48 protein-coding genes and 1 tRNA gene (1 of these 49 running past the window's edge) are annotated in these 57,671 nt (G+C 57.6%); 21 read left to right on the top strand and 28 right to left on the bottom strand.

Annotated elements, in window-relative coordinates; all coding sequences use genetic code 11:
* Positions 1–26: 26 nt before the first annotated feature.
* From HEQ72_RS04550 to HEQ72_RS04505, 10 genes are all read right to left on the bottom strand, one after another.
* Positions 27–851, bottom strand: a complete 825-nt coding sequence (locus tag HEQ72_RS04550) for a DUF4167 domain-containing protein (protein ID WP_209316175.1) — start codon at positions 849–851, stop codon at positions 27–29.
* Between the two features lie 374 nt (positions 852–1,225).
* A complete protein-coding gene (gene prmC, locus HEQ72_RS04545; protein ID WP_168022672.1) occupies positions 1,226–2,086 on the bottom strand; it encodes a peptide chain release factor N(5)-glutamine methyltransferase in 861 nt (286 codons plus the stop codon).
* Positions 2,087–2,089: 3 nt separating this feature from the next.
* Entirely contained in the window at positions 2,090–3,142 is a 1,053-nt protein-coding gene (gene prfA / locus HEQ72_RS04540; protein WP_167805573.1) for a peptide chain release factor 1, read from the bottom strand.
* 7 nt (positions 3,143–3,149) lie between these two features.
* Positions 3,150–4,415 (bottom strand): glutamyl-tRNA reductase, encoded by a 1,266-nt coding sequence (hemA, locus tag HEQ72_RS04535; RefSeq protein ID WP_168022693.1) that lies wholly within the window; start codon positions 4,413–4,415, stop codon positions 3,150–3,152.
* Positions 4,416–4,425: 10 nt separating this feature from the next.
* Positions 4,426–5,679, bottom strand: coding sequence for a histidine--tRNA ligase (gene hisS, locus HEQ72_RS04530; protein ID WP_168022671.1), 1,254 nt, complete (start codon positions 5,677–5,679; stop codon positions 4,426–4,428).
* Between the two features lie 62 nt (positions 5,680–5,741).
* A complete protein-coding gene (gene ispG / locus HEQ72_RS04525) occupies positions 5,742–6,872 on the bottom strand; it encodes a flavodoxin-dependent (E)-4-hydroxy-3-methylbut-2-enyl-diphosphate synthase (RefSeq protein ID WP_168022670.1) in 1,131 nt (376 codons plus the stop codon).
* A 96-nt stretch (positions 6,873–6,968) separates the two neighbouring features.
* Positions 6,969–8,309 carry a RodZ domain-containing protein gene (locus tag HEQ72_RS04520; RefSeq protein ID WP_245184152.1) on the bottom strand — a complete coding sequence of 447 codons (1,341 nt, stop codon included), beginning with the start codon at positions 8,307–8,309 and terminating at the stop codon, positions 6,969–6,971.
* 181 nt (positions 8,310–8,490) lie between these two features.
* Positions 8,491–10,752 carry a phosphoenolpyruvate--protein phosphotransferase gene (gene ptsP, locus HEQ72_RS04515; protein ID WP_168019569.1) on the bottom strand — a complete coding sequence of 754 codons (2,262 nt, stop codon included), beginning with the start codon at positions 10,750–10,752 and terminating at the stop codon, positions 8,491–8,493.
* Between the two features lie 29 nt (positions 10,753–10,781).
* Entirely contained in the window at positions 10,782–11,849 is a 1,068-nt protein-coding gene (locus HEQ72_RS04510) for an NAD(P)H-dependent flavin oxidoreductase (RefSeq protein WP_245184123.1), read from the bottom strand.
* Positions 11,849–13,066, bottom strand: a complete 1,218-nt coding sequence (locus tag HEQ72_RS04505; protein ID WP_168019570.1) for an aspartate kinase — start codon at positions 13,064–13,066, stop codon at positions 11,849–11,851. Before HEQ72_RS04505 ends, HEQ72_RS04510 begins: the two co-directional genes overlap by 1 nt.
* A 164-nt stretch (positions 13,067–13,230) precedes the next feature.
* Here HEQ72_RS04505 and ubiG point away from each other — a divergent pair, with 164 nt between their 5' ends.
* On the top strand, positions 13,231–13,974 hold the full coding sequence (gene ubiG, locus HEQ72_RS04500) for a bifunctional 2-polyprenyl-6-hydroxyphenol methylase/3-demethylubiquinol 3-O-methyltransferase UbiG (RefSeq protein ID WP_168019571.1): 744 nt from the start codon (positions 13,231–13,233) through the stop codon (positions 13,972–13,974).
* A gap of 12 nt (positions 13,975–13,986) precedes the next feature.
* Here ubiG and HEQ72_RS04495 read toward each other — a convergent pair whose 3' ends face one another.
* Together HEQ72_RS04495 and HEQ72_RS04490 are read right to left on the bottom strand one after the other, a co-directional pair.
* Positions 13,987–15,459, bottom strand: a complete 1,473-nt coding sequence (locus HEQ72_RS04495; protein WP_168022668.1) for a TrkH family potassium uptake protein — start codon at positions 15,457–15,459, stop codon at positions 13,987–13,989.
* Between the two features lie 61 nt (positions 15,460–15,520).
* Positions 15,521–16,012 carry a DUF1178 family protein gene (locus tag HEQ72_RS04490; protein WP_168022667.1) on the bottom strand — a complete coding sequence of 164 codons (492 nt, stop codon included), beginning with the start codon at positions 16,010–16,012 and terminating at the stop codon, positions 15,521–15,523.
* 179 nt (positions 16,013–16,191) lie between these two features.
* Between HEQ72_RS04490 and HEQ72_RS04485 the strand changes: the two genes are divergently transcribed.
* The 5 genes from HEQ72_RS04485 to HEQ72_RS04465 all read left to right on the top strand — a co-directional run bounded on the left by HEQ72_RS04485 (position 16,192) and on the right by HEQ72_RS04465 (position 20,809).
* Entirely contained in the window at positions 16,192–16,446 is a 255-nt protein-coding gene (locus HEQ72_RS04485; protein WP_168019574.1) for an exodeoxyribonuclease VII small subunit, read from the top strand.
* 12 nt (positions 16,447–16,458) lie between these two features.
* Positions 16,459–17,373, top strand: coding sequence for a polyprenyl synthetase family protein (locus HEQ72_RS04480; protein WP_168019575.1), 915 nt, complete (start codon positions 16,459–16,461; stop codon positions 17,371–17,373).
* Between the two features lie 43 nt (positions 17,374–17,416).
* A complete protein-coding gene (dxs, locus tag HEQ72_RS04475; RefSeq protein WP_168022666.1) occupies positions 17,417–19,342 on the top strand; it encodes a 1-deoxy-D-xylulose-5-phosphate synthase in 1,926 nt (641 codons plus the stop codon).
* 85 nt (positions 19,343–19,427) lie between these two features.
* Positions 19,428–20,033, top strand: coding sequence for a MarC family protein (locus tag HEQ72_RS04470; protein WP_168022665.1), 606 nt, complete (start codon positions 19,428–19,430; stop codon positions 20,031–20,033).
* Positions 20,033–20,809, top strand: coding sequence for a TlyA family RNA methyltransferase (locus HEQ72_RS04465; protein WP_168022664.1), 777 nt, complete (start codon positions 20,033–20,035; stop codon positions 20,807–20,809). Before HEQ72_RS04470 ends, HEQ72_RS04465 begins: the two co-directional genes overlap by 1 nt.
* Before the next feature lie 51 nt (positions 20,810–20,860).
* Here HEQ72_RS04465 and sppA read toward each other — a convergent pair whose 3' ends face one another.
* Complete coding sequence (gene sppA / locus HEQ72_RS04460) at positions 20,861–22,642, bottom strand: signal peptide peptidase SppA (RefSeq protein ID WP_168022663.1); 1,782 nt, start codon at positions 22,640–22,642, stop codon at positions 20,861–20,863.
* A 155-nt stretch (positions 22,643–22,797) separates the two neighbouring features.
* Here sppA and HEQ72_RS04455 point away from each other — a divergent pair, with 155 nt between their 5' ends.
* On the top strand, positions 22,798–23,760 hold the full coding sequence (locus tag HEQ72_RS04455; protein ID WP_168019582.1) for an ROK family protein: 963 nt from the start codon (positions 22,798–22,800) through the stop codon (positions 23,758–23,760).
* Positions 23,761–23,765: 5 nt separating this feature from the next.
* On the opposite strand, the gene HEQ72_RS04450 is transcribed toward HEQ72_RS04455, so the two are convergent.
* The 4 genes from HEQ72_RS04450 to HEQ72_RS04435 form a co-directional block, all read right to left on the bottom strand.
* Positions 23,766–24,623 (bottom strand): EipB family protein, encoded by an 858-nt coding sequence (locus HEQ72_RS04450; protein ID WP_168019584.1) that lies wholly within the window; start codon positions 24,621–24,623, stop codon positions 23,766–23,768.
* Positions 24,624–24,827: 204 nt separating this feature from the next.
* Complete coding sequence (aspS, locus tag HEQ72_RS04445; RefSeq protein ID WP_168022662.1) at positions 24,828–26,651, bottom strand: aspartate--tRNA ligase; 1,824 nt, start codon at positions 26,649–26,651, stop codon at positions 24,828–24,830.
* A gap of 121 nt (positions 26,652–26,772) precedes the next feature.
* Positions 26,773–27,246 (bottom strand): thioredoxin-dependent thiol peroxidase, encoded by a 474-nt coding sequence (gene bcp / locus HEQ72_RS04440; RefSeq protein WP_168019587.1) that lies wholly within the window; start codon positions 27,244–27,246, stop codon positions 26,773–26,775.
* The gene (locus HEQ72_RS04435; RefSeq protein ID WP_245183089.1) at positions 27,243–30,323 is read right to left on the bottom strand and encodes a bifunctional [glutamine synthetase] adenylyltransferase/[glutamine synthetase]-adenylyl-L-tyrosine phosphorylase; all 3,081 of its coding nucleotides are present in this window, start codon (positions 30,321–30,323) and stop codon (positions 27,243–27,245) included. Before HEQ72_RS04435 ends, bcp begins: the two co-directional genes overlap by 4 nt.
* Positions 30,324–30,406: 83 nt before the next feature.
* On the opposite strand from HEQ72_RS04435, the gene HEQ72_RS04430 reads away from it, so the two are divergent.
* On the top strand, positions 30,407–33,703 hold the full coding sequence (locus HEQ72_RS04430; protein WP_168022661.1) for an AsmA-like C-terminal domain-containing protein: 3,297 nt from the start codon (positions 30,407–30,409) through the stop codon (positions 33,701–33,703).
* Here HEQ72_RS04430 and HEQ72_RS04425 read toward each other — a convergent pair.
* Entirely contained in the window at positions 33,682–34,620 is a 939-nt protein-coding gene (locus HEQ72_RS04425) for a DMT family transporter (protein ID WP_322099477.1), read from the bottom strand. The two genes, HEQ72_RS04430 and HEQ72_RS04425, sit on opposite strands and share 22 nt — an antisense overlap.
* 188 nt (positions 34,621–34,808) lie before the next feature.
* Between HEQ72_RS04425 and HEQ72_RS04420 the strand changes: the two genes are divergently transcribed.
* Positions 34,809–35,651 (top strand): ferritin-like domain-containing protein, encoded by an 843-nt coding sequence (locus HEQ72_RS04420; protein ID WP_168019590.1) that lies wholly within the window; start codon positions 34,809–34,811, stop codon positions 35,649–35,651.
* Here the strand turns inward: HEQ72_RS04420 and purN are convergent.
* Both purN and purM read right to left on the bottom strand, forming a co-directional pair.
* The gene (purN, locus tag HEQ72_RS04415; RefSeq protein WP_245183090.1) at positions 35,632–36,318 is read right to left on the bottom strand and encodes a phosphoribosylglycinamide formyltransferase; all 687 of its coding nucleotides are present in this window, start codon (positions 36,316–36,318) and stop codon (positions 35,632–35,634) included. The two genes, HEQ72_RS04420 and purN, sit on opposite strands and share 20 nt — an antisense overlap.
* Positions 36,306–37,415: a phosphoribosylformylglycinamidine cyclo-ligase gene (gene purM / locus HEQ72_RS04410; protein WP_209316174.1), complete on the bottom strand. Its 1,110-nt coding sequence runs from the start codon at positions 37,413–37,415 to the stop codon at positions 36,306–36,308. The genes purN and purM overlap by 13 nt, the downstream gene beginning before the upstream one ends.
* 13 nt (positions 37,416–37,428) lie before the next feature.
* On the opposite strand from purM, the gene HEQ72_RS04405 reads away from it, so the two are divergent.
* The 5 genes from HEQ72_RS04405 to HEQ72_RS04385 all read left to right on the top strand — a co-directional run bounded on the left by HEQ72_RS04405 (position 37,429) and on the right by HEQ72_RS04385 (position 44,537).
* Complete coding sequence (locus HEQ72_RS04405; RefSeq protein ID WP_168019592.1) at positions 37,429–38,634, top strand: DUF2066 domain-containing protein; 1,206 nt, start codon at positions 37,429–37,431, stop codon at positions 38,632–38,634.
* 101 nt (positions 38,635–38,735) lie between these two features.
* Positions 38,736–39,845, top strand: a complete 1,110-nt coding sequence (locus tag HEQ72_RS04400; RefSeq protein ID WP_168019594.1) for an AI-2E family transporter — start codon at positions 38,736–38,738, stop codon at positions 39,843–39,845.
* Positions 39,846–39,889: 44 nt separating this feature from the next.
* Positions 39,890–40,567 carry an HdaA/DnaA family protein gene (locus HEQ72_RS04395; RefSeq protein WP_168022660.1) on the top strand — a complete coding sequence of 226 codons (678 nt, stop codon included), beginning with the start codon at positions 39,890–39,892 and terminating at the stop codon, positions 40,565–40,567.
* Positions 40,568–40,785: 218 nt separating this feature from the next.
* Positions 40,786–43,032 carry an RNA degradosome polyphosphate kinase gene (locus tag HEQ72_RS04390; protein WP_168022659.1) on the top strand — a complete coding sequence of 749 codons (2,247 nt, stop codon included), beginning with the start codon at positions 40,786–40,788 and terminating at the stop codon, positions 43,030–43,032.
* An 11-nt stretch (positions 43,033–43,043) separates the two neighbouring features.
* Positions 43,044–44,537 (top strand): Ppx/GppA family phosphatase, encoded by a 1,494-nt coding sequence (locus HEQ72_RS04385; protein WP_168019598.1) that lies wholly within the window; start codon positions 43,044–43,046, stop codon positions 44,535–44,537.
* A gap of 12 nt (positions 44,538–44,549) precedes the next feature.
* On the opposite strand, the gene rnd is transcribed toward HEQ72_RS04385, so the two are convergent.
* Entirely contained in the window at positions 44,550–45,722 is a 1,173-nt protein-coding gene (gene rnd / locus HEQ72_RS04380) for a ribonuclease D (protein WP_168019600.1), read from the bottom strand.
* Between the two features lie 330 nt (positions 45,723–46,052).
* Here rnd and HEQ72_RS04375 point away from each other — a divergent pair, with 330 nt between their 5' ends.
* From HEQ72_RS04375 to HEQ72_RS04360, 4 genes are all read left to right on the top strand, one after another.
* Complete coding sequence (locus HEQ72_RS04375) at positions 46,053–47,078, top strand: amino acid ABC transporter substrate-binding protein (RefSeq protein WP_168022658.1); 1,026 nt, start codon at positions 46,053–46,055, stop codon at positions 47,076–47,078.
* A gap of 204 nt (positions 47,079–47,282) precedes the next feature.
* Entirely contained in the window at positions 47,283–48,464 is a 1,182-nt protein-coding gene (locus HEQ72_RS04370) for an amino acid ABC transporter permease (RefSeq protein WP_168019603.1), read from the top strand.
* Positions 48,464–49,606, top strand: coding sequence for an amino acid ABC transporter permease (locus HEQ72_RS04365; protein ID WP_168022657.1), 1,143 nt, complete (start codon positions 48,464–48,466; stop codon positions 49,604–49,606). The genes HEQ72_RS04370 and HEQ72_RS04365 overlap by 1 nt, the downstream gene beginning before the upstream one ends.
* Positions 49,603–50,394 (top strand): amino acid ABC transporter ATP-binding protein, encoded by a 792-nt coding sequence (locus tag HEQ72_RS04360; RefSeq protein ID WP_168019606.1) that lies wholly within the window; start codon positions 49,603–49,605, stop codon positions 50,392–50,394. Before HEQ72_RS04365 ends, HEQ72_RS04360 begins: the two co-directional genes overlap by 4 nt.
* Positions 50,395–50,687: 293 nt before the next feature.
* On the opposite strand, the gene HEQ72_RS04355 is transcribed toward HEQ72_RS04360, so the two are convergent.
* Positions 50,688–50,867, bottom strand: coding sequence for a hypothetical protein (locus HEQ72_RS04355; RefSeq protein WP_168022656.1), 180 nt, complete (start codon positions 50,865–50,867; stop codon positions 50,688–50,690).
* Positions 50,868–50,932: 65 nt separating this feature from the next.
* Here HEQ72_RS04355 and HEQ72_RS04350 point away from each other — a divergent pair, with 65 nt between their 5' ends.
* Entirely contained in the window at positions 50,933–51,175 is a 243-nt protein-coding gene (locus HEQ72_RS04350) for a hypothetical protein (RefSeq protein WP_168022655.1), read from the top strand.
* Between the two features lie 124 nt (positions 51,176–51,299).
* On the opposite strand, the gene HEQ72_RS04345 is transcribed toward HEQ72_RS04350, so the two are convergent.
* From HEQ72_RS04345 to infA, 5 genes are all read right to left on the bottom strand, one after another.
* Positions 51,300–51,375, bottom strand: a tRNA-Phe gene (locus HEQ72_RS04345).
* A 103-nt stretch (positions 51,376–51,478) separates the two neighbouring features.
* Positions 51,479–51,715: a DNA gyrase inhibitor YacG gene (locus HEQ72_RS04340; RefSeq protein WP_168022654.1), complete on the bottom strand. Its 237-nt coding sequence runs from the start codon at positions 51,713–51,715 to the stop codon at positions 51,479–51,481.
* Positions 51,715–53,046: a ribonuclease E/G gene (locus HEQ72_RS04335; protein ID WP_168022653.1), complete on the bottom strand. Its 1,332-nt coding sequence runs from the start codon at positions 53,044–53,046 to the stop codon at positions 51,715–51,717. Before HEQ72_RS04335 ends, HEQ72_RS04340 begins: the two co-directional genes overlap by 1 nt.
* Positions 53,047–53,051: 5 nt before the next feature.
* The gene (locus HEQ72_RS04330) at positions 53,052–53,630 is read right to left on the bottom strand and encodes a Maf family protein (RefSeq protein ID WP_245183091.1); all 579 of its coding nucleotides are present in this window, start codon (positions 53,628–53,630) and stop codon (positions 53,052–53,054) included.
* A gap of 53 nt (positions 53,631–53,683) precedes the next feature.
* Entirely contained in the window at positions 53,684–53,902 is a 219-nt protein-coding gene (gene infA, locus HEQ72_RS04325) for a translation initiation factor IF-1 (RefSeq protein ID WP_066135009.1), read from the bottom strand.
* 323 nt (positions 53,903–54,225) lie between these two features.
* On the opposite strand from infA, the gene HEQ72_RS04320 reads away from it, so the two are divergent.
* Positions 54,226–56,079 (top strand): ATP-binding protein, encoded by a 1,854-nt coding sequence (locus tag HEQ72_RS04320; RefSeq protein ID WP_168022652.1) that lies wholly within the window; start codon positions 54,226–54,228, stop codon positions 56,077–56,079.
* The gene (locus HEQ72_RS04315; protein ID WP_168022651.1) at positions 56,076–57,662 is read left to right on the top strand and encodes an HD domain-containing phosphohydrolase; all 1,587 of its coding nucleotides are present in this window, start codon (positions 56,076–56,078) and stop codon (positions 57,660–57,662) included. Before HEQ72_RS04320 ends, HEQ72_RS04315 begins: the two co-directional genes overlap by 4 nt.
* On the opposite strand, the gene HEQ72_RS04310 is transcribed toward HEQ72_RS04315, so the two are convergent.
* A protein-coding gene (locus HEQ72_RS04310) for a low molecular weight phosphatase family protein (RefSeq protein WP_168019618.1) crosses the window boundary here: on the bottom strand, positions 57,659–57,671 show its end. The gene runs 440 nt beyond the window's last position; 13 of the gene's 453 nt are visible here — the last part of the coding sequence; its start codon lies off the right edge, out of view; its stop codon occupies positions 57,659–57,661. The two genes, HEQ72_RS04315 and HEQ72_RS04310, sit on opposite strands and share 4 nt — an antisense overlap.

Below are 57,671 nucleotides of genomic sequence, written 5' to 3'. Positions count from 1 at the left end.
GATCGGGAAAGAATAGAGACCGACCATCAAGCCTCAGCCTGTTCTGTCGATACAGAATCAACAGCAACACGGGCCACGGCACGACGACGACGCGGCTTTCTGACGTCTGTTGTTGATATATCTGAAACAGCCGTATCAACGTCACTGACACCGGAAACCGATGTTTCCTGATGAATAGCAGGAGCAGGCGCTGGCGCAACAACTGCAGGACCAGCCTGATCAACCTCACCTGGAATAACAACAAAAGGCTGGGCTTCACTGCCAGGAACCGGAGCAGAGAAAACCTCCCTCTCACGGACAGGATGCTCATCATTACGCCGGTTTCTTGTGTCACCACGTCGATCGGAACGGGGGCGGAAATCAGCATCTCGCGGACGTCGCGGACGCGACTGTCCCTCATTGCCAAATTCAGAAGATGCCTCTTCCAAGGCAACACCGGGATCAGTAACAGATCCCGTACTACCTGCAAGACCAACGGCTTCAACCGTTGCTTCCTGCAAATCTTCACCGTCCTCGTAAAACTCGTCCGGGCCTTCCAGGGCTTGCCCCTGATCGAGCCTCATAACCGAGCGCTGCGGATTGTTCTGATTGATGGCGAGAATAATGCGGAGATAGTGCTCTGCGTGCTGAAGATAGTTTTCGCACAGCAGGCGATCACCCAAAGCAGCCGCATCACGGGCCAATGCCTGATACTTCTCAACAACCTGATGCGCATTTCCACGCACACGAACACCGGGTCCGTTGCTGTCATACACTTGGTTGCGCGATGGCCCCCTTCCCTTGTACATCTGGGACTGGGGCTGGTTATTGCGGCCGCGCATGCGGCCCTTGCCGTTCGAGCCTAGCTTCATGACTCCATCAACATCAAGAATTCGACCTCCCGTTCGGGGAGCGTCCCGTTTATTCACGAATCCCGCAATGGCACAACAGGAACCAATAACCGGAAAACAACCGGCACACGCCATGCAGGATAATGATTTTCGCGTGGTACTCGCCCGGGGCGTCCGTAAGGACACGTACGCAACGACAACCAGTCTGAAAAAATTCGGATCTCCGGATCTTTCTGTATTTTGATTGACTTCACGATACACGCCACGTTCGACGTGTTTACCCCCGACGCCTCAGCGCCTTGCATCACCTCTAACCCTAAGCGGGTCTGCTCTCTCTTCCAAGCTCTTTTTTACAGTTATCCTTTCTTTTTTTTCACAAACCGCCCTTCACGGGATCAGGAACCCCCTGAAACAGAAGCCAAGCAACGCTCCACTCCCCCCAAATCACTGTACCGTGTCGGTACAGAAAAACCATGGGACGTGAACAGAACCGCAACGGCATCAGCCTGCCCGATCCCGACCTCCACAGCCAAAAGACTACCGGGAGAGAGCAAACGGGCAGCATCAGGGATCAAAGCCCGATAACACCCCAGCCCATCATCATCTGCACCCACCAAGGCAAGAGCGGGGTCATACAGGCGCACCTCCGGCTCAAGAGCGGCTATATCCGATAGCGGAATATAAGGCGGGTTGGACACAATAACATCAAACGTCCCGGCAAGGCTCTGCGCCCAGGAACCCACGATAAAGGACGCCCTGTCACCAACGCCATTGGCATGCGCATTACAAAACGCCATCGCCGCCGCTGCGGGAGCAAGATCAACACCAACCCCATACGCATGGGGCAGTTCATGCAACAGGGCAACAAGGATAGCCCCGCTCCCGGTTCCCAGATCCAGAATGCGTAAAGGAGCATCCGGATCGGGGATGTTGCGCAGAACAGCTTCAACAAGTGTTTCCGTATCGGGTCGCGGGTCGAGCGTTGCCGCGTTCAGGGCCAGCTCCAGCGTCCAGAAACCACGATGCCCCAGAATTCGTGCCACAGGCTCCCGCGCTTCACGACGCCGGACGAACGTTTCAAGCACCTCTTGTTCCGCGATAGATACAAGGCGATCAAGATACAGCGACAAGGACCGCGCGGATAATCCGGTCACAGCCGCTATCAGTTGACGCGCGTCAAAGCGCGGATTGTCCACCCCCGCTACATCCAGACGGCTGGTTACCGTTTGCAGAACCTGACCTAACGGCTCTTCCATGCCTCAATCCAGCTCGGCCAGGCGCGCAGCCTGGTCATCGGCCATCAGGGCGTCAATAAACTCGTCCAGACCATCTCCCTGCATCAGGCGGTCGATGGTGTAGGTTGTCATGTTGATCCGGTGATCCGTCACCCTGCCCTGTGGGAAGTTATAAGTCCGGATGCGCTCCGACCGATCACCCGATCCCACCTGGGACCGACGGTCTGCGGCCCGTTCAGCCTCGGCACGGCGGCGCTGGCTGTCGTACAGGCGAGCCCTCAACATCATCATGGCCTTTGCACGGTTCTTGATCTGACTGCGCTCTTCCTGACAGGCAACCACCACACCGGTCGGGATATGGGTAATCCGTACCGCAGAATCAGTGGTGTTTACATGCTGGCCGCCGGCACCCTGGGACCGATAGGTATCGATACGAAGGTCCTTGTCCTCAACCTGAACATCCACCTCCAACGCCTCGGGTAGAACTGCAACCGTTGCCGCAGACGTGTGAATCCGCCCCGACGATTCTGTTTCCGGTACGCGCTGTACACGGTGCACACCGGATTCATACTTCAGACGACCAAAGACATTGCGTCCGCTGATACGGGCAACCGCCTCGCGGTACCCGCCCAGACCTGTTTCGTTGGCATCCAGTATTTCAAATGACCACCCATGCATGGCGGCATAACGGTCATACATACGGAACAGGGTCGCTGCAAACAGGGCGGCCTCTTCTCCGCCCGTCCCGGCACGGACTTCCAGAACGGCGTTACGGCTGTCGGCTTCATCACCGGGCAGAAGGGCAATGCGCACCGCCTGCTCAAGATCCGGCAAGAGACGCTTCAAGCGGTGGTATTCCTCCTCGGCCAGATCCTTCATCTCGGGGTCTGACAGCAAGCTCTCGGCATCCTGGAAAGCCGAACGAACATCACGAAAGGCACGAACCTTCTCAACGACAGGATCCAGCTCCGAAAGCTCCTTGGACAGGCGAGCAACATCGGCACCGGGCTGTTGCAACAGAGCAGAAATTTCATCATGGCGGGCCAGAACCCGCCCCAGCTTCTCATCAAGACTCACGTGTGTATCAGTCCTTGTTTTCCAGAACAAACAAACGCCGCAATACGCGCTCTGCCCACCGATAATCCTCTGCGCTGTCCGGCCTTCCGGCCATGGAGCGGAGGGTCTCGGACGGATCATGCAGCAAGCGGCCGATCAACAAACGGGTTGCCTTTGATGCATCATCCCCGGCTTCGTGAAGGGCGCGAAGACGCTCGGCCTCAAACTTCTGATGCAAGGCCGCAATAACGGGAACCGCATCACGCTCTGCATGGCAACGAAAGAACGAAGCCACCTCGGCCGAAACCAAGGACCAAGCGGCACGGGCTTCATTTTCCCGCAGGCTCCGCCCCTCCTCTGCCACATGCTCCAGATCCTGCATGTCATAGAGGAAGGCATTTGGCATACGCCCGACAGCGGCTTCTATGTCACCGGGAACACCCAGATCAAGTAGAAGAACAGGCTTCTGCCGGCGCATCCGCAGTGACATGGCCACCATATCTGCTGTCACCGACCACGTTCGCGCACCAACCGAGGCAATCACAATATCGGCATTCACCAAAACTGTTGCAATCGCTTCGAAAGGCAGGACATGGCCATTCAGGCGGGCCGCCAGACGCTCTGCAAGAGATGGTCGACGGGCACTTGCCATAATCGCGCTGACGCCGGCCTCCTGAAAGGCATCGGCCATCATGTCACCCAGATCAACACCGCCAATGACCAGCAAACTCCGCGATCGCAGGTCACCGAAAAGATCACGGGCCACCTGCAAGGCGGATGCTGTCAGGGATACGGGATGCCGGGCGATACCTGTTTCCTGACGCACACGCTTTGCCGTAGCATACGCGGCCTGCAAGCAGGATTCCAGAGCCGACCCTGTCATCCCCTGTTCGCGGGATAAACGATGGGCCGCCTTCAGCTGCCCAAGAACATGCGGTTCCCCGATCACCATGCTGTCCAGGGAAGAAGCAACAGCAAACAAATGCTGCACAGCCTCTTTCCCGTGCCGGACATACCCTTGCTCCCGTATCTCTTCCACACTCTGACCGGCATGCCCGGCCAGGAATGCCATCACAGCCATACACAGCGCAGACGGATCGGAACCGACAGCAATCACTTCCACACGGTCACAGGTGGACAACAGGACAGCCTGTCCGATCCCCGATGCTTTCAGCGCATGCAGGGCAGCAGAAATATCCTGGTCCTCGAAAACCAGGGCATCCCGCAGGGCAAGCGTGCCGGAACGGTGGTTCACCCCGACAATACACAGAAGATCTGCCGCCCGCCCGACCATCACACGCCCATCACCCGTGACAGGAGCGGAAACGCGCCAACGCCTCCTCCAGGCTGGCCAGAGGCACCAGTTCCTGCTCACCCGTATCAAGGTCCCGTACGGTTACGCCACCCTGCGCCTGCTCATCCTCTCCCAGCAAAAGGGCTGCACAGGCATGAACCGCATTGGCCCGTTTCATCCTTTTTTTCATGGCGCCCGAAAAAGCCATATCGACCGCAAACCCAGCATAACGCAAACGCGACACCAGCTGATCAGCGTCCACTTCCAGCGCCGGGCTGGCCGGTATCACAGCCAGTGGGCGCAAACGGGGTGGCACATCGGCCATCATCATCGCCAGACGCTCGACACCGGCAGCCCAGCCAATACCCGGAACATGCGGCCCACCCATGGTTTCAATCAGGCCATCATAACGACCGCCGGCCAGAACCGTTCCCTGGGCACCCAGATCATCGGTCACAAACTCAAACGCTGTGTGACAATAGTAATCCAGACCACGAACCAGTTTCTGATTGACGGTAAAGGCAATACCATGCCGGGAAAGACCATCCTGAACAGCGTCAAAGAAGTGCTGCGACGCCGCATTCAGGTAGTCCACCATGCCCGGCGCATCTACAATCAACGCACGGTCTTTTTCATCCTTGGAGTCCAGAATCCGCAGCGGGTTTTTCTCCAGACGGATCTTGCTTTCTTCAGACAGATCATCGCGGTAACGTGAAAGCCAAGACTGCAACGCATCCCTGTACGCCATCCGGCTTTCTGTATCGCCAAGCGTATTGATCTCAAGCCGGACCCGGTCTTTCAATCCGTAAAGGTCAAGAATGTGGGCTGCAAGGGAGAGAACTTCCACATCTGCACGGGGGCTGTCAACCCCCAGAAGTTCGACGCCAAGCTGGTGGAACTGGCGCTGACGCCCCTTTTGCGGGCGCTCGTAGCGAAACATCGGCCCGGCGTAGAAGGCACGAAAAGGAACCTGCTGCACCAACCCGTTGGACAGAAAAGCCCGGCAGACACCCGCTGTGCCTTCGGGGCGCAGGCAAAGGCGATCGCCCGATCGCTCAAACGCATACATTTCCTTGGACACGATATCCGATGTCTCACCGATGGTGCGGCTAAAAACTTCGGTAAATTCGAAAATCGGGGTCATAACCTCGTCAAAGCCGTACAGGGCACTGACAGAACGGGCCTGTTCGATAACAGCCCTGTGGCGGCGTACGTCATCGGCCATAAGGTCGCGCGTACCGCGAACAGGCTGAAGGGAAGCCATAATACTTTTCTCCCGGAACTCAAAAAACGTGAAAACAGAAGGTATTGACGTTAACGAAAAGGCTACCCTGTAACCATGCTTTCCTGACCACCGCCGGCTTTCTTGGCTTCTATGGCCGCAGCGCGCTTTTCCACCATCTCGACCAAGTGGTCAATCATACGATCTGGATCAATCTTGTGATCCTGTCGCCCTGCCACATACACCATGTGATTGCCCTTGCCGCCCGTCAGGCCGATATCGGTTTCACGTGCCTCCCCCGGTCCGTTGACAACACAGCCAATGATCGAAAGGCTGACAGGCGTGTTGATATGGGCCAAACGCTGTTCCAGAATCTCGACCGTCCGGATCACATCAAACCCCTGCCGCGCACAGGAAGGACACGAGACAATGCGGACACCGCGGTGACGCAGGTCAAGCGCCTTGAGAATATCGAAGCCAACACGAACCTCTTCCTCGACCGGGGCCGACAGGGATACGCGGATTGTGTCACCGATCCCGCTCCACAGCAGCATACCAAGACCGATCGAACTTTTGACCGTGCCTGTGCGCAATGCACCGGCTTCGGTAATGCCCAAATGCAACGGATAATCACAGGCATCAGCCAGCTCCTGATACGCTGCAACCGCCAGAAAGACATCGGATGCCTTCACACTGATCTTGGTCTCGAAGAAATCATTATCCTCCAGAATACGAAGATGCCGCAGGGCGCTTTCAACCATAGCCCCGGGGCAAGGCTCCCCGTAACGCTCCAGAAGGTCACGCTCCAACGATCCAGCATTAACGCCAATGCGGATCGAACACCCATGATCCTTTGCAGCCTTCACAACCTCGCGCACACGGTCATCCGACCCGATATTGCCGGGATTGATGCGCAAACACGCAGCCCCGGCCTCCGCCGCCTCAATAGCCCTGCGATAGTGGAAATGAATATCGGCAACCAAGGGCACCGGAGAACCGCGCACAATATGACCAAGGGCGGCCGTGGACTCCTCATCCGGACACGAGACCCGCACGATATCGGCGCCCGCTGCTGCGGCACGGCGAATCTGGTCCAGCGTGGCCTGCACATCGGTGGTCAGTGTATTGGTCATGGTCTGGACCGATATGGGGGCATCACCCCCCACCGCCACCGGCCCGACAAAAATCTTGCGGGATTTCCTGCGCATGATCTGGCGGTATTCCCGGACACTCATAATCCTGCAACCTCCGGACAAAGGGATCCGGGCCGGTTATAAACCAGCCTCCACCAGAACGGAACGGGGGTTTGCGCCCAGCTGACCCGGTAAATGCTAACCCGCAGGATTTTCAGCCGTTCTCAGGGCATCCGGGTCCAGGGGGATGTTACGGCGAACCTCCCCGGCCTTGCCCAACAAGGGCATCACAGCCCCATCAACCTCTACCCTCAGGCCGCCGGCATTACCGGTCATTAGCTCCAGGTTCTTGCGATTCGGCACTTCCAGCTCCTCCCCACGCCGCATCAGGCGACTGAGAACCAAACCTTGGGGAGAACGCACCTGCACCCACGAATCCTGAGTAGCACGCAGGACAATACGACGTGGAGTACCCGCGCCATTCCCGGGAACACGCAGTGGCACTGCACTGACTTCTGTCTGTGATGGTGCCGCTGCCGACCCACGACGCTCAACCGGCGCTGCCTGAGGATCTCGACGAACGGATGGCGGGGTCGGGCGCGAAAGCGGCATAGGGGGAACCGGCTGAGCCTTCTGCTCCACAGAGACAGAGGGGGCAGCAGGAACAACAGGATCGACGGTCGGAAGCGGCACCGCGGCATCCGCAGCACGCCCGGAAGAGTCCGGTGCCAATGACTCGCCGGCACGGGCAGACGCAGCATCTCCTCCCGCAGGATCAGCCGCACCAACAGAACCGACGGCGGAACCCGGCACAGGCTTCCCGGCCCCCTCACCCGGCACATTGTCAGGACTAATCTTGGCATCCAACGGCTCAGGCTCAGATGATCTTCTTTCTTCCGCATCAAGAATACCGGATGGCACAGGATCAGATGACAGAGGCAAAACCGAATGCTCAGCATCCTGCGCTGGCGCCATACGGACCGAACCTTCATCAGCATCAACATGCCCTGGCATCTCTGGCTCTCTGAGGACAGGCTCATCCCCTGTATCAACAACAGGCACAGTCCCCCCATTGATCAGGGACATGAAACGATCCGGCACTTCCTGCACAAGGACAGCCAAGGACGTATCTGTGGAATCAACCAGACGCCAGCCACCATAGACCAGACCGACCATAACCACCGCAGCAACAAGGAGATTGCGGGATGGCATGCCACCGTCCGTGGCCGGTCCTGGAAACTCCAGATGCGAACGACCGGGGACCATCGCACTTTCCTCGCGGAAACGGCGCACAACCTCCGCGCTGTCAAGCCCAAGAAAGCCAGCATACGCACGCACGAATCCCACAGCGTAGGTTGGTCCGGGCAACTCGTTGTAGCGACCTTCCTCGATCGCCACCAGAAAAGCACTGCGTATGCGCAGACGATCCGACACGTCGGAAACATTCTGCCGGGATTCTTCGCGCGCCTCACGCAACAGCCGCCCCACTTCACCAACACGGGACAGCACGGTATCAGGGGATTTGAGAACATCAATCATCACGGCGGTCCACAATCCTTGTACTCTTCTTCACGGCAAGCACTCCGGAAACCAGATCCGTGAATACTCCAGTTATCGGGCGACGGCACCGGCTCTGCTACACGCTATCAAAAAATCAGCATGGTCTGCAACCACTGCCCCACACAATGAAGAAAAACCCCGCACACAAAACACACAACACTCAGGAAAGAGAAATCCCATGATCGCGGGCATAACCACGTAAACGTTCGCGCAAGGAACGGTATCCCAAATTCAGAAGATCATCCAGATAGCCCGCAAGATCACCCAAATTTGCATCCCGGAGAGCAGCTTTGACAGGGCCAACACCCGAAGCCGACATGGACAATGTCCGAACACCAAGCGCAGCCAGCACAACAGCTTCCAACGGTCGCCCGGCCATTTCCCCACACACTGAACAGGCAACACCGGCATCGGCACAAGCCTGGACAACCTGCCTCACCACCTTCAGGAACGGTGGTGAGAGAACGTCATAGCGATCAGCCACACTGGGATTGCCACGGTCCGTTGCAAACAGGAACTGCGACAGGTCATTGGTTCCAATCGACAAGAAGTCAACATGATCCAGCAAAGCGGGTAGCTCCCAAAGCAGAGAGGGAACCTCCAGCATTGTTCCAACGCGAACAGCAGACGGCACAAAACCCGCAGCACCCTGGCGGGACAGCTCCATGTCCAGCAGCTGGCGGGCCTGACAGAATTCCTCAACCGTCGAAATCATCGGGAACATAATACACAACACACGGCCGTGTGCTGCCTGGACAAGGGCCTGAAGCTGCTCAAGAAAGATCGCCGGCCGATCCATGGAAATGCGTACCGAGCGCCACCCGAGAGCCGGATTCTCCTCACGCGTGCTGTGCCAATACGGCAACACCTTGTCAGACCCGACATCAAGAGTACGGAACACAACCGGACGCTCTGGTCCGGCATAATCCAGTATCCGGCTGTACAGCGCACGCTGTGCAGCGACATCCGGCAGAGCCGGGCGGGACATGAATGGCAACTCCGTGCGGTAAAGACCAATGCCGCTGGCCCCTGTTTCATCCAGGTGAGGCAAATCCAGAAGAAGCCCGGCATTAAGCATGAGATTGACCGTTACACCGTCACGACTGACAGCCGGTACGGTTCGCAGCTGCGCCCATGCCTGTAACTTGTGTTGTCGCAGACACAGCGATTCCTCGAACTGCTGGCAGATATCTTCCGATGGGCGGATAAACACCTGCCCATGTTCACCATCCACAATGACGGAGTCACCGGACTCCACCATCGAGAACACTGAATCAACCCGTCCCACAACCGGGATTCCCAGTGCACGGGCCACAATGACCGCATGCATAGTACGTGATCCTTCTTCCATCACAAGACCACACAGGCGGGAACGGTCATAATCCAGAAGCTCGGTCGGGCCCAGGTTGCGGCAAACCAGCACTGCATCCTCAGGCAATTCATCCTGAATATCTTCACCGGCCAGATGACGCAGCAAGCGGTTGGCCAGATCTTCCAGGTCATGCAACCGCTCACGCAGGTACGGATCAGAAACCTGGTGCATACGCATGCGCGTATCGTCATGAACCCGCATAACCGCAGCCTCGGCCGTCAGGCCAGATCGCACCGCATCCGAAATCCGGCCAATCCAGCCCTTGTCCTGGGCAAACATGCGATAGGCCCGCAGGATGTCCAGGGAATCCCCGCTAACACCGTCGAATCCCATCATGGTGTCAACCTCGGCCCGCAGGGTCTGCAGGGCTTCATGAAGACGATGAAGCTCACACTCCGGATCCTCGGCAACAACATCATTGACGCTGCGCCGGGGTTCATGCAGCACCACGGTCCCAATCCCGATACCCGGGGCCAGGGTCAGGCCATCAAGGCGCAGCGGCAGCAGACCGATGCCATCAGCAGGCATCAGTTCATCGCGGCTGACAAGGTCCGACGAGCCAATCAGCTCGGCCAGAACCATGGTGACCGTTTCCAGGGTCTCGATCTCCAGATCAGAGAACACCCGGGTATCCCTGTTCTGCACAACCAGAACACCGATAACCCGCGACCCACGTATAATCGGGACACCGACAAAGGAATGAAAAAGGTCTTCGCCTGTTTCCGGACGATAGACAAACGACGGATGCTGCCAGGCGTCGGCAAGGGACAGGGACCGCCCATGGGCGGCAACGTCCCCCACCAACCCTTCCGCCACCCGCAGACGTGTCTGGTGAACGGCAGACTGGTTCAGCCCCTCGGTAGCAAACAGCTCCAGGACCTCGCCGGCACGCATGACATAAATGGAACAGACTTCAGCCTGAAGGGAATCAGCAATGACCATGGCCACGCCGTCCAGGCGGCTCTGCGCATCACCATCGCCAGCCAGAACGTCGCGCAAACGGGACAGCAGACGCCGGGCAACGTCTGCATCCACCTCGATTTTGCTCATCCCTGCTCCCCCTTACCGGTTTACACCCGTCAGATATTGGGACCACTCACCCGGTTTTCAAGGGCTGAAACCGCCTGCCCCACCAATTCCTGCAGAATTTCCGCCACAGGCTGTTCCCGCGTGACCATGCCAACACTCTGGCCAGCCATCAAGGACCCATGATCCACATCCCCATCGATCACCGCCCGGCGCAAAGCCCCAGCCCAGAAATGCTCGATTTCCAGCTGGGCATCTTTCTGGTCCAGCTCCCCGGCGCGAAAACGCTCGATAACAGCGCGCTGGGTTTCCATAAACAGCTCCGTTCCCTTGTTGACAAGGGCACGCACAGGAATAACAGGAAAACGTGGATCAAGCTGGACTGTAGGGACCGCATCGCGGGCACTGGCTTTCAGGAACGCACGCTTGAAGGCCGGATGCGCGATACTTTCCGTGGCACAGACCAACCGCGTACCAATCTGGACCCCCGCCGCCCCCATCTCCAGGAACGACGCAATAGCCTCGCCGCGCCCGATGCCGCCGGCAACAAAGACCGGAACATCGCGCATGACAGGCAAAATCTCCTGCGCCAAAACACTGGTGGAAACCGGTCCGATATGGCCACCTGCCTCGGTTCCCTCAATCACAAGGGCATCCACACCGGAACGAACCAGCTTTTTGGCCAGAACCACGGCCGGTGCAAAACAGATCACCCGCGCCCCACCATCCTTGACACGGCGTATGGATGCAGACGAAGGCAGGCCACCGGCCAGAACAATGTGGCCCACGTTTTCCGCCAGGCACACAGAAATCAAGTCATCCAAGCGCGGATGCATCGTAATCAGGTTCACACCGAACGGCTTGCCGGTCAGGGCACGGGTCGCCCGTATCTCGGCCTCCAGCAGATCCGGGGTCATCGAACCAGAGGCAATGACACCAAACCCCCCGGCATTGGACACCGCTGAAACCAAGCTGCGCTCCGACACCCAGGACATGGCACCGCCAAGAATGGCATACTCGCATCCCAGAAAAGCCCTGCCCGCAGCCCAGAGATCATCAAGATGCCTTCTGCCCTCCCCGGTCACATCCCGCGTGGCCGACACTCCGTTTCCCTCCATCATCAGGCATCCAGCCGATAGGCTGTGTGCAAGGCACGCACGGCCAGCTCGGTATACTCTTCGGCGATCAGAACCGAAACCTTGATCTCCGACGTGGAAATAACCTGTATGTTGATCCCCTTTTCGGCTAGGGCCCCGAACATCGTCTGCGCAACACCTGCGTGGCTGCGCATGCCAACGCCGACAACCGACACCTTGGCGACATCCGGGTCCGTCACCAGTTCAGCATAACCCAGCTGCGTCTGGCGGGACTCAAGAACCTTCACCGCCCGCCCGAAATCATCCCGGCTGACAGTAAAGGTCATGTCTGTCGCCCCGATCCCGCGGGAAATATTCTGGACAATCATGTCCACGTTGATATTGGCTTCCGTCAGGGGACCAAAAATAGCGGCAGCAACCCCCGGACGATCCGGCACATTGACCAGGGTAATCTTGGCCTCGTCCCGGGAATAGGTGATGCCGCTGACAAGTTCCTTTTCCACGATTTCATCCTCGTCACAGATAATGGTCCCGGTTGCGTCCGAGAAACTGGAGCGGACTTGCACCCGCACTCCATGCTTCATGGCCATTTCCACAGAGCGGACCTGTAGAACCTTGGCCCCGAGAGAGGCGCTTTCCAGCATTTCCTCATAGGTAATCTTTTCAAGCTTGCGGGCACGGGCCACAATGCGAGGGTCGGTTGTATAAACGCCGTCAACATCGGTATAGATATCGCAGATATCAGCTTTTATTGCCGCAGCCAGGGCAACAGCCGATGTATCGGATCCCCCACGTCCAAGGGTCGTGACCCGGCCATCAGGCCCCATACCCTGGAAACCTGCAACCACAGCCACCTCCCCCCCGGCCATACGCTGGAGCAACACAGAAGTCTCTATGCCCACAATACGGGCGCGGGAATGTGCACCATCGGTATGAATTGGTAATTGCCAGCCTGCCCATGAACGGGCACGGACCCCCAGATCCTGAAGGGCCATGGCCAGAAGACCGATCGTAACTTGCTCGCCCGTTGCGACAACAACATCATATTCCCGCACATCGTGCAAGGGAGCCAGATCCCGGCAGAACCCCACCAGCTTGTTGGTTTCACCGGCCATGGCCGACACCACAACAGCCACCTCGTGACCGGCGTCAACCTCGGACTTCACACGGCGGGCGACATTGCGGATACGGTCAAGATCCCCGACGGAGGTACCGCCAAACTTCATAACAACTCGAGCCATCGGGAAAAGTCCGTCCCCTGGATTCATGTAAGACACGGTTCTGCAATTGCCGGAACCTGCGGGCCGGTATACATACTCCGGCAGGTTCCGTGGCGCAAGGTTCCGACACACCACACCTGTCTTGCGTTGCCTTTTCTGTATGTCAACCAGCGGAGTATGCCCGGATGAACAAGGCTCAAACCACAGCATCGCCCGAAGAGCTGGCGAAATTCGAGGCCATGGCCGATTCGTGGTGGGATCCAGAAGGAAAGTTCAAGCCCCTGCACCGGTTCAACCCGCAGCGGCTTTCCTTCATCCGCGACGCAGCCTGCGCCCATTTCCGCCTGAATCCAGCGGATACAACCCCGTTCCAGGGATTGTCGCTGGTTGATATCGGCTGCGGGGGTGGCCTTCTGTCTGAACCCATGGCACGGCTGGGCTTTGCCGTCACCGGCATCGACGGGGTGGAAAAGAATATCGGCACGGCACGCGCCCATGCGGCCCGCTCTGGCCTGGATATTGATTACAGGGCCACACTGGCGGAAAACCTGGTTGCGGAAAAGGCCCAATTTGATGTGGTGCTGTCCATGGAGGTCGTTGAACACGTCGCCGACCCGGACTTCTTCCTGCAAACCTGTGCAAACCTGGTCAAGCCGGGGGGCATGCTGGTCGGCGCCACCATCAACCGTACCATCCGCTCGATGTTACTGGCCAAGATCGGGGCCGAATACATCCTGCGCTGGCTTCCCAAGGGAACCCACGACTGGGATAAATTTGTGAAACCCAGTGAATTTGCCGCCGGGTTGCGTCGTGGAGGCATGGAAGTCACCGACCTGCGGGGGATGAGCTACAATCCCCTGTCCGGTGACTGGTCCATCACCGATGACCTGTCCGTCAACTATCTGCTGATTGCCAAACACCCGGCCTGACACAGGCCGGGATCAATCCCGCCAGAAGCGCCAGAACAATAACACAAGAACCGAGAAAAACTCCAGACGGCCAAGGAGCATACCCACGGACAGGGCCCACTTGGCAGCATCAGGAAGGGGTTGGAAGTTGCCAGCCGGCCCGATAATATCACCCAGACCCGGTCCAACGTTCCCGACTGCGGTTGCAGCACCCGAAATCGCCGTAACCCAGTCCAGGCCGACCGCAGCAAGGAACAGGGTAATACCACCAACCGTTGCAATGTAGATGAAGAAAAACAACAGAACCGAGGCAGCAACATCTTCTGTAATGCGGCGATCGCCGTACCTCTGGACCTCAACGGCATTCGGGCTGATCAGGCGATGGATATGCGACACAAAGAGCTTCCAGGCGATATGAAAACGGAAGATCTTTATCCCACCCGCCGTTGATCCTGTGCACCCGCCAACGAACAAAAGGGCAAAGAAACTGGCCACCGCCAGATTGCCCCACTGTGTGTGGTCAGCGCTCGCAAAGCCGGTTGTTGTGACCACTGAAACAACGCTGAACATCACGTGGCTGAAGGTATCGAACAGATCCTCCTTGCCAGTAAGCATCATCCACACGGTCAGAATAACAGACGTCAGGATCAGGAAGCCCAAAAACCCCCTGACCTGCAGATCAGAAAACAGAACCCGGACCCCGCCACGGCCCATGCGTATAAACAGGGTAAAGGGCACCCCGCCGCAGATCATGAAAACAATGGCAACCCAGTTGATAAAATGGCTGTTGAAATGAGCAATGGAGCTGTCCGAGGTAGAATAGCCGCCCGTAGAAAGAGTCGACATCGCATGGTTGACAGCCTCGAAAAGAGTCATGCCGCCCAGCAGGTAGAAAACCGTACACAAGGTCGTCAGGGCAATATAGATCAGGACCAGGGCAGCCCCCAGCTGGCTGACCTTGCCCAGCACCTTGTCGCCTGTATCCGAGCTTTCCATCTTGAACAGCTGCATACCCCCGACCCGCAGGAACGGCAGCAGCGAAATAGCCATGACAACAATTCCGATCCCACCCAGCCAATGCAGCAGGGAACGCCACAGCAGGATACCGGGAGGAGCCAAGTCAAGACCGGTGATAACCGTTGCTCCGGTGGTTGTCAGGCCAGAGATGGCTTCAAAAAATGCATCCGTATAGCTCATACGGAAACGCGACAGATGAAACGGCATTGCTGAAAAGGCCGTAACGCCAAGCCACGACAGGACCGTCAGCAAGAAAGCCTGATGGCGGGACAGGGTGATATTCCGGTCAAAATTGGCAAATGTCAGTAACAGGCCGACCAGAACAGTCAACGCTCCGGAGACAAAAAAACTGATCCAGTCCGGATCACCCCCGGCAAGGTCAACGGCAGCCGGCACCAGCATGGCCACGCCAAGGATGGTCAGAAAAGCACCAACCACAAACAAGACTGGCCGAAGGCCAAGCGGGCTATTCCCTTCTCGTTGCTGCATGAATGGCTGTATGTCCCCCGCACACCGTGGCCTACCCTGCCTGCTGCGCCCCACGGCAGGATCAAGCATTTTCCACCAACCAGGGCAGTGAAGCAAACTCTATCCCCTCTTCCCGCAAGGAATCACATTCCTGCGGTGAAGCCTCTCCATAAACCGGACGCGGCTCAACCTCGCCATAGTGGATCTTCCGGGCCTCTTCAGCAAAGCCCTGCCCCACATAATCACATTTTTCCTCAATGACACGTCGCACCATACCCATCGCCTCACGCAAACGGACACCATGCTCGCTGCGCAGACCAGGTACCCCGCCCGGTGCTGCATCAGAAGAGGTATCCCCTGCTGAGACAGGGGGCGGATCCCGTTCATCCCGCACGCCACACGCATCACGTTTTTTGGCAATCTTGGGGACAGAAAGCGCTTTTTTGACCTGGGTGCTGCCACAAACGGGGCACAGAACGGCCTGTTTTTCAGCCATACAGTCATAGGCCGCACTGCTGGCAAACCAGCTTTCAAAAGTGTGCCCACCGGCACAGGCAAAGTCATAAAGGATCATCGTGCTGCTTTGTCATGATACAAGATGTCAGCATGTTGGGAACCGACACCGTCGTTTAAACGGCCCGGAAACCAAAGGCAATACAGAAGCCGTCAACAGGCTTCCCAAATCGCGCCCAGATATCTTGCCTTGCCGTCAGGTGCCCTATACTCTGGCGCCCCCAATGAGAAGAGGATGCCATGACGACCGCCACCCTGCCCCCGGATATTGCCGGACTAAGCTTCGAGGATGCCCTGCGCGAACTGGAGCAGATTGTCCAGCAACTTGAGCGTGGTCAGGTTCGACTCGACGAGGCTGTCGGGGCCTATGAACGCGGGACCCTTCTCAAGTTCCACTGTGAAAAACGACTGGCGGATGCGACAGCCAGGGTGGAAAAAATTGCTCTTGCTGCCGACGGAACGGCCAGCGGCACAACCCCTCTTGATCCAGCCTGAGGTTCCAGAACAATGCCCGGCATGAGCCTAGCCCTGCAGGCTGCCCTGAAAGAAAAAACGGCTGCGGTCGAAACAATGCTCGCCCGTCTGATACCGGAGATACCGGAAGCAGAGGGACGGGTCTTTGAAGCCATGCGCTATTCAACGCTGGCTGGCGGAAAACGGCTGCGCCCGTTCCTGGTCCTGGCAACAGCCGACATGTTCAATGTCAGCGAAACCGCAGCCTTGCGCACCGCATCCGCGGTGGAGATGGTCCACTGCTATTCTCTTGTCCACGATGACTTGCCCGCCATGGACGACGACAGCATGCGCCGGGGAAAACCAGCCTGCCACCGCCAGTTTGATGAAGCAACAGCCATTCTGGCGGGTGATGCCCTGCTGACCCGTGCGTTCGAGGTTCTTGCTGCCCCGTCAACCCATGCCGATCCTGCCGTACGCTGCACCTTGGTCAGTGAACTGGCCAAGGCCGCGGGGCCCCATGGCATGGTCGGCGGGCAGATGGTTGACCTTCTGGCTGAACGGAAAGGACGGGATCACCCCGGGCTTGATGTTTCAGCCATCACCCGTATGCACCAGATGAAGACCGGCCGCATTATCGGCTTTTCGTGCATGGCCGGGGCCATCCTTGGCAAGGCACCGCCACAGATCCGCCACGCGCTGCAGGCTTATGCCCACGACCTGGGGCTGGCCTTCCAGATCGTCGATGATCTTCTCGACGTAGAGGGCGATCCGGCCCGCATGGGTAAAACCCAGGGAAAGGATGCCGCCGCCGGGAAGGCAACCTTTGTCACCCTGCTCGGCCTGGAGAGAGCGAAGGAACAGGCCCGTGCCCTTGGCGAACAAGCCATTTCCCATCTTAAAGTTTTTGACGAAGAAGCATCTTTGCTGCGCGATGTTGTAGGATATGTCCTTGAACGCCAGAGCTGACTGTCACGACACAACACGCACCTGATCGCACCGGAGGTTTCCTTTGCCGGCAAAACCCGACACCCCGCTTCTTGATACGATTACATACCCTGCAGACCTGCGAAATCTGTCGATCGATCAGCTTGGTCTTTTATGCGAGGAGCTGAGGGCCGAGCTTGTCGATGCCGTCTCGACAACCGGCGGGCACCTGGGGGCCGGGCTGGGGGTGGTCGAGCTGACTGTCGCCCTGCACCATGTTTTCAACACACCGAAAGACAGGCTGATCTGGGATGTCGGCCACCAGTGCTACCCGCACAAGATCCTGACCGGACGCCGTGACCGCATACGGACCCTGCGTCAGGGTGGAGGTCTTTCGGGTTTCACCTGCCGTGCAGAAAGTGAGTACGATCCTTTTGGGGCCGGGCACAGCTCCACCTCCATTTCCGCTGGCCTGGGAATGGCCGTGGCCAGTGACCTGTCAGGCGCCGGGAACCATGTTGTTTCGGTCATCGGTGATGGTGCCATGAGTGCCGGCATGGCCTATGAAGCCATGAACAATGCCGGTGCCATGAACGCCCGGCTGGTTGTCATTCTCAACGACAACGACATGTCGATTGCTCCGCCTGTCGGTGCCATGAGTGCTTATCTGTCAAAGCTGATCTCGTCCAAACCCTATGTGTCCCTGCGCAGCCTGGCCAAGGGACTGATCAAGCGCTTCCCGGAATCGTTGAACCGTGCCGCGCGCCGTGCAGAGGAATATGCCCGTGGCATGATGACCGGGGGGACCCTGTTCGAGGAACTGGGCTTTTACTACGTCGGCCCCATTGACGGCCACAACCTGGAGCATCTTGTACCCGTGCTGCGTAACGTCCGCGACCATGGTCACGGGCCGGTTCTGGTTCATGTCGTGACCCAGAAAGGCAAAGGGTATGCCCCGGCCGAGGCTGCATCGGACAAATACCACGGCGTGGCACGCTTCAACGTCATGACCGGGGCACAGGAAAGAAGCAAGCCCAACGCCCCCAGCTACACCGGGGTTTTTGCACGGGCCCTGACCGATGCGGCAGGACAGGATCCACGCATTGTCGCCATCACGGCCGCCATGCCTTCAGGAACAGGGCTGGATGTTTTTGCCTCGTCATTCCCGGATCGCTGCTTTGATGTCGGCATTGCCGAACAGCATGCTGTTACCTTTGCTGCCGGCTTGGCATCGGAGGGGTACCGGCCCTTTGCCGCCCTGTATTCGACGTTCCTGCAACGAGGCTATGATCAGGTTGTGCACGATGTTGCCCTGCAGAATCTTCCCGTTCGCTTTGCCATCGACCGGGCCGGTCTGGTAGGCGCTGACGGGGCAACCCACCACGGTTCCTTTGACCTTGCCTATCTGGGCTGCCTGCCGAACATGACCATCATGGCCCCTTCGGATGAAGCGGAACTGGTTCATGCTGTGGCTACAGCCGCTGCCCATGACAGTGGCCCCTTTGCTTTCCGCTACCCCCGGGGCGAAGGTGTTGGCGTCTCCCTGCCCGAGAAACCGCAGGTCCTGCCGATCGGCAAGGGCCGAATCGTACGGGAAGGCAAGGGAACAGCCCTGCTGGCCCTGGGCACCATCCTGCACCAGTGCCTTGAAGCCGCTGATATACTGGGCAGCCACGGACTGTCGCCGACCGTGGCGGATGCCCGCTTTGCCAAGCCCCTTGACCTTGCGCTGCTGGAAAACCTGGCAACACGCCACGCCATCCTTCTTGTTGTAGAGGATGGGGCAACCGGCGGATTCTCGTCCTGGGTCATGAAGGCATTGTCGGACTGCGGGCTTCTGGACGGTACCCTGAAGGTACGAACCCTGACCCTGCCCGATACCTTTATCGAGCAGGACACACCCGCCAGGCAGTTGAAAGAAGCGGGTCTTGATGCCGGATGCATTGCCGCCAAGGTCATGGAACTGCTGGCCAGCGACACCAGTGTTTCCATAAAGCCTGTATCAGGCTGAGATCGTTTGCGAACAGCAGATCAAGAGGATATTGTGGCCGGACTATCGGCTTTCTGCCGGTTCCTGATTGCTGGATCCCCGTGCCATGACGATTTTATCGGTCACAATCACCCTTTTTCTGCTTATGGACTCTCCGGGGAATGTCCCGATCTTTTTGTCTGTGCTGGGGCGGCTGGAAAAAACCCGCCGCCGCCGTGCAATCCTGCGTGAAATTACATTTGCCCTGATCGCCCTGTTGCTGTTCCTGTTTTTCGGTCGGACCCTCCTGTCCTCTCTGGGTATCTCGGCGCCCGCCCTGTCGGTAGCCGGGGGGGTTGTCCTGTTCCTGGTTGCCCTGCGTATGATTTTTCCCGGCCAGTACGGCAGCCTTACGGAAGGGACGGATCCGGACCCTTGGCTGGTTCCCCTGGCCGTGCCCTTGGCTGCTGGTCCGTCCAGCATGGCCTATGTCATGCTGATTGCCACGCAGGAGCCTGACCGGATCGGTGACTGGGCCCTTGCCATCGTCATGGCATGCGTGCTTGGCGGGCTGACAATTTATACCGGCGACCTTCTGCGCCGCTGGATCAAGGATCGGGCCCTCAGCCTGATCGAGCGCCTGATGGGCATTATTCTTGTTGTGATTGCCATCCAGATGCTGATGAACGGCATTGGCCAATATGTACAGACCCTGAGCACCGCAACACCCTGATGACAAAGAAGACACAAGACCATTCCAAAAAAGCGACCAAGGAACGCATTGACCAGATGCTGGTGGACCGCGGCCTGGCCGAAAGCCGGACACGCGCACAGGCATTGGTGATGTCTGGCCTGGTTCTGGTTGATGGACACCGCGTTGACAAACCGGGAACCCGCGTTGCCCTGGACCAGACAATCGTCCTGAAAGGACAGGATCACCCCTGGGTCTCACGCGGGGGCTTGAAGCTGGACAAGGGGCTGGAGGTTTTCAACATTCCCGTTACCGGAAGCACGGCACTGGATGTCGGGGCCTCTACCGGCGGCTTCAGCGATGTTTTGCTGACCCGGGGGGCGTCACGGGTTTATGCGGTGGATGTGGGCTATGGACAGCTGGCCCATCGCCTGCGGACTGATCCACGCGTCGTGGTTCTGGAACGAACGAATGCCCGCTATCTGACGACAGACCACATCCCGGGACCCGTTGACCTGGTTGTCTGCGATGCCAGTTTCATCGGCCTGCGGACGGTCCTGGAAACACCCCTGACCTTCCTGAAGCCGGGGGGATATCTGGTTGCGCTGATCAAACCACAGTTTGAAGTCGGCAAGGAGCGCCTGGGCAAAGGAGGAGTTGTCCGCGATCCCGCACTTCACCAAGAGGTTTGCGATACCATGCGTGCATGGCTGACAGATCAGCCTGGATGGACCGTTCTGGGTATAACGGAAAGCCCCATCCGGGGGCCGGAAGGCAATGTTGAGTTCCTTCTGGCGGCACAGCGACTCCCGGCCTGAAAAGTCCGGCGTGGGGTGTAGCGTACTCAATCCACACCCCACGCCAACCCCCTACAATCCTTCAGAAGAAGGAGCCATCAGAACAGCCGGGCTTCGTCCGATGGCGCGCTGACGTTCGATCCCTGATACAAACGGCTTCACAAACGGTTCCAGGGCGGTCAGATAGCTCAACTGCCGCATGCCATGCGCCGAACCACCAAAGACAGCCAGAATTTGCTCCCATTCTGTTTTCGGGGCCGGAAATGGAACCAGATCGATCTCTGCGTCTTCGGGAATACCGGCGGCCTCCCGCGCCAGGCGCACGGCTGTACCAAAACCGCCAAGGGCATCAACCAGACCGACAGCTTTTGCATCATGGCCGGACCAGACCCGGCCACGGGCCACATGGTCCACCTGATCGGGAGCGAGACCGCGCCCCTGTGCCAGTTTCCCTGTGAAATCTGTATAGATGGCATCAAGAGAGCGATCGAACCAAGCACGTTCTTCCGGCGTGAACTTGCGATTCGGACTAAGCATCAAGGCCCCGGATCCTGTCTCGACCCGCGCCCAGGAAACACCCAGCTTGTCCCACAATCCAGATACCACGGTCTTGCCCGAGAACACGCCGATAGAGCCTGTTATTGTACCCGGATTTGCAACAATCGCATGCGCGGGCATGGATAGGAAATAGCCACCCGACGCGGCATATTCGCCCATGCTCACAATCAGTGGCATACCCTTTTCCTTGGCCCGAGCCACCTCGCGCCAGATGGTATCACTGGCAACAGCATCGCCACCGGGGCTGTTGATCCGCAGGACAATGGCCTTGATATCCGGATCATCCACTGCACTGCGAATAGCCCCGGCAACCGTATCGGAACCAATACTGTGTGTTCCGGACATGGTTCCATCTTCGCTGGCCCCAGCATGGATGACACCCACCCCGTGAATCAGGGCAATACGCGAAGCATGCGGCGACGGGTGCACCGCCGTACCGGCAAGGTAATCATCCAATGATACCTCCTTGTCGGTTCCTGCTGCGCTGTGTACAGCATCCATAAACTCATCCAGGTACCCGATGGTATCAACCAGACCGGCATCCTTTGCTTCACTGGCAAACAAGGGAGGACGAGCCGCCAAGACTTCTACAGAAGCCCGTTCAAGGCCACGCCCGGAAACAACCGCATCAAGCAGCTGGGACTGCCAGGAATCAAGCAAGGCACGCAGTGAAACCCGATGCGGCTCACTCATGTCATCGCGCACCAAGCTGTCCATCGCCGTCTTGTACTCCCAACGGCTTGCAAACTCATGCTCGATACCGATTTTTTCCAGGGCAGACTTCAGGAAAGGCACCTCGACACCAAAGCCTGTCAAACCCAGGGTCCCTGAAGGCTGCAGCCAGATTTCCGAGAAGCCCGATGCCAGAAGGTATTCTGCACCGCCGCCATTGGATTGCCCGAGAGTCTCGGCAAAGGCAAAAGCCGGTTTGCCCGAATCACGAAAGCGCGCGATCGCGTCGCGCAGTTCCTGCGCTTCCGCCATACCACGCCCGGCATCACCAATACGGGCCGTCACCGCCTTGACCCTGGGGTCCGCAGCCGCACGATCCAGGACAGTGACAATATCGACCAGCGAGACCTGCGGCTCGAACAAATGATCAAGATGAACCTCTGGCAATTCCGGTGTTGGATAATCCAGGGACAGGGACAAAATCATCTCCGAAGGCAGATCAGTCGATCGGGAGAAAGAAGGCCCCAGGCGGGATACACCAATCACAAGAACAACAGACAAACTGACAAAAACAACGCCGCACAGAGCCAATGCCCACAACAACGCCCTACCAAAAATACGCATGACAGCTCCCTGAAAGGGTCAACCGGAATTGACAGACAACGCAAAAAGAAGCATCCCGGCAATTGACCCGCCCTGTAGTATGCCGCAAAAGTGGCAGTTGACGGACAGAAGTGCAAGCTTGGTCCACCAAGGTGTCAGAGAAGAGGGTTTCGTTCATGCCTCATCCACGCATCGGCATCAGTCTTGGCCATAACAGCTTTGATGTTCTGGCTCTGACAACCAACGACTTTGTGCTGACGCGCGAACAGCACCCGCTGACATCGCCATCCTACCACGACAGACTGCAAGCGATGGCCAGCCGGGTCAAAATGCTGGACCGTGAATATGGAAAGGGAAGCCTTGGCGTCGCCATCCCTGGCAGTATTACCCCTGACAGCGGACATATCCGGACATCCCCTGTCCAGGACTTGATTGGCCACACGATGCTCCTTGACCTTGCCGCAGCGATTGGACGTCCGGTGCGCATTGCCAGCGATGCAGACTGCATGGCGCTGTCAGAAACGATGGATGGTGCCAGTGCGGGCCTGTACTGCTGCTTCCATGCCATCCTGGACCACGGTGTAACCGGTTGCCTGACCATCGGAAACCGTATTCTGAGTGGCCCTAATGCGTTGGGGGGTGAATGGAGCCACAATCCTATTCCATGGCCACGGGAATGGAAACACGCCGACGAACGACCGGGCCCGGATTGTTACTGCGGACTGACAGGCTGCACAGAAACGTTTCTGTCAACGCATGGCCTGATAGATGACCACGCAAGAGCAACGGGCATGACACTACCGTGGCCTGATATTGCTGCATCAGCCACAGCCGGGGATCCGGACTGCCTGGAAAGCATGCAACGCTACGCAGACAGGCTGGCCCGGGCCCTGTCCATCATCGTCAATCTGGTTGACCCTGATGCCATTGTGCTGGGCGGCGCCCTGTCGGACATAGACTGGCTGTATGAAAAAATCCCCCTGCTGTGGTCCGGTTGGGCGCTGAGCAACAACACAGCAACCCGTTTGTGCAAAGCGGCACACGGGGCCGACAGTATTGTACGGGGAGCATCACTGCTGTGGGATTGCCAGGATCAGGTTCGCCCCCAACCGGCCCTGCTCCTCCATCCGGCAGACTAAACGCCCTATAGGGCACAGTCCGGCGCCGGGGGAGGATGGACCTCGACGAGCGTACCGCGCAGGCTGAACGTGCCAAAATTCTGCAGCAGGCTTTCGGCCACACCATTGCTCCGGTAACGCAGGGATACCTCGAAATCAGGAACACCCCCGCCGTTGGCCGGGTTGAAAAACGCCAAGACAACCGGCCACCCTCCACCCTTCAGCAAGGCATTACCGGGAAGAACGGAAGGAGCCTGATCCGGGAACGGGTTGCCAACTGCAGCCGACAGATCAAAGGCTGGGCCGATGATGGAACCATCAAAAACGGGACGGGCCAGAAAACGCCCTCCATTACGGGCCTGCCGGAAGAGAAGGTCTGTGTGCGCTGCCGGAAACAGCGTACCCGGAGACAGATCAAAAACAACGTCTTGCCGGTCTCCCTCTATCCGGAAAATAGCACTGCCAACCCCGGCAGGAGGCATCCGCGCTTCCCCCTGATAGGAATCAAGAACCTCCCCATCCCGCATGTTCTGGACAGAAAAGCGGTAGGACTGGCCATCCTTGGCTTCCCACGACATAAAGTCCCAGCTGGACGACACCGCATCCCCCTGACTCTGGAACAGAGTAAGATCAGTGCGGGTCTTGACCTTCCATGCTGTACAGCCATCTTCAAAAGTATAGCGCATGGTCCCGGAAGCCCCGACAATCCCCGAGGAAGAACGGGCCGAGTGCAGCTCCATCCGGTACACGGCCGCGTGGGGCACAAGGCTGGAGCCCTTCGATGGAACAACAGGCTTTGACCAGACTGCAACAGAAAAGCCGGCACCCAGGAAAGGTCCGACAACACAAGACATCAAAGCTATTCTCAGATAACGCCCATACATGGCAGAGTTCCTGCGGACTGCCTATTGGCCGAAACAATGACGCCCCAGAATGGTGCAGTTCAAAGGATTTGCCAAGTCAGCTCCACACCCGGGGGCGAGCTACGCGTCTGTTTTCCGGGAAGTGTTGCATAAACGCAAGCCTCCCCGGGGCATGTATAGCCCGGGGAGGCTTGGACACATAAGGATCAAGTCAGGGGAAGGACTCTATGCACCGGCAGCACTGGCCGGGGCTGTTCCGCCCTTTTGAACCTCTATTTTCTTCGGCAGCTGAAGGCGGATATGAAGCTCGCGCAGCTGCTTCTCGGTCACTTCCGAAGGTGCCTGCATCAAAAGATCCTGAGCCTGGCCGTTCATCGGGAACAGGATAACCTCGCGAATATTGGGCTCGTCAGCCAGCAGCATCACCATACGGTCGATACCCGGCGCCGCACCACCATGCGGAGGGGCCCCGAACTTGAAGGCATTCAACATGCCGCCAAACTTCTCTTCGACCACATCAGGACCATAGCCGGCAATTGCAAAAGCCTTGCACATAATCTCTGGCAGGTGGTTCCGGATGGCACCGGAAGACAGCTCTATCCCGTTGCACACGATGTCATACTGGAATGCCTTGATATCCAGCGGATCCATGGTCTCCAGAGCGTTCATGCCGCCCTGGGGCATGGAGAACGGGTTGTGGCTGAATTCGATCTGGCCGGTATCTTCGTTGCGCTCGTACATCGGGAAGTCAACCGTCCAGCAGAACCGGAAAACGCCCTGTTCGCGCAGTGACAGGTCATCACAGACCCGTTCCCGCACCTTGCCGGCAAACTTGGCAGCAGCCAGTGCCTTGTCGCAGACAAAGAACACCGAATCTCCATCCTGAAGGCCACAGGCATCCTTGATGGACTGGAGACGGTCTGCTTCCAGATTCTTGGCAATCGGGCCTTTCGGGCCATCGGCGGCAAACTGGACATAACCAAGGCCGCCCTGCCCTTCCTCACGGGCCCATTCATTCAGCTTGTCGTACCACCCACGCGGACGAGCTGCTGCACCGGGGGCCGGAATGGCACGGACCACGCTGCCAGCCGCAACGCCACGGGCAAAAATCCCGAAACCGGAATCGCGGAAGGCATCGGTTACATCGGTAATCAGCAGCGGGTTCCGAAGATCCGGCTTGTCCGACCCGTACTTCAGCATCGCAGTATCATAGGGGATGCGCTCGAACGGCATGGGCGAAACCGCTTTGCCACCAGAGAACGACACAAACAGGTCATGCAGGACCGGCTCGATGGCGTTGAACACATCCTCCTGGGTGACAAAGCTCATTTCAAAATCAAGCTGGTAAAACTCACCCGGCGAACGGTCAGCACGGCTGTCTTCGTCACGGAAGCAAGGAGCAATCTGGAAATAGCGATCAAAGCCCGCAACCATCAACAGCTGCTTGAACTGCTGCGGGGCCTGGGGCAACGCATAGAAGCGCCCCGGATTCAGGCGGCTGGGAACTAGGAAGTCACGGGCCCCCTCGGGGCTGGAGGCCGTCAGGATCGGGGTCTGGAACTCGTTGAAACCATCGGCTGTCATGCGCTGGCGCAACCAGGCGATCACCTGCGAACGCAACAGCATGTTGGCGTGTACTTTCTCGCGCCGCAGATCAAGGTAGCGATAGCGCAGGCGGGTATCCTCGCCAAACTCTTCCGTGCCAGCAACCTGCATAGGCAGAACGTCAGCACGCGACTGCACGACAATGTCGGAAACACGCAGCTCTACCTCACCCGTGGTCAAACGGGGATTGACCGTTTCCGGTGAACGGGCGACCACCGCACCGGTAACCGTAACAACACTTTCCGGCCGCAGGGTTTCAAGAACCCGGAAAATCTCCGATGACACATCGGTCACACACTGGGTGATTCCGTAGTGGTCACGCAAGTCGACAAACAGCAGGTTGCCGTGGTCACGCTTGCGGTGAACCCAACCGGACAGCCGCACCTGCTGGCCCACATGCTCCTTGCGGAGATCGCCACAGGTATGGGTACGGTACGCGTGCATGGAAGATACCTCTTGGTTCATGGAAACAGCCGGATCGGGCAAACCACACAACAATGTGGCCCCGAAACGGCGAAAAGCACACGGTTCGGGGCCCATTGTCAAGCAGAAGCGCACAGAACCATCAGGCTGATAGCTGCCGGACAGCCTCCAGAACCGCAGCAGCGTGGCCGGGGACCTTGACCTTACGCCACTCCTGCACGATTTTACCACCCGGCGCAATCAGGAATGTGGAGCGATCAATGCCCATATACTTGCGACCATACATGCTCTTCTCGACCCAGACCCCATAGGCCTCGCACAGGCTGCCGGTCTCTTCATCGGACAGCAGGGGGAACGGAAGGCTGTGCTTTTCCACAAACTGGTCATGCTTACGCACGGAATCCTTGGATACGCCAAGAACCACAGCGCCGGCAGCCAGGAAATCATCGTGCAGGTCGCGGAAATTCTCGGCCTCGGTTGTACACCCCGACGTCAGGTCTTTTGGATAGAAATAGAGAACAACAATCCTGTCCTGCAGCGCGGCCAGTGACACGCGTCCCCCACCACTGGCAGGAAGGTCGAACGCAGGAGCCGGCTGGCCTGTCATCATGTTCATGGTTTCGATTCTCCTTGTACCGGCGCAGAACCAGAGGCCCGGCGGGCCTGGTCCGCCGGATGTTCAATCAGGCGTGCAAAAAGGGCCGATACCTGCCTGTACACATGATCCATGCGTTCCTTCAGGTGCGGGAAATCAGGTTCCCCGGCTGAATGGGCCAGACGCGCACACAGGCCGGGTGGCACCTCCTGCTCCCGGAAAACGCCGTCGATGGAATAGCGCAAAATGCCCTGCAGTCCAAGCCAGAGTTCCTGAGCCTCCTGCAACAGGTCCGCATCAGGGGATTCAAGGAAACCTGCGTCCCGCAGACGATCGATGGCACCGGCGATATTGGTATCCAGAACAGCAGGCTGTGCATTGGCATGCCGAAGCAAAAGATACTGCACGATAAATTCGATATCCACCAATCCACCACGCCATAACTTGACATCAAACATATTGGCGGCCCGGCGTTCACGGGCCATACGGACCCGCATATCCGCAACATCCAGCAGCAACGAACCCGGATCAGGAGGCATGCCAAGAGACTGCACAAGAGCCTGGGAAACCCGTCGGGCCAAGTCTGGATCCCCGCATACAACCCGAGCCCGCGTCTGGGCCATGCGCTCCCACGTCCATGCCGACTCAGCGTTATACCGGACAAAGGCATCCAGACTGACTGCCAGCGGTCCCTTTGATCCTGACGGACGAAGGCGCATGTCCACCTCGTAGAGAATACCTGCAGGGGTCATGGCCGTAACCGCATTGACAAACCGCTGGGTCAGACGGATGAACCAAGTACTGGCCGCCAAAGGAACCGGGCCATCCGACGTTTCACAATCTGCTGGAAAATCATAAATGAGGGTCAGATCAAGGTCGGAGGTTACGGTCATTTCCCGCCCGCCCATCTTCCCCAAGGCCAGAACCACCAAGGCCCCACCCGGGACACGCCCGTGACGAAGGGAAAATTCGCGTTCTGTTTCACGCAGGAGGCGATCAAGCACCACATCGGCAACAGCCGTCAGAGCCTCGCCCGCCGGACGGGGAGCAACCATGTGACGCAGCACCTGCACCCCAACCTGAAACTTCCGCCCGTTGACCCAGATCCGGCACAGGTCCAGCACATCCTCGAACGCCGATGTTCCGGCAAGGATCCGGTCAAGATCAGCCCCCAAGGCATCCCGGTCGGGCAGCGGAGCCAGAAAATCCCGGGCCATAACCGCATCAAACAACCCGGGGCGACGGGCGAGAATACCCGCAAGACGCGGGGCATCCCCCATAATATCGGCCAGCAGATCCAGCAGCCGGTCATTGTCATACAGAAGCGAGAAGATCTGTATGCCGGCCGGCAGACCCCGCAGAAACTCATCAAAACGGTAAAAGGCTTCATCGGGACGGAATGTCCTGCCCAGCGCCCGCAACAAGGTTGGCACCAGCTCGGTCAATACCTCACGCGCCCGGGTCGAGCGGGTCACCCGATAGCGGCCATGATGCCAGGCACGGATCATTGCAGCAATGGCACGGGGATTGGTATAGCCCAACCCCGAAAGGGTCTGCAGGGTTTCCGGATCATCCTCATGGCCTGTAAAAACCAGACTTCCTCCCTGCCCGTCCGGGGTCTCGGTACCAAGACCGGGAGCATCACCAAAAAGTGCGGCATAGTGGGTTTCAACCGTACACAGAACGGCCTGTATGGCCTGGTCAAACGATGCCAGGTCCGGCCACCCGAGGAAACAGGCCAGATGCGCCCGGCGCTCCGGATCCAGGGGCAGGGTCTGTGTCCGAGCGTCATCAATCATTTGCAGCCGGTGCTCCACCGTCCTGAGAAACTGATAGCATCGGCTCAGGTCATCACGCACAGTGCCGGTAATCCGCCCGGCATCTGCAAGGGCATCAAGGGCGTCAAGGGTTCGGGAAAGGCGCAATCCCGGTACACGCCCGCCCCAGATCAACTGCTGGGTCTGGGCAAAAAACTCGATCTCCCGGATACCCCCACGGCCGAGCTTGATGTTGTGACCGGCTACGGCAACATGCCCTCCTCCCTTATGGGCATGGATCTGACGCTTGATGGAGTGAATATCCTGTATCGCATTGAAGTCGAGTGATTTTCGCCACACAAACGGACGCAGTCCGGACAGGAACTCACGACCGCGCACAATGTCACCGGCAACCGGGCGCGCCTTGATCATCGCCGCCCGTTCCCAGTTCTGACCAAAACTTTCATAGTAAATTTCCGCAGCCTGCACCGACAGCGCCAAGGCTGTCGATCCCGGATCCGGACGCAGGCGCAAATCGGTGCGGAAGACATACCCGTCGGCCGTACGTTCTTCCAGAAGACGCATCAGATCACGGGTCAGGCGGACATAGAATTCTGATGGAGACTTGCGCCCCCGGTACCGGATTTTCTCCTCGTCGTAGAGGACAACCAGATCAATATCAGAGGAGTAGTTCAGCTCGAAAGCACCCAGCTTGCCCAGCGCCAGGATCATGTAGCCACAATCCTTCTGGGGATCGTCGGCATGGGGAAGATCAATCTGTCCCGTGTTCTGCGCCGCACGCAACAAGGCTGTCACACACAGTCGCAAGGCCATGTCCGCAAAATCGGACAATGCCGCACTGACCCGAATGGAATCCCATACACCTGCCATATCCGCAAGGCCAGCCAGCATGGACATCCGCCGCTTGGCCACGCGCAAGGCCTTCATCAGCTCGGGCGTGGTTACGGGCTGTGCCAACTCCTGCCTCAGGGTATGCAGCAACACCGTTATTTCGACATCCGGCCCGCGCGAGGACAGGGAGAAGAAAAAAGCCGGCTCCTGCAAAAGGCAGGCGGTCAGAAACGGACTGTTGCCAAAACAACTTTCCAGAACCCTCTGGACATCAGGATGACCGGATACCATATCCGGTACAGGAACCAACTGCTCTGTACAAGAATCCACAAAACGCGCCACCACGTCCTGCCAGTGTTCCATCGCCACGGCGACTTTCAGGCGGTCAAAGGGAAGTGGCAAAGCCGACCAGTCACCCCACTCCAGCAGGGCTGGCAAGGGCGCGGGTTCGGACTTGCGGATAAACAGGGGAACGGGCACGTCAGGCATTCCAATTCAGTCTGTTTTACCGCAGACTGCGGGAGCCGGAACGAACGGTCAAGGCTGACCTCTGTCTCGGGGTTATTGCCGGCATGATGACAAAAATCGGGGTTGTTGTGATTCAAAAGGGCGTAAGTCAATTTTTGCGTATTCTGGCGGGTATCCTGTTTGCAGTACTGCTGGCAGCCGGTGCCATAACGTGGCGGCTGGACCAGGGGCCTGTGGCGCTCGACACCCTGACACCTTACCTGGAAGATGCCCTGTCCGACCCACAAGCGAATGTACGGGTTTCCATTGAGCATACCGAACTGCGCTGGGATCACGGGCTTGGCTCTGTCGGATTACGCCTTCAGGGAACACGCGTGACAGACAACCAGGGGAGCCTTGTCGCACGCTTCCCCGGATTGGGTATTACTGTTGAACCGTGGTGGCTTCTGCAAGGCCGCATTTACCCGAGGATGATCCGGATCATCAATCCCAGCATCCTGATGATCCGGGACAAGAACGGCCAGATACGCCTGGGCATGTCAGACCTGCCGGATAACCCGATGCGCTTGCCGGAAGAACAAGGACACACAGAGCCGGACAGTACGGCAACAGAAACAACAACCGATTTTGTGCAGGGGATTCTGGCATCCCTGACCAAACATGGTTCACCCGATGGCACACCGGGCAGCGTCGTCCTGTCGCATCTGTCACTGTTACAAATCAGCGATGCCAGCATGGTGGTTATCGACAGAGTAGCCGGAATGACATGGCACATTCCCCAAGCATCTGCCGACATGACCCGCGCCCGTGGTCAGCTCGATTTTGATGCCGACCTGGAACTGGCCACATCACAAGACACGACACATCTGGATCTGACGGGCTCCTACAGCGCCCGCTCCCGTCATCTCGAAGCCAGACTGGAAACACGGGACCTGCGTCCGTCCATCCTGTCCGGCCTGTCCGGAGCGCTGGCCCCGCTGGCCGGCCTGGATATCCCGCTGAGCGGCACCGTAGAAACACGCCTTGCCTTGGGTGAGCAGACAACCTTTGTCTCAGGGACCGCTCATATCACCGGAAAATCAGGCGTTCTTCACCTCCCTGAACCGATAGAAGGTGATATCCCTGTCAAATCCTTGGAAATAGGACTGAAGATAACAGCGGACCTGCAGGAGATTCAGCTGGAAACGCTGATGCTGAATCTGGACGGAACCACCGTCACGGCCCAGGGCCACCTTCAGCCCGGGACAGAGACCACACCTCCCTCGGGGCAGGTCACCGTCTCTGTCGATGCACTTCCGGTCAACCGGCTCCGTAATCTGTGGCCCACCGCACTTGCGGTCAATCCAAGAACATGGATTACGGAGAACCTGGAGGATGGAATCGTACGCAACGGGTCATGGGCATTCGACCTGGGTACCGATGAACACAATACCATCACACTCAAGGCTCTTTCCGGTACGGCACAGGCTGAAGGAGTCACCGTCCACTACCTGCGCCCCATGCCCCCCGTATCCGACACACACGCCGCCATTTCTTTCACAGGGGATACTGTCGGCATTACGGTTCAAAGCGGACACTCTGGCGCGCTCAAGGTCACAGGCGGAACGATCGCACTTGAAAAACTGGACCAGGATGACAATACGGCTGCCGTCAATCTGTCCATAACCGGCCCATTGCCTGAAGCTTTAGCCCTTATTGACAACAAACCGTTGGGCTACGCCCGCAAGATCGGCATTGTACCGGACAAAACAGCCGGCCATGTGGAAACAGAACTGAAGCTGTCATTCCCCCTGCTGAGCAACCTTCCCCTGGATCAGTTGTCTGTCCATGCCAACGTGCAGGCAAAGGACGTGTCGATTGCCAATCTGGTCTTCAACCAGAATCTGGAAAAGACCCGCATCACCATGGCGGTAACAGCACAAAACCTTGAGGCAAAGGGAGAGGGAGAGATCGGCGGGATCCCCGCCCGCTTTACATGGACGGAAAATTTTTCCGGCACCCCCTTTGCCAGCCGGTACCTGGTGGATGCTACCATTGCACAGGATAAAAGGCCCGTTGTCGGCCTGACCTTTACACCCTTTGACGGAGAATGGATCAAAGGACCCATTACCGCAAAGGCCGACATGACAACCCAAAGCGACGGCCATGCCACACTGAACGTGGACGCTGATCTGACCGCAGCCCATGCCTCAATACCCGGACTTGGGTGGGTCAAACCCACCGGAAAACCAGGACATGCCAAGGCAAAGCTGCTGCTGCGCGGACAGAATGTAACCGAAGTGCCATCGTTTTCAGCCAGCGTTGCACCGGACCTGACCATACGTGGGGCCCTGAATGTCGGACGCAACAGCACACTGGCAGACTTACGCCTGGATACGGTGCGGATCAACGGCACAGACGCAAAAGTCCGGATCCGGCCATCCAGGGACAGCGATGGCCTGAATGTTACGATCACCGGCTCAACCCTCGACTTGTCGCCCCTGTTCTCCGGCCAGGATGACAGCGAAGGCAACAGCAAAAAGGAGCCGGACAGAACATCCAGCATGGCCGATGATGCTCCCCTGCCGGAGGATATACCGACAACCCCGCTGATGGTCACACACCTGGATTTTTCCAAAGTCCTGATGTCAGAGCATGGGGGACTGGGAGACCTGAAAGTATCTGCGGCACGTCGCAACGGTCGCTTTGAAAGTGTACAGGCAACAGCCCGTGTCGATGAAGGAAAACCGGCAGAATTCCGGATTACCCCCTCAGGGGAACAGGATGGAAGACATCTGACCCTGCGCACATCGGATGCCGGTGCACTGGCCCGTGCGCTGGGCATTGTCACGACAATGCGGGGCGGAGAGCTTCAGGTCAACGGAACCCTGAGTCGTCATGGTGTGGCCCGGGGCACCGCGACGGTCGGTCAATACCGGCTGGTGGATGCCCCGCTTCTGGCCCGGATCCTGTCCGTTGCCGCCCTGACCGGTATTCTGGATACCTTGCGGGGTGAAGGCATTGCCTTCGAATCCCTGGAAGCTCCCTTCGTGTACGACAGCGACCGCAACAGGCTGACCCTGAATGACTTCCGGACCCACGGGGCATCACTTGGCATGACCGGGCGCGGAACTGTATGGTTTTCCGAAGGCCAAATTGACGTAGCAGGCTCCATCATACCGGCCTATGCCCTGAACAGCCTGGTCGGAAAGATCCCCTTGATCGGGCAGATCCTGACCGGTTTTGAGAAAGACGGCGGCCTGATTGGTGCCAACTACGCCATACGGGGCACAACCAGCGAACCGTCTATTTCTGTCAATCCCCTCAGCGCCCTTGCGCCGGGCTTTCTGCGTCGGCTGTTCAATCTGGGACAGGGCAGCACCACGAACGAGGCCGAACCTCAACCGGCACCTTCTCCTTGAAGCGGAGAAGGACGCCGCCCCCGGATCAGGCGTCCGTCGAGTACAGCAAGGCCCAGCGCAATAAGGGCCATGCCTGCCCCATGGCGGGGCTCCAGCTGCTCTTCCAGGAACAGGAATCCCAGAACAACGGCACTGACCGGAATCAGGAAGGTAACAAGGGACGCATTGGACGCCCCGACACGATCCAGCAGGTTATAAAACAGCAGGTAGGCACAGACCGTTGACAGAACGGCAAGCCCAAGAACCGCACCCCATGCCGGGATACCGGGAACAGGCAGGGCCCACGGCGTTTCCAGAACCAGGGCAAGGGGCACCAGAACCAAGGCTGCCCCGGTAATGCTTCCCACCGTAACGATCAAGGGGGATACGCCGTCCTGCTGCGCAAGGTAACGCCCATAAATCGCCGCCATGGCATACGACAGGCTGGCGACCAGCACCGCACCTTGGGCCAGAACAGACAGACCGATGCCATCAAGGGCATCCAGACCTGTCATCACCACCACACCACCAAATCCCAGCACCACACCAAGGCATTTGCCCGGTGTCATCCTCTCCTCGCGGATCAGAACATGGGCCAACAAAACGGTAAACAAAGGTGTTGTTGCATTCAGGATTGAAGCCACACCGGCTGAAACCGTCCCCTGGGCCCAGGCAATCAGGACCTGTGGAATCGCATTGTTCAGCAACCCCATGGCAACAAAAGCAAGAAAGGGCGCAGACCAGATCAGGAAAAACTGACCCCGGACCAGCAACAGGCCCCACAGAAACGGCAAGGCACAAAAAACCCGCAAGGCAACCAACGTAAAGGGCGGGATCTCAGGGACGGCAACACCGACGAAGAAAAAAGCACCACCCCAAAGAACCGACAAAAGAACAAGCAAGCCCCATTCCCGCACCCCCATCACTGTACCCGCCACGTTTGCATTCCCTGCCTGAAAAGTGTTGTTGAAAACAGGAGTCCGGCACCCGAAAACTCCTGAAGGAAAAATACCTGAACAGATAAGGGCAAACCTGTCATCTGGTTTTATCCTGAACAGACCATTGACCCGGAACCGGGGCTGCGATACCCCTGCCCGGATACTCTGGTCAACAGGAATGCTGTACAGTGTTTGCCACCATCTCCGACGCTGCTCATGCGGTTCTGACAACAGAAGATCCTGCCCGTAAATGTCTGCTGACACGGCGGCTTTTCCTGCTGTGGGAACGAACCGGACTGCCACCGGCAGGACAGACCCTGCCACCGGACAGGCCGGCACGACCGGAACATCCCGCCCTTCTGCCCCCCCGGGATATGCCGAAGCGATCAACAGGACCGGGAAAGGGGCGCATTAGCCTGATCCATGCCTTGGCACACATCGAACTGAATGCGGTTGATCTGGCTTGGGACATTGTTGCCCGCTTCAATGATGAAAGAATGCCCGTCGCCTTTTACAAGGACTGGATCCGGGTTGCTGATGACGAAGCCGGGCACTTCATGATGCTGGAAGGGGCGCTGCGTCGGCACGACTCCTTCTATGGTGCTCTGCCCGCCCATGACGGGCTGTGGCAAGCCGCCGAGAAAACAACAGGGTCACTGTCCGCGCGCCTGGCCCTTGTCCCCATGACACTGGAAGCACGCGGACTGGATACCACACCTGCAACAGAAGATCGCTTGCGGGCGCAAGGAGAGCATGATCTGGCCGACATGCTGCACGTGATCTTCGAGGATGAAATCCGCCACGTCCACAGCGGCGTGCGGTGGCTGACCTACCTGGCCCAACGCGACAACCAGGACCCCGCAGCCCTGTTTGCCACCCATATCCAGACCCTGTACCCCGGGGGCCTGAAACCACCTTTTAATGTAGAGGCCCGCACACAGGCCGGCTTCCCGGAGAGCTGGTACCGGCCACTACAGGCAGAACCAACACCACGGGAAGCGCAACACCCTGTTACAACAGCGGTGGACTGACCAAGGCTTGTCCGGATCCTTCTGCCGTATCCCCCCCAACGGATTTGGCCCTGGCCCCATCGATCAAAAACCTACCCATAACCAACCGACGCAGGGCCTCCGGATAAATCCTGTGTTCCTGTTCCAGAACCCGGGAAGCCAGTGTATCCGGGGTATCCCCTGACAGAACAGGAACCGCTGCCTGCATCAGAATTGGCCCGTCATCCAGGGCCGGGCGTACAATGTGCACCGTACACCCGTGCACACGGACCCCAGCCTCAAGAGCCTGCCGGTGCGTGTGCAATCCCTTGAAGGATGGCAGCAAGGATGGATGGATATTGATGATCCGGTCCTGCCAGCCACGAATGAACCCGGCGGACAGAACCCTCATAAAGCCGGCGAGGCACACAAACTCCACGCCAGACTCCCGCAGGCAGGCATCCAGGGCCGCATCAAAATCTTCCCGTGAGGGAAAACTCTGATGCGGGATAACCGTTGTAGGAACACCAGCCGTCCGGGCACGATCCAGTGCATAAACATCGGGAACATTGGATATGACGCGAACAACAGAGGCCGGAAAATCCGGCCTGTCCGCCGCATCAAGCAAGGCCTGAAGATTGGATCCCCGGCCGGACACAAGCACCCCGACCCTGGCACGGGACGATGCCGCTGCTGTCATGGCTCCCATGCCTTTTCCAGCCCCTCCATCAGAACCGCCTCCCCCCCCGGGGCACGTTCAACCAGAGAGCCAACAACACGGGCCTGCTCACCAAAAGACTGCAACAGGCCTAGGGTCTCCCCGACATGGTCCGGTGACACCACCATGATCATACCCAGACCGCAGTTGAACGTCCGCGCCATCTCCCGTGCCGTCACCCCACCCTCGCGGGATAGCCACTGGAACACAGAAGGCAAGGGAACAGCCGCCATATCCAGCGATGCCGCCAGATGGCCGGGCAGGACGCGGGGAATATTCTCGGGAAAACCGCCACCAGTAATATGGGCCAATGCCTTGGCATACCCGGCCCGCACCGCGGCCAGGCAACTTTTCACGTATATCCGTGTCGGAACCAGAAGCGCCCGCCCCAGCGACATCTCTGGCGCGAAGGGGGCTGGAGCATCCCAGCCAAGCCCCGTTCTTTCAACAATACGACGCACCAGGGAATAGCCGTTGGAATGCACCCCGGCAGACGCCAGCCCGATGATCATATCCCCGGCCCGGCACCCGGATCCGTCAATCAAGGACCCCCGCTCGGCTGCACCAACGGCAAAACCGGCGAGGTCGTAATCCTTGCCGGTGTACAGACCCGGCATTTCAGCGGTTTCCCCGCCAATCAGGGCACAACCGGCCTGGCGACACCCTTCACTGATCCCGGCAATAATGGTGCGGGCACGCTCCACATCCAGGGATCCGGTGGCAAAGTAGTCCAGAAAGAACAGGGGTTCGGCCCCCTGCACAACCAGATCGTTGACACACATCGCAACAAGGTCAATACCAACCATATCGTGACAGTCGGCATCGATGGCGATTTTCAGTTTGGTACCAACGCCGTCGTTTGCAGCACACAGGACCGGATCCTGAAAGCCGGCGGCCCGAAGGTCAAAAAGACCCCCGAAACCGCCCAGTGCCGAATCCGATCCGGGACGTGCTGTTGAACGGGCAAGGGGTTTGATGGCTTGCACAAGGGCGTTTCCGGCGTCAATGTCAACGCCGGCATCCCTGTAACTTAGCCCTTTGGGTTCGGAAGGAGTAGTAATGGCGGCCTCACAGAGGTTCACTGTCAAATGGATGGACCGGATGCGCAAGATACTGCAACGGGCGGCTAATGCAATGGCTGGAAAAAAGGCAGTACACCTGACCTTGCTCTGGATGGCTGTTTTCGTACCGTTTCCGGTAAAAGCCGGCGATATTCCCGGGGCGATGCTGTCCGTCTATACCGTCAGCGATGTCGCTGTGGATGCTTCGGCCCCGAATGCCGTCCGGGCCCGTGAAGAGGCATTGGCTAATGGACAGCGCGATGCCTTCCGTATTCTTGTGACCCGTCTGGGCGCACCGGCAGACCGTGTTCCCGTACCGGACCCAGCCGCCATGAACGAGCTGGTGCTGGGCGTTGCCATCCTAGAAGAAAAGACATCCAACGTTCGTTACATCGGGAAAGCCGCCTTCACATTTTTCCCGGACGGGGTGCGTGATCTTTTGCGCAAGGCTGGCTTTACGGCGGTTGATGTACCGGCCCGTCCTCTTGTTGTTCTGCCGGTCTGGACACCGTCCCCGGGGGCCCCATCCCGGTTGTGGGACGATCCGAATCCGTGGAAAACAGCGTGGGACAACCGCCCGAAAGCCGGCTTGGTCCCCCTGGATGTTCCCTTGGGTGATCTGGAAGACGTGACCGCCATCGATGCTGCACGGGCCTCAGCCATGGACCCGATGGCCCTGGATACCATCACGCAGCGGTATCAGGCCGAAGATGCGTTGATCGCTCATGCCGAGGCCCTGTCCCTTGATCACTCCAGTGGCCTTCCGACAGAAATACGGATCCGTGCCACCCGTGGACAGGACCGGGATGCAACATTCCACGATACGGTTCCGGTCCTGAGTGGCCTGTCCCTGGAAGCAGCCCTGAACGAGGCCGTAACCCGCACCGTTGCCTGGCTGGAACGCGGCTGGCACGACGAATACAGCAAAATAGCCAGCGGTGAGACCCAGACCCTGAATCTGAGAGTTCATATTTCTGCCGGACTGGAAAACTGGCTGGCTGTGCGCAAGGCCCTAGACAAAAACCGGAATATCCAGTCCTGGACCCTTGATGCCCTGACCCGTACAGAGGCCCTTGTTTCTGCAACGATTTATGGTGACGCCGAACGCCTGTCGTCCTCTCTGTCTGCCGATGGTTTGCAGATGATCCTGGAAGGGGAGCAATGGGTTATTCACCCGGCAACCCATACACAGCCGCCCCCGTCATCACTCACGCCTGTGCCATACAATAGCCAGTATCCCGAATAACAACTGGGCAGCCACGAAGACACGTGCATGAAGACGGATCTGGAAAGAAGGCGGGCCCCCGGTTATGGTGGGCACTGGCGCACGATAAACACCGAGCCTCGATGACTGCATCACCCTCTCCGCTGCCCGGCGACCCATCCCCCCCCTCACCACCCTCACGAACGTGGGTGTTCTGGGTATCGATGGTGCTTCTGGCCCTGCTGTCGGTTTATATCCTGCGGACTGCGCTCCTGCCCTTTGTGGCAGGGGCTGCCGTGGCCTATTTCCTTGACCCCGTCGCAGACTGGCTGGAACGTCATGGCCTGTCGCGCCTGGTTGCAACCATCTTGATTACATTTTTGTTCCTGATGGTTGTCATCGGCGTGCTCCTGATTCTTGTACCTGCCCTTCAGGCAGAGATCGTGGGCTTTGTCCATCGCATTCCAGCCTACGCCCAAGCTATTGCAAGGCGGCTGGAACCCTTGGTGAGCCAGGCCGCAGAGTTCCTGCCCAAATCCCAGGTCCAGAAATTGACCGACGGCGCGTCAGGGATGTTCAGCAATGTCCTGTCCTGGATTTTTGATCTGGTACGGAGCCTTCTTTCCGGTGGAGCCGCCCTGATCAATGTCCTGTCCCTGGTGGTGATAGCGCCTGTCGTGGCTTTTTATCTGCTGCGCGACTGGGACGCCATTGTGACCAGAATTCATGACCTCTTGCCGCGACAACACGCCGGAACCATTGTGGAACTGGCACGAGAATCCGATACCGTATTGGCCGGATTTGTTCGTGGGCAGGCTATTGTGTGCGTGTCGCTGGGCACCTTTTATGCGGTGGGACTCAGCCTGGTTGGCCTTGATCTGGGACTTCTGGTCGGGTTGGGCGCAGGGCTGATCTCTTTTGTGCCCTATGTCGGCACCATTCTTGGCTTTGTCATATCCATGGGCCTGGCCTTTGCCCAGTTTTCCGATACGTTGCACATCGCCCTGACGGCTGCTGTCTTTGCCTTGGGGCAATTCATGGAAGGGAATTTTCTCTCCCCCTGGCTTGTCGGGAACCGCGTTGGCCTTCATCCCGTATGGATGATTTTTGCGCTGCTGTCCGGGGGAACCCTGTTCGGCTTCGTCGGCATTCTTATGGCCGTACCCGTTGCCGCCGTGCTGGGGGTTCTGGTACGTTTTTCCCTGCGTCGTTACCGTAACAGCCACCTTTATCACGGCCACAAGCCGACATGACGGGGGGTTATTCCCCCGATACCGTCAAAGGACCTGCCCAGATCATGCAGCAATTGCCCCTGCCACTTGAACACCGCCCTGCCTTGGGGCGGGAGGATTTTCTGGTTTCCTCTCATAATGCCGAGGCCGTTGCCTGGATTGATCGCTGGCCAGACTGGCCAACCGTGGCTGTGATCCTGTATGGCCCGGGCGGATGCGGTAAAAGTCACTTGGCCCATGTGTTCTCTGCCTGTGCTGATGCCCCCGTCGTTCAGGGAGAAGCCAATCTGGTTCTGGATCCGCCCGTACTCCTTGCAGGTCATCGTGCCTTGGTGATTGATGACGCGGATGCCGGGCTTGATCAGGTTTCCTTTTTTCACCTTTTCAACAGCGCCCGCGAAGCAGGTTGCTCTCTGCTTTTGACGGCATCCGCTCCACCGTCCGTATGGGGCCTGACACTGCCCGACCTGCGTTCACGCCTGAACACAGCCCCGACAGCATGCATCAGCGACCCGGATGACACCGCAATGGCTGCCGTCTTGATCAAGATGTTCTCGGACCGGCAACTGCGCATTGGTACCGATGTCCTGGATTATCTGGTCCGCCATATGGAACGCAGCTTTGAAGCCGCACGGACCTTGGTACAAAATGCAGACCGAATATCCTTGGCAGAACAACGCCCGATTACACTTCCGCTTGTAAGGCGACTCTTGCAGCAGGATGAGCGCATGGAAGCCTCTTGATAGCACCGTGAAAAGACAGGAAAGTGACAAGATACCCGTGTCTTTTTGACATATCAGGCACAATATCTGTCACATGATCTTGTCCAAGATCCTGAAAACGCATCTCAACCACCATTACACCGAGGAAAGGTGCCCTGTGGCGTATATCCCTTTCTTTCCGAAGGGGTTTTCGTGGTAGCATGGAGCATGCCTACCCTTGTGCGTGGAGTATTGCCACAATGCCTGAGACACCTGCCGGAGAGTCCCGCAGAAATCGGGATACCGGAACCAGCCGCTCTGATCAGACAGAATACCGGGCCAACCGTGGCAGTACGGGACACGTACCGGCAGACGATGCAACAACGCTTCGCATTCATGCTGCCAGACCTGAACGCTTCATCAACCGTGAGCTGTCATGGTTGGCTTTTAACACCCGTGTTCTGGAAGAAGCGGAAAACACACGACACCCCTTGCTGGAGCGTGTACGGTTTCTGTCCATTTCAGCATCCAATCTGGATGAATTCTACATGGTGCGCGTTGCCGGCCTGAAGGGGCAGGTGCATGCCGGCATCACAACCCTGAGCCAGGATGGGCTGACACCGGCACAGCAGCTGGAAGCCATCCATGTTGAGGCACGCAACCTGATCGAAAAGCAGAACCGGGTCTGGGACACCCTGAAAAGGGAACTGGAACAAAACGGAATTCACGTGATCAATACGGACGCGTTGTCTTCCGATGACCGGATCTGGCTTGAACACCACTTTATGAGCCTGATCTTCCCGGTCCTGACACCGCTGGCCGTTGATCCTGCGCATCCCTTTCCCTTTATCCCCAACCTGGCGCAGGCGTTGGTCCTGCACCTGACCCGGCGCGAGGATCATGAACCCCTGCGCGCCCTGATCCCCCTTCCCACGGGGCTGGACCGCTTTATTCGCATCCCCGGGGAAGCCATTCGCTTTCTGGCCATCGAAGATGTGGTTCTTCTGTTTCTGCACCATCTGTTTCCGGGTTTTGAATTACAGCAATGGGGCCATTTCCGGGTTATTCGTGATTCAGAAATGGAGATCGATGAAGAGGCACAGGATCTGGTCCAATCGTTTGAAAGCGCCCTGAAACGCCGGCGAAGGGGGCTTTGCATCCGCCTGAAGATGAATGCTGACATCCCCGATGACATGGCCAAGCTGATTTGCGACGAAATGCATGTGGCCCCGGCAGACGCCTTCCGGGTTAACGGGCTGATCGGCTTGGCTGATACACGCAAGCTTATTACGGATGAGCGCCCTGACCTTCAGTTTGTCCCCTTCAATATCCGCTTCCCGGAACGGATACGGGATTTCGGAGGGGATTGCTTCGCTGCTATCCGCAAGAAAGATATTGTGGTTCATCACCCATACGAATCTTTTGATGTTGTGATCCAGTTTCTGCGACAGGCCGCACGTGATCCCAGCGTCATGTCCATCAAGCAGACGCTGTACAGAACGTCCAAGGGTAGCCCGATTGTCGCCACGTTGATCGAAGCCGCAGAAAACGGGAAATCCGTTACGGCCATGGTAGAGCTGAAAGCGCGCTTTGACGAAGAGGCCAACATACAATGGGCCCGGGATCTGGAACGGGCCGGTGTCAACGTCGTCTATGGGTTCCTTGACCTGAAAACCCACGCGAAAATCAGCCTGGTAACGCGGCGCGAAGGGAATGAACTGCGGTCGTATGTGCACTTTGGGACTGGAAACTACCACCCGATTACAGCCAAGATTTACACTGACCTGTCCTTCTTCTCTGCGGATCCGGCCCTGTGCCTTGATGCCGCCCGCGCATTCAATTTCATGACAGGGTATGCACGACCCGAAAAGATGGAAAAGCTGATCATAGCCCCATTGGGGTTGCGTGATTTTCTGCTGGCCCGTATCGATGACGAGATCAAGAATGCAAAAGCCGGGAAACATGCGGCGGTCTGGGCCAAGATGAATTCCCTGGTTGATGGAAAGGTCATCGACCGCCTGTATCAGGCGTCCTGTGCCGGCGTGCAGGTTGATCTGGTCATACGCGGAATTTGTTGCCTGCGCCCCGGGGTACCCGGACTGTCTGAGAACATACGGGTCAAATCGATTGTCGGGCGCTTTCTTGAACATTCCCGTATCATTGTCTTTGCCAACGGAGGCTCCTTGCCCGGTGCACAGGCAAAGGTCTATATCTCATCGGCGGATTGGATGCCACGCAACCTGATTCACCGGGTCGAGCATCTTGTGCCCATAGAAAATCCGACCGTCCACACACAGATCCTGGACCAGATCATGGGGGCAAACCTCAAGGATACCAGCCAAAGCTGGAGCCTGCGCCCGGATGCGACCTTCGTCAGGGCAAAACCATCAACCAATGCTTTCTCAGCGCACGACTTCTTTATGAACAATCCATCACTGTCCGGTCGGGGAAATGGTGTACAACACCCACCGAAAAAATCTCCGCGTATCATCCTTCAGCGCGAATAGGCCAAATACATATGCAGGACAGGATTTGCCGCAAGCCGGTTGGCATCATCGATATCGGGTCCAACACCGTTCGACTGGTTGTGTACGACGGTATTCACCGGACACCGATGGCTCTGTTCAATGAAAAAGCCACCTGCGCCCTGGGTGCCGGCATTGAAAGCCGTGGACGTCTGAACCCGGATGGGGTGCCGATGGCTGCAGCATCTATCGAACGCTTTGTTCACTTGGCCCGGGCCATGAATGTAGAGCGTCTGGATATTCTGGCAACAGCAGCCTGTCGGGACGCCTCGGACGGACGCAAATTCCTGAAAAAAATCGAGAAACGAACCGGTGTGCCGGTGACCCTGCTCAGCGGGGAAGAAGAAGCGATCCGCGCTGCCTATGGGGTGCTGTGCTCCATCCCGGATGCAGACGGCATGGTGGCCGACCTTGGGGGCGGTTCCCTGGAGCTGGTTACGGTAACGCCAGACAGCAAGCCCGATACCGGGGAATTCATAAGCTTGGCTCTGGGGGTTCTACGCCTGGCCGAAAACGCCGGCAACAGCTGTGGCAACAAACTGCGCAACCTGATACGCAAGCGCCTTGCTGCTGTTACCTTCCTGGAGCACGGGAAGGGACGCCACCTGTATGCCGTCGGCGGATCATGGCGGGCATTGGCCCAGATCATTATCGAGCATATGGATTACCCCCTGCATGTCCTTGACAACTTTTCCCTGCCCTACGACACCGCACGCGAAATGGTGTCACTGGTAACCCAGCAAAACAAACGCGCTCTGGAAAAAATGGGGCATGTATCCAAACGGCGCCTGCCTTATCTGCCACTGGCCGCAACGCTGCTGGATATCCTTCTGGAAGAGATTCAGCCCGATGCGCTGGTGTTCTCTGTGTATGGCATGCGCGAAGGTCAGTTTTTCCTGAATCTGCCACAGAAGATGCAGGACGGTGACCCCCTTCTGTCTGCGGCCACAGAATGGGCCCGTGCCGCCGGTCGCTTCCCTGAACATGGGCGAGAGCTGCTGGAGTGGATGGCCCCGCTGTTCCCCGATGAGCCAAAGCACCTGAACCGCCTGCGCCATGCGGCATGTCTTTTGGGGGATATTTTCTGGAGCGAACACCCGGACTATCGGGCAGAACAAGCATTCCTGAAAGTCCTGCGCCTGCCCTTCATGGGCCTGAACCACACTGACAGGGCTGCGTTGGCCTTGGCTGTCTACTACCGGTACAGCAGCAGCGACGCCCTGCCCGCTGTCAAGCAGGCCCAGGAACTTCTGGATGCCAAGCGCCTGAAACGTGTACGGCTTATTGGCGCTGCGCTACGCCTTGGCCACTCCATCAGTGGCGGCGCGGCGGGTATTCTGGCGCAAACACGGCTGGAAAAAGGCAAGAAGAACCTTGTTCTGGCCGTACCAGCAGCCGACCCCGTGTACTACACGGAACTTTTCGGGAAGAAGCTGGACAAACTGGCCAACGAGCAGGGGTGTAAAGGACAGGTTATACAGATCTAGGAAAGGGGTGAATCACCCCTCTATTTCCACGGCCTCAACACGCCGCCCGTTACGGGACAGACAGAGGGCAAGACTACCGTTCTTCAAGGCCAAGGCATCAGCCCCGAAAACATCACGGCGCCACCCCTTCAATGCCGGAACGTCCGCATTGTCATCAAGGGCTATCAGCTCCAGGTCTTCACTGTCGGCAACCAGCTTCTGGGCCACGTCGTGCTCTTCACACCGCATTTTCAGAAGAACCCGTAGCAGATCGGTCGCCGGGCCAATACCCGGTGGCAGGTCACGACGATACGGAGGGATCGGAAGATCCTCCACCGGCATGGCCTTGCCCCGGGCAACAGCCTCCAGAATAGACTGCCCCGTGTTTCCTTCTGCCTGCCCCTTGACGAAACCGCGCGTCCGCTCCAGCTGCTCGACCGTACGGGGAGCATGGGCTGCGATTTCAAGGAGAGCCTCATCCCGCAGTACACGCTGACGCGGAATATCACGCGTCTGGGCTTCAATCTCGCGCCATGCCGCAAGCTCACGGACAATGCCAAGAAAACGGGGCGTCTTGGTCCGGGTCTTGAGGCGCCTCCATGCTTCCGGCGGATCAACACGATAGTTGGAAGGATCAAGCAGCACAGCCATCTCCTCATCCAGCCAATGGGCCCGGCCGGTTTCTTCCAGACGGGCAGCCAGCTTTTCATATATAACACGCAAGTGCACAACATCGGACAAAGCATAAGACACCTGCTGGTCTGTCAGCGGACGTCTGGCCCAATCCGTAAAGCGCATGGACTTGTCGATAGACACCTTTGCCAGTTTGCTGGCCAGCGTTTCATAGCCGACCGAATCCCCGAACCCGCAGACCATGGCTGCGACCTGGGTATCAAAGAGCGGCGTAGGGAACGTTCCCATCATATTATAGAATATTTCCAAGTCCTGCCTGGCTGCATGGAAAACTTTCAGAACCGACGTGTCACGCATCAGGGCGAACAAGGGAGCGAGATCAATACCCGGCGCCAGGGGATCAATACAGCGTGCCTCATCAGGCCCGCCAACCTGCACCAGACAGAGCTGCGGCCAGTAGGTCTTCTCCCTCATGAATTCGGTATCCACCGTAATGAAAGGTGTACCGGCGAGGCTGTCACAAAAGGCCTGCAAGGCCCGCGTATCGGTGATGAGGATGCTTGTGTCGTTCATGCGGAAACATATAGCGTGACAGGCACAGCGTTGCAATCCGTGGCCTGCGGAAAGATGCGCCCACCCATCCGGCAGGAAGATACAAACGGAGTACCTCTCTGGATACGGGAGACCCGGAAGCCACCGGCTTATAACCAGCCGCATAACACCTGAAATGATGCAACTACGGCTTGACACACTGAAATTAGGTTTTCCAAACCTACAGGCTCGGTCTAATATCCTCGGCAGATGCGGGAGGATCGGGAAGGCTCTGAAAATGTTGCCCCGCTTGACAAAAAGATGCAAACTAACGCTAAAAACAGATGCAATAGTGCTCGGAGGCTTCGTTGGATGAATAGAATACTGATTGCCGTTGCAGCTGCGGCTACCGTGTCACTTGCGACGACAGGCGCACTTGCCGGGGCCACCTTGGATGCTGTCAAGAAGCGTGGCGCCGTTGTGTGTGGGTCGCATACCGGTCTGGCCGGGTTCTCCACGCCCAATGAAAAGGGCGTGTGGACAGGAATCGATGTGGATGTCTGTCGCGCTGTCGCAGCAGCCGTCTTCGGTGACGCTACAAAGGTGTCATACGTTCCCCTGTCAGCCCAGCAACGCATTACAGCCGTACAATCTGGCGAAGTGGACTTGCTGGCGCGCAACACGACATGGACCCTCTCGCGCGATACGGCCAATGGCATGGACTTTCCAGCCGTCAACTACTATGACGGTCAGGGGTTCATGGCACACAAGAGACTGGGCTTGAAAAGTGCGAAAGAACTTGATGGTGCAACCGTCTGTGTGCAGACGGGAACAACCACCGAGCAGAATCTCGCCGACTATTTTCGTGCCAACAACATGAAAATGAACCCGGTCACGATTGAGAAGTACGAGGAAGTCAGCGCAGCCTACTCATCCGGGCGCTGCGATGCCATCACCTCCGACATTTCACAGCTGGCCGCCATCCGTGCCAATGACGTGCCTGACCCGGCCGAACATGTGATCTTGCCCGAACTTATCTCCAAAGAACCGCTTGCCGTATCTGTCCGTCATGGTGACAACCAGTGGACCGATATTGTCCGCTGGTCGTTCTATGCCATGCTGAATGCCGAGGAACTGGGAATAACATCTGCCAACGTGGATGAGCAGTTGAAGTCAGCTACGGATCCAAATACCAAGCGCCTTCTGGGGATAACCCCTGGCATGGGCGCTGCCCTCGGCCTGGATGAAAAGTGGGCGTATAATATTATCAAGCAAGTTGGCAACTATGGCGAAAGCTTTGAAGCCAATGTTGGACTGAAGACGCCAATGCGCCTGGAGCGGGGCCTCAATGCCCTATGGAACAAAGGCGGCATTATGTATGCCCCTCCTGTCCGCTAGGATAGGCGCTGTATAATACCCCGCCGGTCTCTTTGAAGGATGACCGGCGGGTTGTGTCTTTCTTGTTGCGGGTGCAGACACGCCTCTGACATGTTATCGAGAGACAGTCAGGGAAACGCTGGATGGCGTAGCAAGGCAGCGACACAATAAATGGCACACGCGTTTTGTTTGAGCTGTTGTTTATAAACTTTGGGATCGCAAACCATGTCCGAACCTGGAAAAAGCCGGTCGGGCGGAGCCCTATTGAATGATGTCCGCATACGCGGAATCATTGCCCAGGTGCTTGTGCTCGGTGCTGTGTCGGCACTGATTGCCTGGCTGGTACACAACACCCTGAGCAATCTTGCCGCGTTGCAGATTGCGACGGGGTATGGGTTTCTCGAACGGGAAGCTGCCTTTGATATCAGCGAGAGCGTTATTCAGTACTCCCCGGCTGATAGCTACCTCAGGGTTCTGGCTGCTGGCCTTCTGAACACGCTGAAGGTTTCTCTTATCGGCATTATACTGGCAACATTTATAGGAACATTGTTTGGTATCGCGCGCCTGTCCAGCAACTGGATCATTGCCCGTATTGCCGGCATATACGTCGAAGGCTTGCGCAATATTCCCCTGCTGCTACAGCTTTTTTTCTGGTACGCCCTGATCACGGAAGCGTTGCCCAACCCGAAACAAGCACTTCAGCCGCTGGAAGGCGTTTTCCTTTCGAACCGTGGCATAAAAATTCCATGGCCTGTCTGGGAAACCGGACACACCATCGCCGTCGTTGGCTTTTTTGCCGCCCTTGTTGTTGCTTTCTTCCTTAATGTACGCGCCACACGCATACAAAATGCAACCGGTCAACGCCCGGGGGTCTTGCTGCCCGCCTTGGGGCTGATGATTATTTTCCCGGTATTGGGGTGGCTGGCAGGCGGTGCACCGACTGAAATCAGCACCCCTGTCCTGCGGGGCTTCAACTTCCGGGGCGGGGCTAATCTGTCTCCCGAATTTACAGCGCTCCTGACTGGTCTGACCTTGTACACGGGCACCTTTATCGCCGAGATTGTCCGCGGCGGTATCAGCGCTGTTCCTTGGGGGCAAACCGAAGCTGCCGTCGCCCTGGGCCTTAAACGTTCACGCGTGATGAGGCTTATCCTGCTTCCACAGGCGTTGCGCGTCATCATCCCACCCTTGACGAGCCAATACCTGAACCTCGTCAAGAACTCCTCCCTGGCTGTTGCCATTGGCTACCCTGACCTTGTCAGCGTTGCGAATACGGCAATCAACCAAACCGGCCAAGCCGTAGAGGGGGTTGCCATCATCATGGCAGTGTATCTGACAATATCCTTGAGCATTTCGGCCTTTATGAACTGGTATAACGGTCATATAGCATTGCGGGGAGGACGGTGATGAATACCGAACGAGACCCCCGTCCGGGCGATGCCCTTTCCCACATTGAAGAACCGGTCAGTGTTTACCCAGGCTCTCCCCAGATGCGTTCCATGCATGTCCTGGGGTGGGCGCGGCAGAACCTTTTCAGTTCGACATCCAACACCATCATGACCCTTCTGTGCCTGGGACTGTTGGTACAGATCATGCCTGGACTGCTGAACTGGGCTTTCATCAATGCCATCTGGTCTTCCGCAACACCGGATGCCTGCAAAGTCTCCGGAGCAGGCGCCTGCTGGGCGGTCATTGAGCAGAAACACCGCTTTATACTGTTTGGGCTTTACCCATATGAGGAGCACTGGCGCCCGATCACAGCGACTGTCCTCTTTATCATCGCACTGGCCATAACCTGCAATCCGCGTTTCTGGGGACCGACCTTGGCCCTGGTGTGGATCGTAACCCTTCCCCTGTGCGCCATACTGATGTGGGGTGGCATTCTAGGCATGACCCGGGTCAGCAATGATCGCTGGGGTGGTCTACCCCTGACACTGCTCTTGTCTGTCATCGGCATTGGACTGGCGTTTCCTATTGGTGTTCTGGCTGCCCTTGGCAGACGCTCGGAACTGCCGATCATCAAATCAATCAGCGTTATCTACATCGAACTGATTCGCGGTGTACCGCTGATTTCTGTCTTGTTTATGGCATCGGTCATGCTGCCGTTGTTCCTGCCCGAAGGAACAACGATCGATAAACTACTACGTGCCCTTGTCGGCATTACCCTGTTCACAGGCGCCTATCTGGCAGAGGCCATTCGTGGCGGGCTTCAGTCGTTACCACGGGGGCAGTATGAAGCCGCTGATGCCCTTGGACTCGGCTACTGGCAGAAGACACGGTTGATCATCCTGCCCCAGGCTATCCGCATTGTTATTCCGCCACTGGTGAACCAGTTTATTTCCATGTTCAAGGATACATCGCTGGTTATCATTATCGGGCTGTATGACCTGTTGACCACAGCAAAGACAGCCATGACCGATCCGGCATGGCGCCCGTTCTACGTAGAGGCATACGTCTTTACAGCCTTGATTTACTTCGCCTTCAGCTTCTTCATGTCCCGCTACAGCCTGTATCTGGAGCGTCACCTGAATACGGGAGTTCGCCGATGAGCGACCACAACACCTCCACCAACGCCGCGTCCCAGCGCAAACCCGGTGAGGAAATCGTTATCAGCCTGACCAATGTCAACAAATGGTACGGTCAGTTTCATGTCCTGCGTGATATCAATCTTGTGATCCGCAAAGGTGAACGCGTTGTTGTCTGCGGTCCTTCGGGATCGGGAAAGTCAACCATGATCCGCTGCATCAATCGCCTGGAGGAACATCAGGCGGGCGTCATTATGGTCAATGGCACGGAACTGACCAATGATGTCCGTGCGATTGAGGCCATCCGACGCGATGTTGGTATGGTGTTCCAGTCCTTTAATCTGTTCCCGCACCTGACGGTTCTGGAGAACCTTGTCCTGGCACCGACGTGGGTCAAAAAGGTTCCCCGCAAGGAAGCCGTTGATGTGGCCATGTACTATCTGGGGCGCGTCAAAATTCCCGATCAGGCCAACAAATACCCTGGCCAGTTATCAGGAGGGCAGCAACAGCGCGTCGCAATTGCCCGCGCACTGTGCATGAAGCCGGATATCATGCTCTTTGACGAACCGACGTCAGCCTTGGATCCCGAAATGATCAAGGAAGTTCTGGATGTCATGACTGAGCTTGCACAGGAAGGCATGACCATGGTGTGCGTCACCCATGAAATGGGCTTTGCCCGCTCGGTGGCGGATACAGTTGTTTTCATGGCCGACGGTACGATTGTTGAAATGGCTCCCCCTCAACAGCTGTTCAACAGCCCAAAGGAAGAGCGGACCAAACAGTTCCTCAGCCAGATTATCCAGCACCACTGACCCGAAAACGGAAACACCCTGCGAAATCAGAGCAAGCCCTGTATAGAGAAAGGGCTTGCTCTTTTTCTTGCGTGTAAGCGTATGAAGAAACGTGCTGGTCCTTCCGGGGATACCAGATCCTAGCCATCGAATGACACTGCATCGGTACTTGGCGTATCTTCCTTGTCCTTGCTCTCGTTCGGACGGACAGGCTTACTCTCTACCACTTTCCGGACGACTTCAGTTGCCCTTGGCCGTAGAAGGATGTGTGAAATCAGAAAGATGAATAGCCATAGGGGTGGAAGTCGCACACGTCAGCGGCCCCTTTCACGTCGTAACCAGAGATCGTGCAGCGTAACAAACGCCCATGCAATCGGCTTCTTCTTCAAAATCCTGTGCATGAGCCCCGGCAGCCCTTGCTCGTCAAGCCTAGCGGCAGCCCCTGTACCTTCCAGAAACACATCCAGAACAGAGTCAACAAGATAACCGCCCATGCGGTTAAGGCGTTGACAGCATCATTTGCAGCCAGAAATACGGGAAATGAGCACGTCTGCAGCGGATGAAGAGTGATAACAGACTCACCCTGTCCTCGCCTGATTTTCAGGTTCACAGCGCCAGTGGACCCACCAATTTTTTCCGTCAGGAATTCATTGCCCTTTTTTTCACCCGGGACAGCCTGCCCATCCAGCCCCAAAAGGATGCCACCAATCTTCAAGACCGCCAGATGTGCCGCCCCCAACAATGGTATGCAACCCTTCCTCTACCTCTTTTTCATGAAAAGAGTGACACGAAGCCCATATGATCCAACAAGATAATATGCGCTGACAGGCACATGCCCCACGCTGCAAGCGGGATCGACAAGAACGTGCGTTATCGGCAAGATTAATGAAAAGCCCCTGAAACCGTTTTGGTTTCAGGGGCTATAATGGTGCCCAGAGGCGGGATCGAACCACCGACACTGCGATTTTCAGTCGCATGCTCTACCAACTGAGCTATCTGGGCCCTTTAAACACGAACCAGTTTTCTTCTTAAGACAACAAGTGCGTCGGGAGCACGCTTATAGGAAATTAACCTGTTCCTGTCCAGCCTGTTTTCACAATTCATTTTATTTTTTATCGTCAGGCGAACCACCTGTATCTCCTGCCTGCTCTGGCGCATCCAGCACAGGAACACGGTAGCTTTCGCTCATCCAGCGATGCAAATCAACATCAGCACAACGCTTGGAACAGAAAGGCCGATAACGCGGATCAACAGGCTTCTTGCACTCAGGGCAACAAGCTGCCGACACACGAACAGGTTCGACACACGCAACAGGCCGTGAGTCATCAGAGGAACTGGACATTATGTAACCTCGTAACGGCTGGCTGGGTAAGAAGGAACAATCTCTAGGCCAACAGGAGAGCCCGCCTTGCGCCCGGCCTCTTCCAAGGCCGGAGCAAGGCGCCCTGTCAACAAGGCATGAATAACGGGGGATACCCTGAGAGAAACACGCGCAGCCCGGGTTGAACGTAGCACGTCAAGAGCGGCACGCAGACTGTCCAGCGCACTGGTTTCAGGCAGGATGTCCGCATCCCCCTCCTGCGCGGAGGAGAGCATGATTTCCCCAAGGGGAGTCCGGGTCCGGTCGCGACGAATTTCCACAAGTCCCAGCCCCGAAACACCCAGTACCGTTGAGGGAACGCAATCCGCAGACAAAGCGTCGGCCAGCGCCCGGGCCAAGGCTTTCTTGGCAGGGCGGGCCCCACCGCGCTGCGGGGCAATAAAATCAACAACGATCATCCCGGCCAGGGCACGCAACCGAACATGCCGCGCGATCGCGGCAACAGCACGGGCATTGACCTCGTCTGGATCATCCCCGCCTGAGTCAACATCAATGGCTGTCAGCGCCGCTGTTGGCTCAATCCACAAACATCCCTTGGCCCCGAGAGGAACACTCCGCGCAAGTGCACTCCCGAGGACAGCATCATAATCAACCGTCGACAACAAGGACCCTGGACCATCCCAGAGACGCACAGCAAAGCCAGCAGAACGCACCTTCAGAAGAAGGTCGGCATCATCACACACAACGTCCTCAACCTGCCGGCCTGACAACGCAACAGACAAGGGCAAAGGACAATCCGCACCGCCCGCCAAAACAGCCTGGTAGCGTGCTCTCAGGGTATCAAGCTCCCGGATCAGGGCATCTGCCTGCATGGAGCAGGCTTCGGGACGCACGACAAGCCCCTCCCCGGCACAGAGGACGGGCAAAAGGCACGCCTGCAGCTGCTCCCTTTGCCCAGGGTCACGAAGACCAGAAGAAAACGTAAGCCCCGGACGGGACGGTGTCAGAACAAGACCATGCCCGGCAATCGACATATCCAAACCAAGTCGCGCACCCTTTCCCCGTCGGGGTTCGTGCACAACCTGCACCGGAATCCGGGTTCCTTCAGGTAACGGGGTGCGACCGGGGCCACCCTTTACAGGCAAGAACCCCGGATCCTCCGCCCCGATATCAACCAGAACAGCTTGGCAGGCTGGCAAGGACTGAATCACAAGACCTGGGACGACAGACCCGACCACCGGACGGCAGTCACGGAAAAGGTGAATCTCAACCACGGACCCACCCTCGACAAGAGCAACCCGGGTTTCCCCCGGACTACGACTGACCAAGGCCACACGTCCGGATGCTGCCATCAGCCTTACCCCCGGCGAAAGCCCAAGCCAGCCAGAAGACAATCTGTCTCGCGCAAGGGCAGCCCCACAACATTGGACCAAGACCCATGCAAGCCTTTCACAAAGACCTCGGCCATGCCCTGGATAGCATAACCCCCCGCCTTCCCGTCCCATTCGCCGGAATCGATATACTGTTGCACACGGTCAGGTGAAAGAACTGCAAAACCAACGACAGTCTGGACAACACGCAAGGCCAGACGGCCATCGGGGGCTACCACACAGACGCCGGTGTAGACGCGGTGACGACGGCCGGACAACAGGGACAGACAACGACGCGCCGTATCCGCATCTTCTGCTTTTGGCAGAATGCGCGCCCCGCACGCCACAACCGTATCCGCAGCAAGCACAAAGGCCCCGTGATGGCGCGGCGCAACAGCTTCGGCCTTGGCACGGGCCAAACGAAGGGCATACGGCCGGGGCCCTTCTTGCTTCAGGGGAGTTTCGTCGATTTCAGCGGGATCAACAGCCGCAGGCACCAAGCCAATACGGGACAAAAGATCAAGGCGACGAGGAGACGCAGAGGCCAGAACAAGGTGCGATGGCATGCACGACCTATCCATGCCAGACACCGGCCGCTCTTCCTGCAAAACCGGCATGCCTATTTGAAGCGGAACGTAATACGACCTTTATCGAGGTCGTAGGGGGTCATTTCGACCGTAACGCGGTCACCCTTCAGGACACGGATTCTGTTCTTCCGCATACGCCCGGATGTGTGGGCGATAATCTCGTGATCGTTATCAAGCTTCACACGAAACATGGCGTTAGACAGCAGCTCTGTGACTTCTCCCATAAACTCGAGGGAATCTTCCTTGGACATTCTTGCTCCTGATTTGGCACGTGCCAGTAAAACTGCATCACATAAATGTTAAAAAGCCGCCGCGCGGTCAAGCTCTTTGACCACGGGACCGGCACGAATGTATCCGGGACACACAACACACCGCACCACAACACAGGGGCATTGGGCCTGAATGGCTCCATAGAACCCCGAATATGGCCTTTCGTCCACACTTTTTACCAATTCCTGCTTTTGCCCATACTGAAAGAACCTTCCGGGCGTTATTTGCCTGATACAAAACAGAACCGCATAGTGAACCAGACCATGTGCACGCATGGTCTTGTCCGGCAGGGTGCGTGTTCCTGATGGCTGTTCCAGATCGGTCCTCCAGAGCTGTTGCAGAGCCATTGCGGCGCATGATGAACGCAATGCAGGTTGTGCCGCGCCACTCGTCCATCTCCAATGGCTCTTTCGTGGAAGCCGCCCGCAGTATGACCGAGCTGGCCGTAACATCACTGGAAGTAGAACAGGCCGGCATATGGCTTTATAACGAAATCCGCAGTGAATTGATATGTCAGGACATTTACGCGCCGATGGAAGAGGGCCATGGCCGCTGCGCTCCTTTTCAGGTCTCCCTGCTTCCCGACTATATCCATGATCTGGACCGACAGCGGTTAACGATCCTGACCATGCCCGAACACCGTGCCCCCCTGTCCGTTATGATTCAGGCCGGTGCCATCTCGGCACAAAGCCAAGCCCATCTCGGGGCCCATATCTACTCCAACGGTCGAGTTATCGGGCTTTTTGGCATGACGACCGAAACGCCAAGACCAACCTGGAGTGCAGAGGAGCGTGCTTTTGCCACCTATCTCTGCGATGTTCTTGGCACCGTATGGCAAGCAAAGCTGCGGCGCGAAGCAGAAGAAGAGCTGCGGCTTCTTAACGAATCCCTGGAACGTCAGATCGAGGAACGCACACACCAGATCCAGGTGCAAAGCGCCCTGATGGAGGCTGTTCTCAATAACATCAGTCGTGGCGTTGGGTGTTTTGATGCGGACAATCAGCTGGCACTGTGTAACCCTCAATTCCTGAAGATCCTTGGCCTGCCCGCGCGGTGCAGCACCGTTGGCACGCCCCTGCTCTCCATTACACAAAGTGGAAAAAGCGGGCAGGACTTGGCCCCCCTTCCACAAGCCGTAAAGGATGAAAAAGGCCGTTACGTTCCCTTCAGTCTTGCACTGCAACGACATAACGGCCATATCGTGGAACTTGAAGGTATTCCAATGCCGCATGATATTGGGGGCACGGTGATTACATGCACCGACATGACCAAACGCATACAGGTTGAGATCGAGATCAGGGACGCCCACCATGCCGCCCAGACAGCCAACACAGCCCTGCGCAAGAGCCTGGAAGACCTGCAACGCACCCAGAAAGAACTGGTTGAATCTGAGAAGCTTGCATCCCTTGGCAGCCTGGTCAGCGGCATTGCCCATGAAATCAACACCCCTGTTGGCGTTGGGTTGACCGCAGCCTCGCTTCTGGATGAGTCTATCAGCGAGCTGGAAGCTTGTTATGAGCGCGAAGACTTGGACTCCGAGACCTTCGAAAACTTCATGAGTGGCGCAAAAGAAACCATCAGGATGGTTCTGGGAAACATCGAACGCGCTGCCGAACTGGTACGATCCTTCAAGAATATTGCCACCAACAGCTCCAGCGAAGAAATCCGCAAGATCAATCTGAAGCAGCATATCAAGGATGTTGTTGTCAGCCTGACGCCCCGAATCCGCCAGTCCGGGGTTCGCGTGGAAACGGATATTCCGGATAACATCAGCCTGTCCACACATCCGGGGCCATTGGGGCAGGTTATGACCAATCTGGTTATGAACGCCCTGACCCATGCCTTTCCCGAAAAAAAGGATAGCAACACGGTGTGGATTACGGCCCGCCAGGAAACGCCGGGAACCGGCATGACAGAGATCACCGTGTCGGATAACGGCACCGGCGTCAGCCCTGAACACCTGTCCCGCTTGACCGAACCTTTCTTTACGACGAAGCGCGGCAGCGGTGGAACCGGGCTGGGCCTGCATATTGTCTACAACATTGTGACCGGAGCTCTGGGAGGGCAAATGCACTACAGCAGCCCACCCGGAGAGGGACTGTCTTTCAGGATTGTCCTGCCGTCCCTGACCCCTCACGAGGAGGGCCATGTATCATGAGCGGAAAATCCCCCATGCTCAGCCCCAAATCCCCGCGAAAAAAGAAAAAACAGGGGGCAGACGAGGTTGCATCCACCGTTGCAAACGGCTGGCCGGTTCTGATTGTCGATGACGAGCCCGAGGTGCATCGCGTTACGGAACTGGCCTTGGCCGGATTCCGGTTCGCAGACCGCCCCCTTGAAATCATCAACGCCATGTCCGCAGCCGAGGCACGCAAAATACTCGAGTTGCGCAGCGATATCGCCGTTATCCTGCTGGATGTCGTGATGGAGACGGAGCACGCCGGCCTGGACTTGGCTCAATGGATACGGAACGGACTGGGCAATACCGATGTCCGGATTGTGCTACGCACCGGACAGCCGGGACAAGCACCGGAACGGGAGGTTATCACCACCTACGACATCAATGACTACAAGGAAAAAACCGAGCTGACAGCCCGCAAGCTGCATACCCTGTTTTTTTCCTGTCTACGGTCCTGGAGAGATATCAAGACCCTGGAAGCAACCCAGCGCGGACTTGACCTGATCCTGAACGGAGCCGGATCTCTGTTTTCCTATCAGCCGGCCAACCGGTTTGCAGAAACCGCACTGCACCTGTTTCATGATCTTCTGCATCTACATGAGACAACAACTGAATCCCCCATGCACGGGCTGGTGTTGAGTGTTCAACGCCGCACAGGGAAAATTGCTATCATGGCGGGAGCGGGACGTTACAGCCCACCCCTGACCGGGCGGCTGGAAGACCTTCGCCCGGACCTGCCGGATGACCTGAAACGCCTGGAAAGCAAGATCCCGGAGAACGGTCATTTCGCCATGGATGGGACCATGGCACTGGCCAGTTTCCGCAGCTCGGTCGAGATCAAGAATATCCTGATGCTGGACGGCGTTGATGCCACGTCCATTCCCCAGCGACCCGTTCTTGATATCTTTTGCCGGACCATGGCCTATGCCATGGACAACTACAACTTGATCGATCTTGTGGAGCGTACCCAGAAAGAGGTTGTCCAACGCCTGGGAGAAGCCGTGGAAACCCGGGCCATGGAAAGCAGCCAGCATGTGCGGCGTGTAGCGGAATACTCCTGGATTCTGGCACTGGCAGCAGGCATGCCGCGCCGGGATGCACAGGTTCTGCTGGCAGCCTCTCCGTTACATGATGTCGGCAAGATCGGCATTCCGGATGCCATCTTGAACAAACCCGGCAAGTTGACCGATGAAGAGTGGGAAGTCATGAAAACCCACGCCATTATTGGCGAGGACATGCTGATCCAGTCTGACCTGGAAATTCTGAAATGCGCCGCCATTATCGCCGGCGGGCACCACGAACGCTGGGATGGGACAGGATATCCAAGACGCCTGTCCGGGAAGATCATTCCCCTGCCCGCCCGCATTACGGCTATCGCCGATGTGTTCGACAGCCTTGCCAGTGACAGCGTGTACAAGAAGGCGTGGCCACTCGAACGTATTCTACAATACTTCGAGGAGAGTTCGGGAACCCAGTTTGATCCATCCCTGGTCCGTATTCTTTTCGAGAAGCTGCCGGACCTTCTGGAAGCCCGCGATCGATACCGCGACGATATTTTCTAGACGCTGCCC

Source organism: Haematospirillum sp. 15-248, from assembly GCF_012102665.1.
GTDB lineage: Bacteria > Pseudomonadota > Alphaproteobacteria > Rhodospirillales > Rhodospirillaceae > Haematospirillum.
Note: the sequence above shows the minus strand (reverse complement) of the source record. Positions and strands in the feature narration are given on the sequence as shown.

Excerpts from the sequence above, each read along its gene's own strand:
- HEQ72_RS04550 (WP_209316175.1), bottom strand. The coding sequence starts at position 851 with ATGAAGCTAGGCTCGAACGGCAAGGGCCGCATGCGCGGCCGCAATAAC.
- prmC (WP_168022672.1), bottom strand. The coding sequence starts at position 2,086 with ATGGAAGAGCCGTTAGGTCAGGTTCTGCAAACGGTAACCAGCCGTCTG.
- hemA (WP_168022693.1), bottom strand. The coding sequence starts at position 4,415 with ATGGTCGGGCGGGCGGCAGATCTTCTGTGTATTGTCGGGGTGAACCAC.
- hisS (WP_168022671.1), bottom strand. The coding sequence starts at position 5,679 with ATGGCTTCCCTTCAGCCTGTTCGCGGTACGCGCGACCTTATGGCCGAT.
- ispG (WP_168022670.1), bottom strand. The coding sequence starts at position 6,872 with ATGAGTGTCCGGGAATACCGCCAGATCATGCGCAGGAAATCCCGCAAG.
- HEQ72_RS04520 (WP_245184152.1), bottom strand. The coding sequence starts at position 8,309 with ATGATTGATGTTCTCAAATCCCCTGATACCGTGCTGTCCCGTGTTGGT.
- ptsP (WP_168019569.1), bottom strand. The coding sequence starts at position 10,752 with ATGAGCAAAATCGAGGTGGATGCAGACGTTGCCCGGCGTCTGCTGTCC.
- HEQ72_RS04510 (WP_245184123.1), bottom strand. The coding sequence starts at position 11,849 with ATGATGGAGGGAAACGGAGTGTCGGCCACGCGGGATGTGACCGGGGAG.
- HEQ72_RS04505 (WP_168019570.1), bottom strand. The coding sequence starts at position 13,066 with ATGGCTCGAGTTGTTATGAAGTTTGGCGGTACCTCCGTCGGGGATCTT.
- ubiG (WP_168019571.1), top strand. The coding sequence starts at position 13,231 with ATGAACAAGGCTCAAACCACAGCATCGCCCGAAGAGCTGGCGAAATTC.
- HEQ72_RS04495 (WP_168022668.1), bottom strand. The coding sequence starts at position 15,459 with ATGCAGCAACGAGAAGGGAATAGCCCGCTTGGCCTTCGGCCAGTCTTG.
- HEQ72_RS04490 (WP_168022667.1), bottom strand. The coding sequence starts at position 16,012 with ATGATCCTTTATGACTTTGCCTGTGCCGGTGGGCACACTTTTGAAAGC.
- HEQ72_RS04485 (WP_168019574.1), top strand. The coding sequence starts at position 16,192 with ATGACGACCGCCACCCTGCCCCCGGATATTGCCGGACTAAGCTTCGAG.
- HEQ72_RS04480 (WP_168019575.1), top strand. The coding sequence starts at position 16,459 with ATGCCCGGCATGAGCCTAGCCCTGCAGGCTGCCCTGAAAGAAAAAACG.
- HEQ72_RS04470 (WP_168022665.1), top strand. The coding sequence starts at position 19,428 with ATGACGATTTTATCGGTCACAATCACCCTTTTTCTGCTTATGGACTCT.
- HEQ72_RS04465 (WP_168022664.1), top strand. The coding sequence starts at position 20,033 with ATGACAAAGAAGACACAAGACCATTCCAAAAAAGCGACCAAGGAACGC.
- sppA (WP_168022663.1), bottom strand. The coding sequence starts at position 22,642 with ATGCGTATTTTTGGTAGGGCGTTGTTGTGGGCATTGGCTCTGTGCGGC.
- HEQ72_RS04455 (WP_168019582.1), top strand. The coding sequence starts at position 22,798 with ATGCCTCATCCACGCATCGGCATCAGTCTTGGCCATAACAGCTTTGAT.
- HEQ72_RS04450 (WP_168019584.1), bottom strand. The coding sequence starts at position 24,623 with ATGTATGGGCGTTATCTGAGAATAGCTTTGATGTCTTGTGTTGTCGGA.
- aspS (WP_168022662.1), bottom strand. The coding sequence starts at position 26,651 with ATGCACGCGTACCGTACCCATACCTGTGGCGATCTCCGCAAGGAGCAT.
- bcp (WP_168019587.1), bottom strand. The coding sequence starts at position 27,246 with ATGAACATGATGACAGGCCAGCCGGCTCCTGCGTTCGACCTTCCTGCC.
- HEQ72_RS04435 (WP_245183089.1), bottom strand. The coding sequence starts at position 30,323 with ATGCCTGACGTGCCCGTTCCCCTGTTTATCCGCAAGTCCGAACCCGCG.
- HEQ72_RS04430 (WP_168022661.1), top strand. The coding sequence starts at position 30,407 with ATGATGACAAAAATCGGGGTTGTTGTGATTCAAAAGGGCGTAAGTCAA.
- purN (WP_245183090.1), bottom strand. The coding sequence starts at position 36,318 with ATGGGAGCCATGACAGCAGCGGCATCGTCCCGTGCCAGGGTCGGGGTG.
- HEQ72_RS04405 (WP_168019592.1), top strand. The coding sequence starts at position 37,429 with ATGCGCAAGATACTGCAACGGGCGGCTAATGCAATGGCTGGAAAAAAG.
- HEQ72_RS04400 (WP_168019594.1), top strand. The coding sequence starts at position 38,736 with ATGACTGCATCACCCTCTCCGCTGCCCGGCGACCCATCCCCCCCCTCA.
- HEQ72_RS04395 (WP_168022660.1), top strand. The coding sequence starts at position 39,890 with ATGCAGCAATTGCCCCTGCCACTTGAACACCGCCCTGCCTTGGGGCGG.
- HEQ72_RS04390 (WP_168022659.1), top strand. The coding sequence starts at position 40,786 with ATGCCTGAGACACCTGCCGGAGAGTCCCGCAGAAATCGGGATACCGGA.
- HEQ72_RS04385 (WP_168019598.1), top strand. The coding sequence starts at position 43,044 with ATGCAGGACAGGATTTGCCGCAAGCCGGTTGGCATCATCGATATCGGG.
- rnd (WP_168019600.1), bottom strand. The coding sequence starts at position 45,722 with ATGAACGACACAAGCATCCTCATCACCGATACGCGGGCCTTGCAGGCC.
- HEQ72_RS04375 (WP_168022658.1), top strand. The coding sequence starts at position 46,053 with ATGAATAGAATACTGATTGCCGTTGCAGCTGCGGCTACCGTGTCACTT.
- HEQ72_RS04370 (WP_168019603.1), top strand. The coding sequence starts at position 47,283 with ATGTCCGAACCTGGAAAAAGCCGGTCGGGCGGAGCCCTATTGAATGAT.
- HEQ72_RS04365 (WP_168022657.1), top strand. The coding sequence starts at position 48,464 with ATGAATACCGAACGAGACCCCCGTCCGGGCGATGCCCTTTCCCACATT.
- HEQ72_RS04360 (WP_168019606.1), top strand. The coding sequence starts at position 49,603 with ATGAGCGACCACAACACCTCCACCAACGCCGCGTCCCAGCGCAAACCC.
- HEQ72_RS04355 (WP_168022656.1), bottom strand. The coding sequence starts at position 50,867 with ATGGGCGGTTATCTTGTTGACTCTGTTCTGGATGTGTTTCTGGAAGGT.
- HEQ72_RS04350 (WP_168022655.1), top strand. The coding sequence starts at position 50,933 with ATGAAGAGTGATAACAGACTCACCCTGTCCTCGCCTGATTTTCAGGTT.
- HEQ72_RS04340 (WP_168022654.1), bottom strand. The coding sequence starts at position 51,715 with ATGTCCAGTTCCTCTGATGACTCACGGCCTGTTGCGTGTGTCGAACCT.
- HEQ72_RS04335 (WP_168022653.1), bottom strand. The coding sequence starts at position 53,046 with ATGGCAGCATCCGGACGTGTGGCCTTGGTCAGTCGTAGTCCGGGGGAA.
- HEQ72_RS04330 (WP_245183091.1), bottom strand. The coding sequence starts at position 53,630 with ATGCCATCGCACCTTGTTCTGGCCTCTGCGTCTCCTCGTCGCCTTGAT.
- infA (WP_066135009.1), bottom strand. The coding sequence starts at position 53,902 with ATGTCCAAGGAAGATTCCCTCGAGTTTATGGGAGAAGTCACAGAGCTG.
- HEQ72_RS04320 (WP_168022652.1), top strand. The coding sequence starts at position 54,226 with ATGGCTGTTCCAGATCGGTCCTCCAGAGCTGTTGCAGAGCCATTGCGG.
- HEQ72_RS04315 (WP_168022651.1), top strand. The coding sequence starts at position 56,076 with ATGAGCGGAAAATCCCCCATGCTCAGCCCCAAATCCCCGCGAAAAAAG.